At 54.4% G+C, this 53,524-nt stretch carries 53 protein-coding genes and 5 pseudogenes (1 of these 58 only partly in view); 28 read left to right on the top strand and 30 right to left on the bottom strand.

The genetic code is table 11. The annotated features are described in order from the left end of the window. Positions 1 to 121 precede the first annotated feature (121 nt). The 4 genes from ACK4IR_RS04905 to ACK4IR_RS04890 all read right to left on the bottom strand — a co-directional run bounded on the left by ACK4IR_RS04905 (position 122) and on the right by ACK4IR_RS04890 (position 3,750). Positions 122 to 1,861, bottom strand: coding sequence for an FAD-dependent oxidoreductase (locus ACK4IR_RS04905; protein WP_409872995.1), 1,740 nt, complete (start codon positions 1,859 to 1,861; stop codon positions 122 to 124). Next, the gene (gene lepB, locus ACK4IR_RS04900) at positions 1,858 to 2,505 is read right to left on the bottom strand and encodes a signal peptidase I (RefSeq protein ID WP_409872994.1); all 648 of its coding nucleotides are present in this window, start codon (positions 2,503 to 2,505) and stop codon (positions 1,858 to 1,860) included. The genes ACK4IR_RS04905 and lepB overlap by 4 nt, the downstream gene beginning before the upstream one ends. Positions 2,506 to 2,644: 139 nt before the next feature. Then, the gene (locus ACK4IR_RS04895) at positions 2,645 to 3,511 is read right to left on the bottom strand and encodes a fructosamine kinase family protein (protein ID WP_409872992.1); all 867 of its coding nucleotides are present in this window, start codon (positions 3,509 to 3,511) and stop codon (positions 2,645 to 2,647) included. Between the two features lie 11 nt (positions 3,512 to 3,522). After that, complete coding sequence (locus ACK4IR_RS04890; RefSeq protein WP_298611930.1) at positions 3,523 to 3,750, bottom strand: Calvin cycle protein CP12; 228 nt, start codon at positions 3,748 to 3,750, stop codon at positions 3,523 to 3,525. Between the two features lie 97 nt (positions 3,751 to 3,847). Here ACK4IR_RS04890 and ACK4IR_RS04885 point away from each other — a divergent pair, with 97 nt between their 5' ends. Further along, positions 3,848 to 3,976: a hypothetical protein gene (locus tag ACK4IR_RS04885; protein ID WP_409872989.1), complete on the top strand. Its 129-nt coding sequence runs from the start codon at positions 3,848 to 3,850 to the stop codon at positions 3,974 to 3,976. Between the two features lie 3 nt (positions 3,977 to 3,979). On the opposite strand, the gene ACK4IR_RS04880 is transcribed toward ACK4IR_RS04885, so the two are convergent. Then, on the bottom strand, positions 3,980 to 5,581 hold the full coding sequence (locus tag ACK4IR_RS04880) for an NAD(P)H-quinone oxidoreductase subunit 4 (RefSeq protein ID WP_409872987.1): 1,602 nt from the start codon (positions 5,579 to 5,581) through the stop codon (positions 3,980 to 3,982). Positions 5,582 to 5,905: 324 nt separating this feature from the next. Between ACK4IR_RS04880 and ACK4IR_RS04875 the strand changes: the two genes are divergently transcribed. The 7 genes and pseudogenes from ACK4IR_RS04875 (at position 5,906) to ACK4IR_RS04845 (ending at position 9,806) form a co-directional block, all read left to right on the top strand. Continuing rightward, on the top strand, positions 5,906 to 6,247 hold the full coding sequence (locus tag ACK4IR_RS04875) for a cation:proton antiporter subunit C (RefSeq protein ID WP_409873013.1): 342 nt from the start codon (positions 5,906 to 5,908) through the stop codon (positions 6,245 to 6,247). 9 nt (positions 6,248 to 6,256) lie between these two features. Continuing rightward, positions 6,257 to 7,687 (top strand): annotated as a pseudogene (locus ACK4IR_RS04870) (cation:proton antiporter). Next, positions 7,684 to 8,073: a Na+/H+ antiporter subunit E gene (locus ACK4IR_RS04865; RefSeq protein ID WP_409872986.1), complete on the top strand. Its 390-nt coding sequence runs from the start codon at positions 7,684 to 7,686 to the stop codon at positions 8,071 to 8,073. Before ACK4IR_RS04870 ends, ACK4IR_RS04865 begins: the two are co-directional and overlap by 4 nt. Continuing rightward, positions 8,070 to 8,330, top strand: coding sequence for a hypothetical protein (locus ACK4IR_RS04860; RefSeq protein WP_181495024.1), 261 nt, complete (start codon positions 8,070 to 8,072; stop codon positions 8,328 to 8,330). Before ACK4IR_RS04865 ends, ACK4IR_RS04860 begins: the two co-directional genes overlap by 4 nt. 14 nt (positions 8,331 to 8,344) lie before the next feature. Continuing rightward, on the top strand, positions 8,345 to 8,623 hold the full coding sequence (locus ACK4IR_RS04855) for a monovalent cation/H(+) antiporter subunit G (RefSeq protein ID WP_409873011.1): 279 nt from the start codon (positions 8,345 to 8,347) through the stop codon (positions 8,621 to 8,623). After that, the gene (locus ACK4IR_RS04850) at positions 8,616 to 8,972 is read left to right on the top strand and encodes a hydrogenase subunit MbhD domain-containing protein (RefSeq protein ID WP_409872984.1); all 357 of its coding nucleotides are present in this window, start codon (positions 8,616 to 8,618) and stop codon (positions 8,970 to 8,972) included. Before ACK4IR_RS04855 ends, ACK4IR_RS04850 begins: the two co-directional genes overlap by 8 nt. A 174-nt stretch (positions 8,973 to 9,146) precedes the next feature. Further along, the gene (locus ACK4IR_RS04845) at positions 9,147 to 9,806 is read left to right on the top strand and encodes a Na(+)/H(+) antiporter subunit B (RefSeq protein WP_409872982.1); all 660 of its coding nucleotides are present in this window, start codon (positions 9,147 to 9,149) and stop codon (positions 9,804 to 9,806) included. Positions 9,807 to 9,900: 94 nt separating this feature from the next. Here ACK4IR_RS04845 and ACK4IR_RS04840 read toward each other — a convergent pair. From ACK4IR_RS04840 to accC, 8 genes and pseudogenes are all read right to left on the bottom strand, one after another. Next, a pseudogene (locus ACK4IR_RS04840) lies at positions 9,901 to 10,131 on the bottom strand (nucleotidyltransferase family protein); the annotation flags it as partial. Positions 10,132 to 10,198: 67 nt separating this feature from the next. After that, positions 10,199 to 10,588 (bottom strand): annotated as a pseudogene (locus tag ACK4IR_RS04835) (nucleotidyltransferase substrate binding protein). 3 nt (positions 10,589 to 10,591) lie between these two features. Further along, a complete protein-coding gene (locus tag ACK4IR_RS04830) occupies positions 10,592 to 11,254 on the bottom strand; it encodes a Uma2 family endonuclease (protein ID WP_409872980.1) in 663 nt (220 codons plus the stop codon). 51 nt (positions 11,255 to 11,305) lie between these two features. Further along, a complete protein-coding gene (locus ACK4IR_RS04825; protein ID WP_409872979.1) occupies positions 11,306 to 11,938 on the bottom strand; it encodes a Uma2 family endonuclease in 633 nt (210 codons plus the stop codon). Between the two features lie 65 nt (positions 11,939 to 12,003). After that, positions 12,004 to 13,029, bottom strand: coding sequence for a phosphoribosylformylglycinamidine cyclo-ligase (gene purM / locus ACK4IR_RS04820; protein WP_409872977.1), 1,026 nt, complete (start codon positions 13,027 to 13,029; stop codon positions 12,004 to 12,006). Beyond that, on the bottom strand, positions 13,029 to 13,523 hold the full coding sequence (locus ACK4IR_RS04815) for a low molecular weight protein-tyrosine-phosphatase (RefSeq protein WP_409872975.1): 495 nt from the start codon (positions 13,521 to 13,523) through the stop codon (positions 13,029 to 13,031). The genes purM and ACK4IR_RS04815 overlap by 1 nt, the downstream gene beginning before the upstream one ends. A gap of 10 nt (positions 13,524 to 13,533) precedes the next feature. Beyond that, a complete protein-coding gene (gene murG, locus ACK4IR_RS04810) occupies positions 13,534 to 14,604 on the bottom strand; it encodes an undecaprenyldiphospho-muramoylpentapeptide beta-N-acetylglucosaminyltransferase (RefSeq protein WP_409872973.1) in 1,071 nt (356 codons plus the stop codon). After that, a complete protein-coding gene (gene accC / locus ACK4IR_RS04805; protein ID WP_409873010.1) occupies positions 14,604 to 15,965 on the bottom strand; it encodes an acetyl-CoA carboxylase biotin carboxylase subunit in 1,362 nt (453 codons plus the stop codon). Before accC ends, murG begins: the two co-directional genes overlap by 1 nt. Positions 15,966 to 16,121: 156 nt before the next feature. Between accC and speA the strand changes: the two genes are divergently transcribed. From speA to ACK4IR_RS04750, 11 genes are all read left to right on the top strand, one after another. Continuing rightward, the gene (speA, locus tag ACK4IR_RS04800; protein WP_409873008.1) at positions 16,122 to 18,035 is read left to right on the top strand and encodes a biosynthetic arginine decarboxylase; all 1,914 of its coding nucleotides are present in this window, start codon (positions 16,122 to 16,124) and stop codon (positions 18,033 to 18,035) included. Positions 18,036 to 18,043: 8 nt separating this feature from the next. Then, positions 18,044 to 18,430 carry an SRPBCC domain-containing protein gene (locus ACK4IR_RS04795; RefSeq protein ID WP_409872971.1) on the top strand — a complete coding sequence of 129 codons (387 nt, stop codon included), beginning with the start codon at positions 18,044 to 18,046 and terminating at the stop codon, positions 18,428 to 18,430. Positions 18,431 to 18,461: 31 nt separating this feature from the next. Beyond that, positions 18,462 to 19,604: an S-layer homology domain-containing protein gene (locus tag ACK4IR_RS04790; RefSeq protein WP_409872969.1), complete on the top strand. Its 1,143-nt coding sequence runs from the start codon at positions 18,462 to 18,464 to the stop codon at positions 19,602 to 19,604. 60 nt (positions 19,605 to 19,664) lie between these two features. Beyond that, complete coding sequence (sppA, locus tag ACK4IR_RS04785; protein ID WP_409872967.1) at positions 19,665 to 20,489, top strand: signal peptide peptidase SppA; 825 nt, start codon at positions 19,665 to 19,667, stop codon at positions 20,487 to 20,489. 30 nt (positions 20,490 to 20,519) lie between these two features. Continuing rightward, positions 20,520 to 20,951, top strand: a complete 432-nt coding sequence (aroH, locus tag ACK4IR_RS04780) for a chorismate mutase (protein ID WP_409872965.1) — start codon at positions 20,520 to 20,522, stop codon at positions 20,949 to 20,951. A 2-nt stretch (positions 20,952 to 20,953) separates the two neighbouring features. Next, a complete protein-coding gene (locus tag ACK4IR_RS04775; protein ID WP_409872963.1) occupies positions 20,954 to 21,424 on the top strand; it encodes a CBS domain-containing protein in 471 nt (156 codons plus the stop codon). A 95-nt stretch (positions 21,425 to 21,519) separates the two neighbouring features. Next, positions 21,520 to 23,016, top strand: a complete 1,497-nt coding sequence (locus ACK4IR_RS04770) for a CapA family protein (RefSeq protein WP_409872962.1) — start codon at positions 21,520 to 21,522, stop codon at positions 23,014 to 23,016. A 117-nt stretch (positions 23,017 to 23,133) separates the two neighbouring features. After that, positions 23,134 to 23,538 carry an NIL domain-containing protein gene (locus ACK4IR_RS04765; RefSeq protein ID WP_409872961.1) on the top strand — a complete coding sequence of 135 codons (405 nt, stop codon included), beginning with the start codon at positions 23,134 to 23,136 and terminating at the stop codon, positions 23,536 to 23,538. A gap of 285 nt (positions 23,539 to 23,823) precedes the next feature. After that, on the top strand, positions 23,824 to 24,477 hold the full coding sequence (locus ACK4IR_RS04760; protein ID WP_409872959.1) for a TIGR02281 family clan AA aspartic protease: 654 nt from the start codon (positions 23,824 to 23,826) through the stop codon (positions 24,475 to 24,477). 3 nt (positions 24,478 to 24,480) lie between these two features. Then, entirely contained in the window at positions 24,481 to 25,065 is a 585-nt protein-coding gene (gene rdgB, locus ACK4IR_RS04755) for an RdgB/HAM1 family non-canonical purine NTP pyrophosphatase (protein ID WP_409872958.1), read from the top strand. 214 nt (positions 25,066 to 25,279) lie between these two features. Continuing rightward, positions 25,280 to 26,464 (top strand): hypothetical protein, encoded by a 1,185-nt coding sequence (locus ACK4IR_RS04750; RefSeq protein ID WP_409872956.1) that lies wholly within the window; start codon positions 25,280 to 25,282, stop codon positions 26,462 to 26,464. Here ACK4IR_RS04750 and ACK4IR_RS04745 read toward each other — a convergent pair. The 9 genes from ACK4IR_RS04745 to ACK4IR_RS04705 form a co-directional block, all read right to left on the bottom strand. Continuing rightward, a complete protein-coding gene (locus ACK4IR_RS04745) occupies positions 26,461 to 28,680 on the bottom strand; it encodes a glycosyltransferase (RefSeq protein WP_409872955.1) in 2,220 nt (739 codons plus the stop codon). The genes ACK4IR_RS04750 and ACK4IR_RS04745 overlap by 4 nt on opposite strands. Before the next feature lie 48 nt (positions 28,681 to 28,728). Continuing rightward, positions 28,729 to 30,039, bottom strand: coding sequence for an HlyD family secretion protein (locus ACK4IR_RS04740; RefSeq protein ID WP_409872953.1), 1,311 nt, complete (start codon positions 30,037 to 30,039; stop codon positions 28,729 to 28,731). A 71-nt stretch (positions 30,040 to 30,110) separates the two neighbouring features. Further along, positions 30,111 to 30,584 (bottom strand): tRNA (cytidine(34)-2'-O)-methyltransferase, encoded by a 474-nt coding sequence (locus ACK4IR_RS04735; protein ID WP_409873006.1) that lies wholly within the window; start codon positions 30,582 to 30,584, stop codon positions 30,111 to 30,113. A gap of 26 nt (positions 30,585 to 30,610) precedes the next feature. Next, positions 30,611 to 31,417, bottom strand: coding sequence for an acyl-ACP--UDP-N-acetylglucosamine O-acyltransferase (gene lpxA / locus ACK4IR_RS04730; protein WP_315863029.1), 807 nt, complete (start codon positions 31,415 to 31,417; stop codon positions 30,611 to 30,613). A 12-nt stretch (positions 31,418 to 31,429) separates the two neighbouring features. Next, on the bottom strand, positions 31,430 to 31,891 hold the full coding sequence (gene fabZ, locus ACK4IR_RS04725; RefSeq protein WP_409872951.1) for a 3-hydroxyacyl-ACP dehydratase FabZ: 462 nt from the start codon (positions 31,889 to 31,891) through the stop codon (positions 31,430 to 31,432). 63 nt (positions 31,892 to 31,954) lie between these two features. After that, positions 31,955 to 32,812, bottom strand: coding sequence for a UDP-3-O-acyl-N-acetylglucosamine deacetylase (gene lpxC / locus ACK4IR_RS04720; RefSeq protein WP_409872950.1), 858 nt, complete (start codon positions 32,810 to 32,812; stop codon positions 31,955 to 31,957). Between the two features lie 11 nt (positions 32,813 to 32,823). Next, the gene (locus ACK4IR_RS04715; protein WP_409872949.1) at positions 32,824 to 34,866 is read right to left on the bottom strand and encodes a BamA/TamA family outer membrane protein; all 2,043 of its coding nucleotides are present in this window, start codon (positions 34,864 to 34,866) and stop codon (positions 32,824 to 32,826) included. 118 nt (positions 34,867 to 34,984) lie between these two features. Next, entirely contained in the window at positions 34,985 to 35,566 is a 582-nt protein-coding gene (locus ACK4IR_RS04710) for a thioredoxin family protein (protein WP_409872947.1), read from the bottom strand. Between the two features lie 176 nt (positions 35,567 to 35,742). Next, positions 35,743 to 35,979, bottom strand: a complete 237-nt coding sequence (locus ACK4IR_RS04705; protein WP_409872945.1) for a hypothetical protein — start codon at positions 35,977 to 35,979, stop codon at positions 35,743 to 35,745. 180 nt (positions 35,980 to 36,159) lie between these two features. On the opposite strand from ACK4IR_RS04705, the gene surE reads away from it, so the two are divergent. Then, a complete protein-coding gene (gene surE, locus ACK4IR_RS04700) occupies positions 36,160 to 36,963 on the top strand; it encodes a 5'/3'-nucleotidase SurE (protein WP_409872943.1) in 804 nt (267 codons plus the stop codon). Here surE and xth read toward each other — a convergent pair. Further along, entirely contained in the window at positions 36,949 to 37,734 is a 786-nt protein-coding gene (xth, locus tag ACK4IR_RS04695) for an exodeoxyribonuclease III (protein ID WP_409872941.1), read from the bottom strand. The genes surE and xth overlap by 15 nt on opposite strands. Before the next feature lie 102 nt (positions 37,735 to 37,836). On the opposite strand from xth, the gene ACK4IR_RS04690 reads away from it, so the two are divergent. Further along, positions 37,837 to 39,276, top strand: coding sequence for a DUF3084 domain-containing protein (locus ACK4IR_RS04690; protein ID WP_409872939.1), 1,440 nt, complete (start codon positions 37,837 to 37,839; stop codon positions 39,274 to 39,276). Positions 39,277 to 39,370: 94 nt separating this feature from the next. After that, positions 39,371 to 40,441: pseudogene (gene cax / locus ACK4IR_RS04685) on the top strand (calcium/proton exchanger); the annotation flags it as partial. Positions 40,442 to 40,488: 47 nt separating this feature from the next. On the opposite strand, the pseudogene ACK4IR_RS04680 reads toward cax, so the two are convergent. Next, positions 40,489 to 40,761, bottom strand: a pseudogene (locus ACK4IR_RS04680) (transglutaminase-like domain-containing protein); the annotation flags it as partial. 740 nt (positions 40,762 to 41,501) lie between these two features. Beyond that, complete coding sequence (locus ACK4IR_RS04675) at positions 41,502 to 41,804, bottom strand: DUF3155 domain-containing protein (RefSeq protein WP_409872937.1); 303 nt, start codon at positions 41,802 to 41,804, stop codon at positions 41,502 to 41,504. A gap of 388 nt (positions 41,805 to 42,192) precedes the next feature. Between ACK4IR_RS04675 and ACK4IR_RS04670 the strand changes: the two genes are divergently transcribed. Beyond that, positions 42,193 to 43,395: an anion transporter gene (locus ACK4IR_RS04670; protein ID WP_409872935.1), complete on the top strand. Its 1,203-nt coding sequence runs from the start codon at positions 42,193 to 42,195 to the stop codon at positions 43,393 to 43,395. Here the strand turns inward: ACK4IR_RS04670 and ACK4IR_RS04665 are convergent. Both ACK4IR_RS04665 and ACK4IR_RS04660 read right to left on the bottom strand, forming a co-directional pair. Continuing rightward, complete coding sequence (locus tag ACK4IR_RS04665) at positions 43,392 to 43,670, bottom strand: hypothetical protein (protein WP_409872933.1); 279 nt, start codon at positions 43,668 to 43,670, stop codon at positions 43,392 to 43,394. The genes ACK4IR_RS04670 and ACK4IR_RS04665 overlap by 4 nt on opposite strands. A gap of 68 nt (positions 43,671 to 43,738) precedes the next feature. Continuing rightward, the gene (locus ACK4IR_RS04660) at positions 43,739 to 43,963 is read right to left on the bottom strand and encodes a replication restart DNA helicase PriA (RefSeq protein WP_409872931.1); all 225 of its coding nucleotides are present in this window, start codon (positions 43,961 to 43,963) and stop codon (positions 43,739 to 43,741) included. A gap of 432 nt (positions 43,964 to 44,395) precedes the next feature. Between ACK4IR_RS04660 and ACK4IR_RS04655 the strand changes: the two genes are divergently transcribed. Continuing rightward, on the top strand, positions 44,396 to 46,093 hold the full coding sequence (locus ACK4IR_RS04655; RefSeq protein WP_409872930.1) for an N-acetylmuramoyl-L-alanine amidase: 1,698 nt from the start codon (positions 44,396 to 44,398) through the stop codon (positions 46,091 to 46,093). Here ACK4IR_RS04655 and rfaE1 read toward each other — a convergent pair. Continuing rightward, the gene (gene rfaE1 / locus ACK4IR_RS04650) at positions 46,090 to 47,112 is read right to left on the bottom strand and encodes a D-glycero-beta-D-manno-heptose-7-phosphate kinase (protein ID WP_409872928.1); all 1,023 of its coding nucleotides are present in this window, start codon (positions 47,110 to 47,112) and stop codon (positions 46,090 to 46,092) included. The genes ACK4IR_RS04655 and rfaE1 overlap by 4 nt on opposite strands. A 180-nt stretch (positions 47,113 to 47,292) precedes the next feature. Here rfaE1 and glmM point away from each other — a divergent pair, with 180 nt between their 5' ends. Beyond that, positions 47,293 to 48,663: a phosphoglucosamine mutase gene (gene glmM, locus ACK4IR_RS04645; protein WP_409872927.1), complete on the top strand. Its 1,371-nt coding sequence runs from the start codon at positions 47,293 to 47,295 to the stop codon at positions 48,661 to 48,663. A 55-nt stretch (positions 48,664 to 48,718) separates the two neighbouring features. Then, positions 48,719 to 49,651 (top strand): methylenetetrahydrofolate reductase, encoded by a 933-nt coding sequence (locus ACK4IR_RS04640; protein WP_409872925.1) that lies wholly within the window; start codon positions 48,719 to 48,721, stop codon positions 49,649 to 49,651. Here the strand turns inward: ACK4IR_RS04640 and ACK4IR_RS04635 are convergent. Both ACK4IR_RS04635 and ACK4IR_RS04630 read right to left on the bottom strand, forming a co-directional pair. Then, positions 49,605 to 49,889 (bottom strand): DUF427 domain-containing protein, encoded by a 285-nt coding sequence (locus tag ACK4IR_RS04635; protein WP_409872923.1) that lies wholly within the window; start codon positions 49,887 to 49,889, stop codon positions 49,605 to 49,607. The two genes, ACK4IR_RS04640 and ACK4IR_RS04635, sit on opposite strands and share 47 nt — an antisense overlap. Before the next feature lie 25 nt (positions 49,890 to 49,914). After that, a complete protein-coding gene (locus tag ACK4IR_RS04630; protein ID WP_409872922.1) occupies positions 49,915 to 50,637 on the bottom strand; it encodes an ABC transporter ATP-binding protein in 723 nt (240 codons plus the stop codon). Positions 50,638 to 50,828: 191 nt separating this feature from the next. On the opposite strand from ACK4IR_RS04630, the gene ACK4IR_RS04625 reads away from it, so the two are divergent. Both ACK4IR_RS04625 and ACK4IR_RS04620 read left to right on the top strand, forming a co-directional pair. Then, positions 50,829 to 51,959 carry an SLBB domain-containing protein gene (locus tag ACK4IR_RS04625; RefSeq protein WP_409872920.1) on the top strand — a complete coding sequence of 377 codons (1,131 nt, stop codon included), beginning with the start codon at positions 50,829 to 50,831 and terminating at the stop codon, positions 51,957 to 51,959. Positions 51,960 to 51,976: 17 nt separating this feature from the next. Beyond that, positions 51,977 to 53,524 carry the 5' portion of a GumC family protein gene (locus tag ACK4IR_RS04620; protein WP_409872919.1) on the top strand. It continues 696 nt past the right edge of the window, so the window shows 1,548 of its 2,244 coding nt (coding positions 1–1,548); the start codon lies at positions 51,977 to 51,979; its stop codon lies beyond the right edge, outside the window.

Here is a 53,524-nt window from a genome sequence, read left to right as displayed (position 1 = left end):
CTAATAAAGGCTGGGTAATGAATGACTAGCTCCGCAAGAATTAAGCGCTCCGCTTTTGCCCCCTTGAGACCCACCGCTTATCGGTCTCAGTTTCACAAAGAGTTGGTATAAGCTGCGAAACCTAGGCCACATGCTCTACTCGAATCCAAGGGGCATGGGGATTGAGAAATCCCGTTACGCTGAGTCGCTGACCATGTCTGCACATTTGCAGGAGATCGTTCACGGTGGGGTGGAGCGTCACTAACGGCCAAGACTGTTCAGCGGTGCGCAGTTGATAGCTCTGTTCGCCCAACTTCACAAATTCGCCCGTGACGGTCTGCATTTCTGAGGTTATGGACATCGGTGTCGGTTGGGCGATCGCCACCGTCCAAGGCAATGCAAGCGGGGCATCGAATGTCTCTAGAGTTTGGAGTTGCCAAGCTTCCCATTCCGAATGTTGCGGCGGCAGGTTAAAGAAGGGAAAAACGGCTTGGTAGCACTCCTGAATCAAGGACTTCAGGTCGAGGTTGCCCACCAGTTGCTGGAGAGATTTCCCGTGGCGAATGGCCGTAGCCGCCAACCACCCTGCCCCCTGCCCGATGCCCATCACCACAGGTTGCAAGCGGGTCGCACCATTGGCAATGTGGCTTACGGAGATGTTTTTTTCGGCAACTAAAAAGCCCTCCACCTCTTGGGGAATCAAGGCCGTATAGGGAATCACAAAGGGCGTCCCTGTCCACCGACCGCCCCAGCGGATGGACTTCGGCATTAAGGGGAGTGCCATGCCCGGATAGTGGTGATCGTTCGGATAGTTGCCGATGGCAATCCCCGTGTAGTGACCTTGGGAATCCCGCGGTGGCGGAGCAGCGGGGAGAATATCCTGCTCTCGAATCGTGGTGAGGCCGATCAGGCGGCGACTTTCGCGGTAGTAGGGATGGAGGGCATAAGCGCCACCCCCTATCCGGTTGGGAAAACGGGGAAAGGTATCCGCCGCCAGACCATAGCGGCGGCCAAAGTGGCGTTGGATGTAGCAGGCAAAATCCTGCGCATGCCAGCGGGCTTCTTGGCAAAAGGCCTGACGTTCTTGAGGCGAGCCGACTAGCCGCTCCAGACCCACCCCATAGTCATTCCCCTGCTGCGGCCAATTGAGCATGAAGCGATTCCCCGGCAGCCGCCCATAGTTGAGAAAGTGCAGCGGATCGTAGCCGGCCCAAGCACCGTTAAACTTGTCCTCATCCCAAAGGGGGGAAGGGGAAATCTCCGGGGCTGTTGCGCCTTCCCCATAGTCCTGTAACACGACAATCCAGGTGGGAGCTTGCACAGGGTAGGTGCGAGTGAGGGGGGTGGGGGCAGAAGGGGCGGAGGGTTCTTGGGTGTCTGACTGCCACTCCCATCCCCAGCGATGGGGAATGTCTCCAAGGGCAAGGAGATCCCCTAGCTCCGTGGCGTCAACGGTGATTTGGGCATGGACGGTGAGGGCGCCAAATTCCACCCCAAAGACGCGATCGCCCCGGCGCAATACCGCTTGGGGAACTTCACCCACTATCCACGTCAGGTTAGGGGTTGCCTTGACCCACTCGGCAAAGAGATCGGCGGCCACCTTTGGCTCAAAGGTAAAGAAACTCACCCAGGCATGATCTAACCCTCCCGGCTGTCTGCGGGCGATCGCCCGCAGAAACTTGCCCCACAGGCCGGTTTGCCATGCCATCAGTTCATTACCATCGGGGGCAGCCACTCCCGCACTTGTCAGCATGCCGCCGAGCCAAGGGGTTTCACTGACCAGTACCGTTTGGGCACCCAGCCGTGCCGCCGTTAAGGCCGCCGCTACTCCCCCTGTACCCCCACCAACGACCAGTACCTCGGTCTGGAGTGTCTGCCTCACTGCTGCGGTTCCTTTGGATCTGTAATCAGCCCCCAGCGATCGGGGGGCCAAAAGCGAATCGCCGCACGACCAATAATGTAATTGCGCGGTACCACCCCCCAGCAGCGACCATCAAAGCTGTTATTGCGGTTATCCCCCAAAACCAAGTAACTGTTGGCGGGAATGACTTGGGGTTGAGCCAAATAGGGTTGCATGCCGGCACAGGTATCCACGGAGGTAAACGTTGTACGGGCAAGATAGGGTTCGGGCAGGGGCTGATTGTTGACATAAACCCGCCCTTGACGCAGCTCGACGCGATCGCCCGGCAAGCCCACCACCCGTTTGATAAAGGCATCGCGGAAGCCCGCCTGCTGAAGGGTTGGAGTTGGATTAAACACAATAATGTCGCCGCGCTGGGGCGGATGAAAGTAATAGCTAATCTTCTCAATAATCAGGCGATCGTTAATCAGCAGGGTCTCTTCCATCGAGCCAGTGGGAATGTAACGCGCCTCTGCCACAAATGTACGGATGCCAAAGGCAAGGACGGCCGCCAATCCCAAGGTTTTGGTCATTTCCAGCCACCAGGGTTCTGTGGCCTTTGTGGTCTTGGCTGCAATAGATTCAGGAGTAGAAGCATTCGTGGGTGGCACTTTGCCATCGGACATAGGAAGGAATCTCGCAAACACGCAAAAATTGTAGCCATGCACTCCACGATCCTACAGTGATGTGAGGCTAGCGGTTATTGTTTGATCTTAGAGTGCTTTGGAAGGCATTCTGTCCCACGGGGATGAGCTAGGGCATTACTCAGAGGGATCGCAGGATCTGCTCAATCATGTACTGAGCTTGGGCAGCATAACTACCGCCAAAAAGATTGAAGTGATTGAGTATGTGGTACAAGTTGTAGATCATTTTCCTTTGCCCATAGCCAGCAGGGAGGGGATAGGTGGCATTGTAGCCCTCATAAAAGGCCGCAGGAAAGCCGCCAAAAAGTTGGCTCATGGCTAAGTCCACCTCGCGATCGCCATAGTAACTGGCGGGGTCAAAGATGACCGGTTCCCCCCTGCGGCAAAAGGCGACATTTCCCGACCAGAGATCGCCGTGAACTAGGGTAGGGGCGGGCGCATGGTTCAGGAGTTCTGGAATCGCTGCCAGTAGCTTTTCGGCCTTGGGAAAGTCTCCCCCCCGACGGCGAGCGAGATTAAACTGATAGCGCAGGCGAGCATCGCGGAAAAACTCCCCCCAGTTGTCTGACCAAGGGTTGAGTTGGGGGGTGGCACCAATGGTGTTGTTTTCTAGCCAGCCGTAGCGATCGCCGGTGCCCTTGAGGTGCAGCTGCGCCAGCCTGACCCCCATCTGCCACCAATCCCCCGAACCGGTGAGGGGCAAGTATTCCAAGATTAAAAAACTCGCGTCCTCCACCACCCCCCACAGTAGGGGAAGGGGAACGCGAATGGCTTGGACTTGGGCGATCGCCCGCAAAGCATTGGCTTCAGCAGCAAACATCGCTTGCCGTTCCGGGCGATTAAATTTGATAAAAAGCGTTTGCTGCGGGTGTTGCCACACATAGGTGGTGTTAATACTGCCGCCCCCTACTGAAAGGGCTTGACCATCATGGAGCCGCTGACCTGTCGCTGCGGCAAATTGATCCCACAACTGTTGCCAGCGACCCACACCCTCAATCCTTAGTCATCGTAAATGCGGCACTCAGCAGCATCAGGGTTGTCATCACAGTACTGCTGAAAGGAGGTTTTGTGATCCTGCTGCTCAGCGCGTTGGTGGGCAGCTTCTGCTTGCAGTTCCTCGAGGGCGTCCCAAGCGGCGGCGCATTGTCCAGAGGTTGCCCCTTCGGTATCACAGATTTGGTGGGCTTCCTCGCGAGCTTGTTCAATTTGTTTCTCAAGATTACTCATAGAACCTTTATTGAATCACCGTATTCAGTTTACAGCCCTTTTCTGGAGTATGAAGACGAGAGAAGAGATTGAGTGCTCTTCTACCTTAGCTTTCAGAGTGCTGAGCACGTACTATCTATGGGAAAAGGGCTATATGCAATCTGCCCAAGGGCAGGAATGCCGTTACTCCACTCTAGCAATGAATGCCCTGAACTGCCAGTTGGCGAAGGTGCATCCCCGCCCCTAACCCCTAGAGGGTACTGTCGGCAACTGTTGCTTCACTAACTAGACTGGGGGCGGATTGGGTTAGTTGGGCATAGAGGGGCAGATGGTGCTGAGCCACAACAGGAAGGGCGGCATGGACATGGCTGGCGATCGCCGTCGTGGTCACATCATAGGTTTGGGTCGCCAGTTTGGGATACACCCCCACGGCAATAATCGGCACCAGGAGGGACAGGGCAATGAAGGTTTCGCGGGGCTTGATGTCCAAGAGTAATTTGTCAAACATCTCGCCTGCTTGTTTGCCCGTAAAGACACGGCGCACCATCGAAAGCAGATAGACGGGCGTGATAATCACCCCTACCGCTGCAAGGAAAATCACCCCCATTTTGAACGTTGTGGAGTAGGCATCACTGTTGGTCAAGCCCAAAAAGACGGTGAGTTCACCGACAAAGCCACTCATACCGGGGAGAGCCAGTGAGGCCATGGAGCCAGCAGTAAAGAGGGCAAAGGTTTTCGGCATGGATTGGGCAATGCCGCTCATTTTCTCCATGGCCAAGGTGTGGGTGCGATCGTAGGTCACCCCGGCCAAGAAGAAGAGCACAGCCGCAATCAAACCGTGGGAGAGCATTTGCAGCATCGCCCCATTGAGACCAATGCCATTGAGGGCACCAATGCCCAACAGGACAAAGCCCATGTGAGAAATTGAGGAATAGGCCAGCCGCCGCTTCAGGTTTTCTTGACCAAAGGCGGTCAGGGCACCATAGACGATATTCACAACCCCCAGGGCAATGAGAACAGGGGCAAAGTAGATGTGGGCATCGGGGAGCATTTGCAGGTTGAAGCGAATCAGGCCATAGCCCCCCATTTTCAACAGCACGCCCGCCAACACCATGGAGACGGGGGCAGAGGCTTCACCATGGGCATCGGGCAACCACGTGTGCAGTGGGAACATGGGCAGCTTTACCCCAAAGGCAATCAGGAACCCACCATAGGCGAGGAGTTCGAGCGCCAAGGGATAGTCCTTGAGACCCAAGGCCGCCATGTTGAGGGTAATCTCACCGCCATAGAAGGCCATGGCTAGGCCGGCAATGAGGATAAAGAGGGAACCAACGGCAGTGTAGAGAATGAATTTGGTTGCAGCGTATTGCCGTTTGGCACCACCCCAGATGGAGATCAGCAGATAGACGGGTACCAGTTCCAATTCCCAAATGAGGAAGAAAAGGATGAGGTCTTGAGCCGCAAAGACGCCAATTTGGGCACTATAGAGCGCCAACATCAGGAAATAAAACAAACGCGGCTTCTGCTTCACTTGCCAAGCCGCAAAGATTGCCACTGTATTGACCAGACCCGTCAGCAAAATTAGGGGGACGGCAAGGCCATCAACCGCCAGTGACCAGTTCAGGCCGATTTGCGGCAGCCAAGGCACGGTTTCCACCATCTGGATCTGGGCGGATTGAGCATCGTAGTGCTGCCAGAAAACCATTGCCGAAAGACCAAATTCGAGGAGTGCGATCGCTAGAGCATACCAGCGGACTGTCTTCCCCTCGCGGTCGGGCAACACGGGAATGAAAAAGGCTGCCACTAAAGGCAGCAGTGTCAGTACAGTCAGCCAAGGAAATTGGACATTCATCAGACAACCCCCCAAGGGACGAGTCCAGTAATCTGTTCAAGTATCTGAATAAGAATATATACCTATTTGCTAAATGTTGCAAATTGTTAAGCATTTTTCTAAATTATAAGTTTTATCACATTGATATTGGCAAAAATCTATTCAACAGAAAGCTAACATTGATCTAGATAAAGTTAAGATGGGGCTTAACGTGCTTAAGAATCCCATCGGGTTCCTCGCCGTTGGCTACGGCGGTACAGTTCTATTGCAAAAAACTGAGGCCTAAAGGCAAGACAGAATGTTAAAGTCTGTTCTAAATACCAAGGTGTCTGCGGGTTGGGCGTCATGATTTTCTTGGAAGCAAGCGTTTTTGTTACTATCCTCGTCGGGTTTCTAGCAACGATCGTCAAGAAAAATCTGCTGATGAAGATTGTGACGATGGATGTGATGAGTACTGGGGTGGTAGCTCTGTTTGTAGTGATTGCTACCCACAGTGGCCTTGTCACGCCCATCGCCCGTAGGAGCACCTTTGGGGTGGCCTATGCGGATCCAGTGCCTCAAGCTGTGATTTTGACGGCCATTGTGATTGGTCTTTCGATTCAAACACTGATGCTGCTGGCGGCAATGAAGCTGGCACGGGATAACCCGACGTTGGAAACACCCGAAATTGACCAAAAGTATCTGTAGGAAGTGGCAATGACGGGGCTGGCGATCGCTTGGATTTTGTTGCCCTTTGTGGCCGGCTTAACGCTTTATTTGCTGCCCCCTTTGGCGCGGGGTCTGACGCTGGCGATCGCCCTTGTTTCCCTCGGTGTCGGCCTCGGCATCACCCTCTACCAAGTCCACACTGCCTTTATCCTCCTCGATAGCTTTGGCATTGCCCTGGGCATTGACCCCCTCAGCGGCTACTTTATCGTCACCAATGCCCTTGTGACGGTGGCGGCATTACTCCATACGTGGCAGGCAGGCTACAAGGCGTTCTTCTATGTTCTGCTGTGTTTGCTCCACGGCTGTGCCAACACCGTCTTTATTGCAGCGGATTTCCTCAGTCTCTACATCAATATTGAGGTGCTGGGGATTGTAGTGTTTCTTCTCATTGCCTACCCGCGGAGCGATCGCCCCCTCTGGATTGGCCTGCGCTACCTGATGGTGAGCAACGTGGCCATGCTCTTTTATTTAACGGGGGTGGCTCTCCTCTATCAGACCAACCATACCTTTGCCTTTAGTACCCTGATGCAAGCGCCGCCGGAGGCTGTCGCTCTGATTTTGATGGCATTGTTGGCCAAGGGCGCCATTTTCGTCAGTGGGCTTTGGCTGCCCCAAACCAATGTCGTTGCTGCTCCTATTGTGGCCGCTCTCTTAGCCGGCATTGTGGAAAACGCTGGGGTTTTTAGTCTGGCTCGCCTCAGTCTCCTGTATAGCGACATTGCCGATATGGTGCAGCTTTTTGCCCTCGCCTCGATTTTCTTGGGAGCGGTGTTTGCCTTGGTAGCCGAGGATGTCCGACGCCTGCTCAGCTTCAGTACCTTGGGTCAAATGGGATGAATGATTATTGCTCCTCCGGCGGCGGGTCTGTATGCCCTTGTGCACGGCTTGGCAAAGGCCAGTCTTTTTTTGAGTGTGGGGGAACTGCGCCACCCTCGTTTTAGTGAATTACGCCAAGAGGGTCTGCCGCGTCCGCTGGCGATCGCCCTTGTTATTGCCGGTTATGGCATTGTCGGTGTCCCCTTTCTGGGGGGATTTGCCGCGAAGGCGTTGACCCTGAGTTACCTTGATCCGTGGCAGCAGGGACTGCTCTACGCCGCCAGCTTTTTGAGCGCCACGATTTACAGCAAATTTCTCTTTTTGCCCCGCTATCCTAGCCAGACTCTGCCGTCCGTGGGCTATAGGGCTGCCACGATGGTGCTCTTGGGGGGGCTATTTCTGGCCAATGCGGGCTACCTAGAAGCCTACAGGAGTGGCATGGCTTTGTTGCGCGCCCTCTTGCCACCCTTGGTAGGATGTAGTCTGGTAGCCTTGGGGGTCTCTCGTTGGGAATCCCCTTGGCGAGGCGCCTGGGAACGCTTAGAGCATCTTCTAGGGGTGATGTTATTCCTCTTACTTGGCTTGGTGGGGTTGACCCTATGAACTATTTGAACTTTGCCCTGCGCCTGACAATTTGGCTGCTCCTGACGGCAGACTTCGGTCTGGTCAATGTCGCGATTGGAATTCTTGTTTCGCTCCTATTACCCCAAGGGCGGGGGGATGGGGCAACCCTAGGGCAATGGCTGAGTACCTTGGGGAAAGTGGCGATGGCGGTTCTCCGTGCCTATATTGAAGCCGTTGAAATGATGGTGCGTCCTCATCGCCATGAAGCAATTGTCCGTCAACCCGTTGATCCCACCCGTGCCCCCGGTCTGATTTTTCTGGATATTTTTACGATCACCTTTACGCCCAAGACGATCGTGCTGCACTACGACGAGGAGGGCTGGTTTGAAGTGCATCAACTGGTGGAACGGAGACCCGAAAAATGACAGCCTTTTTAGTCATCATGCTGCTGATTCTGGGCATTCCCCTCTATGCGGCTTGGAAGGGGGAGCACATCTGGTCGAAGATGTTGGCCTTTGCCAGTATTGCAACGAAGGCAGCGATTATGATTTTGCTGGTGTCGGTGCAGCGGGATGATTGGATGATTGGCATTGTAGGCGTCATCATTCTCAGTGTCGGCAATGGTGCCCTGATGCTCCTTGCGCAGATTTTGCGGCGACTACGGGATGTGGCCAATCTTTAGGGAGGGGGCACGTGATTGTGCTGTGGCTGAGTTATGCCTGTATTAGTTTTGGCCTCTTTCTTTGGCTGTGGGGAACATGGCCGCTGGTGGGTCGGCGATCGCCCCTCTATAAACTGCATTTTTTGTCAGTCTCTGATACCTTGGGTTCGATGGCGATCATGATCGGGGTGTTACTGCGCATTCCTCGCGAATGGCCTCTTCTGGTCTTGGCATTGATCTCCCTCGCCCTCTGGAACACCATTCTGGGTTATGTTTTGGCCTACTGCTCCCAAGGGGAGGACGCTGATGGATAGCTGGATCATTGCTGTAACCGCACTCCTACCCCTAACCGCTCTCATGCTGGTGTTTCAGGACAATCCCTACCATGCCCTTGTGATTCGGGGCATTATTGGTGCCGTGGCGGCGCTCCTCTATGCCATTTTGGGCGCTGCTGATGTGGCCTTGACCGAAGCCCTAGTGGGAACGATGCTCTCAATTATGCTCTATGCTGTTGCAGTGCGCTCTTCCCTAGTGCTGCGATTGGGCATCTTAGCTTCGGCACTGTCCACCGATAGCTTGGATCATTTACTAGAAACCATTCGTGCAGCCGTTGCTCCCTATCATTTGCGTGTTGAATTAATTAATTATTTATCCCACCTTTGACCAACTCAAAATTGCGCTGCGCGATCGCGAGATCCATGCCCTATGCGCTGAAGAAACCACTCAATTATTAACGATGACCCGTGTACCGCGCCTCTACACCATCCTCAAAGCCCACCTTACCAGCCTCACAGAACTGGTGTATTACCCTTTGCCCGGCGAAGAGGAGTCAGCGGCATGATTTGGCTCTATGGCATTGCGGCAGGGCTGCTGCTGGTGAAAATGCTGCTGATCCCTACCCTACCGGCGGTACCGACGATTCCTATTGTCGAAACCCTTGTTCACCAGGGTGGCATCCCCAATGCCGTGACTGCCGTGATTTTGCGCAATCGCTTGTACGACACGATTTTTGAAGTGGTAGTCTTCACCCTTGCCATCATGGGCGCACAGTATCTGCTCAGCAATGAAAAACCCCTTGGCCATGTTAGCCGCTTCAAGGATCAGCCTTCGATTGTTTTGGCCAGATTTGGCGCTACCATTTGCTCCTTGGTGTGCATTGAGTTAGCCTTGCGGGGGCACCTGAGTCCGGGGGGCGGATTTGCTGCCGGGGTTGCCGGTGGGACGGCGATCGGTCTTGTGGCCATTACCTCAGCTCCAGAGTGGCTAGAGAGCATTTATCGGCGCTTCCATGCCGCCACATGGGAAAAAATCTCCGTGATTGTTTTCATTCTCTGCGGCGCAAGTCTGTTGATGGGAGTGGCACTGCCTGCGGGTCGGTTTGGCACGCTCCTCAGTGGTGGCTGGATCCCTTGGCTGAATATCCTTATTGCCCTGAAAGTGGCCTTGGGGTCGTGGGCAGCAGTGCTGACGTTTATTCGCTATCGCGGCCTGCTCTAATCCAATAGTACAAGTTCACTACACTGAGTCGTGAGGAAGTGCTGCGGATGCTGGCGACCGAAGAGCTGAAGCGGATGTAGTTTTATCAGGAGGTTTATGCCGAGCCGAGACACGAGAAAAAAGATGACCTGTAGCGCCTGATCAGATGATCAGAAAGGTACTCTAACTTCAGTAAATCCACCATATAGGGAATGTTTAGCTCCGCCAGTTCACACCGCAGGCCTAGATATTCATCAAAGTTCATGTCAGGAGCGGCGATCGCCAGATCAATATCAAACCCCCGCTGCACATCGCCCCTTGCGCGCGAACCAAAGAGTACTACCTTTCCTTTCTTACCGTTGGATGGCGGTGAATCACCGCCAGAATTATTTCAAGGGTTTTCTTCCGCATCCTCAGCTTCTAACCCGCAGCAGTTCAGCAAAATGCGGATAAAACTCCATTGTAATCCTCATTAAAACAAGTTCCGCCAAGTCCTCATCATAGGTGTGGCTAGTCAAGCTTCTCGTTGCCAGCATCTCTAGCCATCGCTCTCCCTGATCAATCAACCCGTATTTAACTGCCGCACGAATGGCATCCCGTGAACCACAAATCTCAAGAATTCCTTGATACAGCAAATAGTTCCTGAGCAGGTTCTACCCCAGTTCAAACGTGTACTCAAATCCTTGAATCACTCCTTGCTTTTCTGTATTGCTCAAGGGGCGAGTACGGCACAGTTCCACCCCTTCCCGAAGCCTCTGAAACGCTTTTTTGTAACTCTTGAGTCGCCACTGCCAGCGTTCCATGATCTATCCTTCCCTGAATGGTTGATGACTTCTTGTCGCCAACCCCTGCTGCAATGTCAGGATCACTTTCTTCATCTCCCCTTGCAAAAGGGCAGGCACGTTTAACCAGAGGCCGGTGAATTCTTGGCTGCGCAGAATGCCCTCGCGATCGGGCTGTTGCTGAACGTAGCTCCCCTGCTCTAGGTGATACCAATAGAAGGCCTGTTCTGAGACTGCCCACACCAGGTATTCCTTAACGCCAAAACGGCAATAGAGGTCTTTTTTATCGTGCAGGTCGTAGGCAGCACTACTGGAGGCAATTTCAATCACGAGTTCTGGGGCCCCTTCAATGTAGTCATCGGCACTAATGCGTGACTGACCCCCCGCCGATTCCGCAAGGCGCAAGAGAATATCGGGCTGTACTTCATTTCTGTCATCGAGTCTAACTGTGGCATTATCAGCCATTAACAGGTGGGGAATAGCGATGCAATAATTCCCTGCCCAAACCATCATTTGACTATGGGGAAGACCATGCAGGCGATAGCGAACCGGCGAGGCCACAAATACGACTCCGTTGATCAGTTCAGCTTTTTTGAGATGAGGAGACTGATGGTAACGGTGTTCAAATTCCTCGCGACTGAGGCGATCGCCACTTTCAAGGGGAATAGCATTGACTAATTGAATCATTTTGTCACCTCCAAGGGCACTGTGGATGGTAATTACCGCCTCCAAGATTTGCTAAACCGTTGCTAACCCCTCTTGTAATGTCAGGATCACTTTCTTCATCTCCCCTTGCAAAAGGGCAGGCACGTTTAACCAGAGGCCGGTGAATTCTTGGCTGCGCAGAATGCCCTCACAATCGGGCTGTTGCTGAACGTAGCTTCCCTGCTCTAGGTGATACCAATAGAAGGCCTGTTCTGAGACCACCCACACCAGATATTCCTTGACACCAAAACGACAATAGAGGTCTTTCTTGTCGTGGAGATCGTAGGCGGCACTGCTAGAGGCGATTTCAATCACTAACTCTGGTGCCCCTTCGATGTAGTCATCAGTACTAATGTGTGATTGCCCCCCCGCCGATTCCTCAAGGCGTAATAGCACATCGGGTTGGACTTCATTTTGGTTATCAAGCCGTACTGTGGCGTTATCGCAGACCATGAAGCCCTCAAACTCAATGCTGTAGTGAAAGAGCCAGCCGAGAATGTGGCTGTGGGGCTGGGCATGGTGTCTCACCCGAATCGGTGAAGCCACAAACACGACTCCATTAATCAGTTCAGCTTTCTTAATGTGGGGAGAGCGCACATAGCGGTATTCAAATTCCTCGCGGGTTAAATGGTCGCCACTTTCAAGGGTGAGAGGATGAGCCATCATGTTTACAACCGTCTGCCAGAGCACCCAGCACCTTTATTCTAGGCATTGGCGAAACGGTAAATGGATTAAGCAGCAGGCAATCCCAACACTTCACCTGTACCTGCAACGACAGTGCCAATCGGCCAGCTATCAATTCCCCACGCAGCAAAGCAGTCCTGAGCCGCTGCAACCGCCGATGCCGGTAGAACCACGGTGTAACCGATGCCCATGTTGAAGGTGTTAAAGAGTTCGCCTAAGCTGACGTTTCCCATTTCGCCAAGCCAGTGGAACAGAGGGGGGATAGGCCAAGCCTGAGGGTCAAGTTCTACCGATCGCCCTTCCCCCAAGCAGCGGGGCAAATTTTCGGGCAACCCCCCGCCGGTAATGTGGGCCATGGCGTGGATGGGAATCCCCTGAGCTAAAGCAGCACGAATGGGTTGGACATAGAGGCGCGTCGGTTCTAGGCACAGCTCCCCTAGGGAAGTGGTGCCCAAGGGAGTATCCTGCCAACTGAGCTGGCGATCGCTGACAATTTTGCGCACCAAACTAAAGCCGTTACTGTGCAGGCCTGAACTGGCCAATCCCAAGACCACATCCCCCACCTGCACCTGCGTGCCATCCAGCACCTGATCCTGCTCAACCACGCCCACACAGAACCCCGCGAGGTCATAGACGCCTTCAGGGTAAAACCCCGGCATTTCTGCCGTTTCTCCCCCCAAGAGGGCACAACCTGCTGCTTCACACCCTTGGGCAATACCGGCAACCACGGCGGTCATAATCTCCGCCGCCAGACGCCCACAGGCAATATAGTCCAAGAAAAAGAGTGGCTCCGCCCCACAGGTGAGGACATCGTTGACACACATGGCCACCAGATCAATGCCAACCGTATCGTGGCGGTTGAGGGCCTGGGCGATTTTCAGTTTTGTGCCCACGCCATCGGTTCCCGACACCAAAAGCGGCTGCCGATAGCCCTTGGGAATTTGACAGAGTCCAGCAAAGCCCCCCAGTCGTCCCACCACTTCCGGTCGTTGCGTGCGCTGCACCAAGGGGCGAATCTGCTCGACAAAGGCGCGGCCCGCGGCCACATCCACACCGGCACTGCGATAGTCCATCAGCGCTGCTCCTGGAGTTGGGGATAATTCGCCTTGAGATACTCCAGCAGGCCTGCACAGGCATCGGTGAGCAGATCCAACACCTTCTCAAACCCCTGACGACCGCCGTAGTAGGGGTCGGGCACTTCCTTTGCGTCGTGTTGACGGCAAAAGTCGCACATCAGCCGCACCTTGTCGCGGTATTTCCCTTCGGGGTCAAGGCGCAAAATATCGTAGTAGTTTTCCCGATCCATCGCCAAGATGAGATCAAATTCTTCAAAGTCGGCGGCATGGAATTGGCGTGCCCGATGGGTCAGGTGCAGTCCCCGTTGCCGTGCCGTCATCACCATACGAGCATCCGGTGGATCGCCAACGTGGAAGTTACTGGTGCCGGCAGAATCACACTGAATCGCCTGCTCTAGGCCGGCCTTTTTGATCAGGTCTTGCATGATTCCTTCAGCGGCAGGGGAGCGACAGATATTCCCAAGACAAACAAACAGAAGACGGATGGGCATAGGGCGTTTCCTAGGGGGCGGGCATCAGCGTACGAATGAGATCAGCGACCTGCTGACTGCTGTTGGGGATGGCCAATTGGCGAGCCTTGGCTGCCATGGCTTGTAATTTTTGCGGCTGTCCTAGCCATTCTAAAATGATCCGTCCGAGGCGATCGCCCGTCAATGCCGATTGCGGAATCATTTCGGCGGCACCCGCCCTCACCAGCACTTCGGCATTCATCGTTTGGTGATCCTCGGCAGCATAGGGATAGGGAATCAACAGTGCCGGCGTTCCTGTGAGGGTCAGTTCTGCCAAGGCACCGGCACCGGCTCGACTGATGGCAATATCTGCGCGCTGTAGTAGCGGCCCCATGGGTTCAAAAAAGGGAAAGACAAGGTAGTGGGGATGCTGAACACTTTGGGCGTCTGGATCATTGTGACCCGTCAGATGCACCACCCAGGCTCCGGCCGCAAGCCAGCGGTGAACCGTTTGCCGCACCAAACGATTGATGGCCACTGCCCCTTGACTCCCCCCCATCACCAGAATCAGGGGCACCTCCTTGGGAATCGGTAACGCCAAGTCGCCGGGGTGGAGAATATCGGGACGCACCGGTGTGCCTGTGACCCGTAGGTTTAGCCGTTTAGATTTGAGGTAGGCCAAACTGGCGGGGGTTCCCAAGGCAACCAGCGTACACCAAGGCGCCAGCCAGCGGGTGACTTTGCCCGGTAGGGCATTGGCTTCATGGAGCAGGGCAACCCGTCCCAAACTGCGGGCTGCGAGAATGGCCGGCGCCGCAATATAGCCCCCGGTGGTAAAGATTCCTTGGAATTGTCCCTGTTTTAACAACCGGCGCGTTTGCCAAAAGGCTCCCCAAAATTGCCAGAAGGGACGCAGCCTTGCCCAAGGGGTTTTGCCCTGAACGCCGCTAAAGTTGAGGGTATGAAGGGGATAGCGGGGCGGAATTAGTTTCTGTTCGAGGCGATCGCGCACCCCCAGCCAATGGATGTCATAGTCGGGCAACGCCTCTGCCACCGCCAGCGCCGGAAAAAGATGCCCCCCGGTGCCACTGGCTGCAATCAGTAGTTTTCCCTGCTTGCCCATTAAACGTTCCAGCCTAAGGTGGTCATGAGCTTATCCACAAAGTCGGTATAGACAATGCCGCTGCGGAATTCCGGTGTGTCCATTACCTGCTGATGGAAGGGAATGGTGGTCGGCACCCCCATAATCGCACATTCTCTGAGGGCACGCTTCATGCGGGCAATGGCGGCGGGGCGATCGCTCCCCCACACCACCAACTTCCCGATCAGGGAATCATAGTAGGGCGGGATTTCATAGTCGGTGTAAACATGGGAGTCCATGCGCACCCCAGGGCCGCCGGGGGGCAAGTAACCGCTAATGCGACCGGGATGGGGACGAAAATTGCGCTCGGGGTCTTCGGCATTGATGCGGCATTCAATGGCATGTCCGCGCAACTGCACCTGCTCTTGGGTCAAGCGGAGGGGTTCCCCTTGGGCAATGCGAATTTGCTCGGCAATTAGATCGAGTCCCGTAATCATTTCGGTGACGGTGTGCTCCACCTGAATACGGGTATTCATCTCCATAAAGTAAAAGTTGCCATGACTGTCGAGGAGAAACTCAACCGTACCGGCACCGACGTAGTTAATGGCCTTGGCGGCAGTGACGGCAGCTTCCCCCATGCGGGCGCGCAGTTCTGGAGTCAAAGCAGGGCTGGGGGCTTCCTCAAGGAGCTTTTGGTGACGCCGCTGCACCGAACAATCCCGCTCGCCGAGGTGAATAACATTGCCATAGCTATCGGCCAGAATCTGAACCTCAATGTGGCGGGGATTTTCGATAAACCGCTCCAGATAAACCCCGGGATTGCCAAAGGCGGCTTCTGCTTCCCCTTGTGCGGCAGTGAGGGCGCGTCCTAGTTCTTCTTCGGAGCGCACCAAGCGCATACCCCGCCCCCCGCCGCCGGCGGTGGCTTTAATCATGAGGGGATAGCCAATTTTGCGGGCGATCGCCCGCGCGGTTTCCTCATCGGGCACCAGACCCTCACTGCCGGGAATCGTCGGCACTCCCACCCGTTGCATCGTCACTTTGGCGGTGGATTTATCCCCCATGGCGCGCATGGCCGCAGGACTGGGTCCGATAAAGGTAATCTTGTGGTCGGCGCAGATTTCGGCAAAGCGGGCATTTTCTGCCAAAAAGCCGTAGCCGGGGTGGATTGCCGAAGCATGGCGGGTCAGGGCAGCGGCAATAATGTTAGGGATATTGAGATAGCTGCGGCTACTGGGAGCTTCACCAATACATACCGCCTCATCGGCCAATTGCACGTGCAGGGCATGGCGATCTACGGTGGAATAGACAGCCACGGTAGCAATGCCCAACTCTTCACAGGTGCGCAGAATCCGCAGCGCAATTTCGCCACGATTGGCAATCAAAATTTTCGTAAAGGCCATGGCCGTCAACGGTAGGGAAGAGATCCCTAATGCTACCATGCCAGCCGAACGCTTCCGAAAAGCAGAACTGCAACTGCATTGGTGCCACTGCCAAAAACAAGTTAGGATCAGCAGGGTTTTGTTTGGGAGAGGGCTATGGCTGCTGTGTCACCCACGATGGCATTAACCGTTACCAAAACCAGCAATTGGACGATTGAGGACAGCGAGCAGCTCTACCGCATTCAGGGCTGGGGGGAACCCTACTTTGGTATTAATGCTGCGGGTCATGTGACCGTCTCTCCCAAGGGCGATCGCGGCGGATCCCTCGATCTTTATGAACTGGTGCAGGCGCTCCAACAGCGCAACATCGGCCTCCCCCTGCTGCTTAGGTTTTCCGATATTCTTGAGGATTGCATCGAACGGCTCAATGCCTGCTTTGCCCGCGCCATTGCCCGCTATGGCTATCAAGGAGCCTACAAGGGGGTCTTTCCCATTAAGTGCAATCAACAACGCCACATCATTGACGCCCTAGTGCGCTTTGGCCAGTCCCATCAGTTTGGCCTTGAGGCAGGGTCAAAACCCGAATTGCTGATTGCCTTGGCAATGCTGAATACACCGGGGGCACTGCTGATTTGTAATGGCTACAAAGACCGCAGCTACATTGAAACGGCAATTCTGGCGCGCCGCCTTGGCCATACACCCATTATTGTCCTTGAGCAGCCTGAAGAAGTTGAGCAGGTGATTGCCGTCAGTAAGACCCTAGGCATTGAGCCGATTGTGGGTGTGCGGGCAAAACTCAGTACCCAAGGGATAGGGCGCTGGGGCACCTCCGCCGGCGATCGCGCCAAGTTTGGTCTCACGGTGCCGGAAATTTTAAGGGCGGTTGAACAACTCCGCGAAGCAGGAATGCTCAATTCCCTGCAACTGTTGCACTTTCACATCGGCTCGCAAATCTCGGCCATTAGCGTCATTAAGGATGCCATTCGCGAGGCGGGGCAAATTTATGGCGAACTGGTGCGCCTTGGCGCCAATATGCAGTACCTCGATGTGGGGGGCGGCCTAGGGGTAGATTACGACGGCTCGAAAACTAACTTCCATGCCTCGAAAAACTACAGCATGCAAAACTACGCCAGTGATGTCGTCGCCGGCATTAAGGATGCCTGTCAACAGCGGGGCATTCCCGATCCCATCTTGATTAGTGAGAGTGGCCGCGCCATTGCCTCCCATCAATCGGTATTGATTTTCAATGTCTTGGGGGTCAGTGAAGTGCCTAAAATTACCCCCGAACCTGCCACCGAGGAAGAGCACCTTATTATCCGCAATCTTTACGAGACCTACCAAAACATTGACGAGAACAACTACCAAGAGGCCTACAACGATGCCCTGCAATTTAAGGGAGAGGCCATTAGTCTGTTTAACTTTGGCTATTTGAGTTTACCAGAGCGGGCGCGGGCGGAAAGTCTCTTTTGGGCCTGCTGTGCCAAGATCCTCCGCATTGCCCGTCAGCAGGAATATGTCCCCGACGATCTCGAAGACCTTGAGAAAATCATGGCCTCGATCTACTACATCAATTTGTCGGTCTTTCAGTCGGTGCCCGACAGCTGGGCCATTGATCAACTGTTTCCGATCATGCCCATTCACCGCCTCGATGAAGAACCTACCGAGCGGGGCATCCTGGCGGATCTCACCTGTGACAGCGACGGCAAAATTGACCGGTTCATTGACCTGCGGGATGTGAAATCGGTCTTGGAACTGCATCCCTTTCGCCCCGGTGAACCCTACTACCTTGGCCTTTTTCTCAACGGTGCCTACCAAGAGATCATGGGCAATCTCCACAATCTCTTTGGGGATACCAATGCCGTCCATATCCGTCTTACCCCTAAAGGCTATGAAATCGAACATGTGGTGCGGGGCGATACAATGCAAGAAGTCCTCGGCTATGTGCAGTACCAAGGCGATGCCCTCCTAGAGAAAATCCGCCGCCGTGCTGAGGCTGCCCTTGCGGAGCAGAAAATTACCCTAGCGGAAGCGCAGCACCTACTGGAAAACTACGAGCGGAGTTTGCGCAGCTACACATATCTATCCTCTTAGGGAAAGCAATGCTGGGAAGATTTCAGTCAAGCCATGTGCGTATTGAGGTGCCCGCCACCGCCGAGCAGGTGCGGGATTATTTGACGCAGCCGGCACAGTTACGGCAGTGGTTGTGGCCTCTTCGGCTTCAGACAACGGGCGATCGCCTGCAAGTGGGGGAGACCTTCACCGGGGAATTCCTAGGGTTAAAACTGGAGCATCGCGTGGAACTGCTCACCGAAGGGCGACTGGTACTGGTGTTGCGGCAGGCCGTTGAGGGCTGGCAGGAATGGTCATGGGGAGACGGCTGGGTGCAGTCCTGTATTGAGGGGGTAACGCCCCTGCCCTTGGAGTTGGGGCAGACGTTTCTCCTATGGCGGCTGAAATCAGCGCTGAATGAAACGGTATCAAACTGAGGGTCGAAGAACGTTGAAGAGATCGCGCCAATTGGGATGGATTTTACTCTTCAGCACCTTGCTTCTCAGCAGTTGTGAGGGTAGCAGGCTACAGAATTTATTCGCCGCCGATCCCAATGCTGATCAATGGGCAGGTAGTTCTCCTACGGCTCCAGCCCCTATAGAATCCTCGGCGACGCTGCCGGAGAATTTGCAGTTTCCCAATGCAACGCTTGTAGCCACTCAGCCGCAAGGGGGGTCACCCCAAACCACAGAAACCCGCTGGCAAGCCCAAGCGCCGGCGATCGCCATTCAGCAGTTCTACAGCCAACAATTTCAACAATCTGGCTGGCAACTGGTGGAGCAGCAGGTGGCAAGGAATGCCATCACCCTGAAGGGGCGCAGTGCTGAACTGGAAGTCAGCGTCACCATCAACACCGTGCCAGAAAATAACCTGACAACCTTCACCGTGGTCTACACCCCCGTCAACCGCACCATTGCCACACCGACGCCCCCCCCTGCCACCCCCCAAACCTTTACGGATCTCGACCAAGCCCCCCCGCCGCTTCAGCCTGCGATTCGCGATTTAGCCGAACTGGGGGTTCTCAGCACCAGCGGCGATCGCCTGCAACCCAATACCCCCATTCGTCGGGGTCAGTTTGTGCGCTGGCTGGTGACCACCTACAACCGCTTTTATGCTGATCGCCCCGCCCGCCAAATCCGCTTGGGTAACCGCAACGACACACCCATTTTCCAAGATGTCTCCCGCGACAATCCCGACTTTCCCTATATTCAAGGCTTGGCGATGGCCGGATTTTTGCCCAGTCCTCTCACCGGGGATGCCAGCACCCTCTTTCGCCCTGATGCGCCCCTCACTCGCGAAACGCTGTTGCAGTGGAAAGTGCCCCTCGATCAACAGGGGCGGCTGAGTCCTAGCACTATTGATCGCATTCAGCAAACATGGGGCTTCAAAGACAGTCAACGGATTGCTCCCTCGGCCATCAATGCCGTAGCTGCTGACTATCTGGCGGGGGATCTCTCGAACATCCGTCGCATTTGGGGAGAAACCCGCTTGCTCCAGCCCCAAAAAACCGTCACCCACGCCGAAGCCGCAGCAGCCCTGTGGTATATCGGCAACGGTACAGAGGGACTTTCAGCAGCAATGGTGAAGCAGGCACCGTCCTCCGCCTCCTAGAACCTTGCTAGATTAGAAATCCGAGTCAATTGTTACGATTTGCTGAACTGATTGCTGCCTATGCCTTGGCCTTTTTCCCGTGGTTATCGTCGTCAAATTGCCCGTCTTGAAATTACGGGGGCGATCGCTGGGGGCACTCGACGTCGTGTCCTCAAAGCCCTGAAAACGATTGAAGAACGGGGCTACCCGGCACTACTGGTGCGCATTGACAGTCCCGGCGGTACCGTGGGGGACTCCCAAGAAATCTACGCCGCCCTCAAGCGCCTGCAGTCGAAAATGAAAATAGTGGCCAGTTTTGGCAATATCTCTGCCTCTGGTGGGGTCTATATCGGCATGGGGGCACATCACATTATGGCCAACCCCGGCACCATTACGGGCAGTATTGGCGTCATTTTGCGGGGAAACAACTTGCAACGGCTCCTCGACAAGGTGGGGGTCTCCTTTAAGGTAATCAAATCTGGCCCCTACAAGGACATTCTGGCCTTCGATCGCGACCTCACCGAGGAAGAGATCCGCATTCTTCAAGACCTGATTGACACCAGCTATCACCAATTTGTGCAAACCGTGGCCGAAGGCCGTCACCTCGATGTGGAAACCGTGCGCAGTTTCGCCGATGGCCGTGTCTTTACGGGGGAGCAGGCTCTTGCCCTAGGACTGGTAGATCGGCTGGGCACCGAAGAGGATGCCCGTCGCTGGCTGGCGGAACTGGCAGGCCTTGACCCCGATAAAACCAAGGTGCAAACCATTGAAGAACCCAAGTCCCCCTTGGCGCGGCTGTTTCCGCGTCAGCAGGAACGCCTCCCTTTCCCGTGGCAAGCGGGTCTCGACTGGTTGGAATTTGAAATGGCCACCAATGGACTTCCCCTCTGGCTCTATCGCCCCTAAGCTGGATACAGTACCCTTGCGGCTGTCTTGATGGAGGAGCAGACTGTGGGCTGGCGCGTCCGAGCAATTCGTGGAGCAACTACCGCCACCGAAAATTCGGTTCCGGCGATCCGTGAGGCGGTTTTGGAACTCCTCGGCGAGATCGAGCGGCGCAATGCCCTTGATTTCTCGGAAGTGATTAGTGTCACTTTCTCCGTCACCCGTGACCTCGATCAGATCTTTCCGGCAGCGATCGCCCGTGAATGTCCCCATTGGCGCAACGTGCCCCTGCTCGATGTCCAGCAAATGCACGTAGAGGGAGGGCTACCCCGCTGTATCCGTTGCTTGATTTACTTCAACACCCCCAACCCCGATCAACCGATTTACCATGCCTACCTGCGCCATGCCCAGAGCCTCCGCCCCGATCTGGCAATGCATAGCGACTACCATCCCCTTGAACTGTCCTCTCATTCCTTAGGTTAACTATGGCCGCTCTTGTCCGTAACTACATGACCCCCAATCCCTTTACCATTCGTGCCGATGCACCGATTTCTGAAGCAGTTCGCCTCATGGAAGAAAAACAGGTGCGCGGCCTTCCGGTGGTGGATGACCAAGGTAAATTGGTGGGATTGGTCTCTGAAGCTGATCTGATCGTGCGAGAAGCGCCCCTAGAGCCGCCGTTGTACATCACTTTTCTGGGGAGCATTATCTACTTTGAGTCACCGGAGTCTTTTCATCAGCACCTCAAGAAAACCCTCGGCCAGCAGGTGCAGGATGTGATGACCGCCAACCCCCACACAATTCACGTAGATGCCCCGATCTCCGAAGCCGCTCGCCTCATGGTCAATCACCACATCAGTCGCCTGCCGGTGTTGGATGCCCAAGGGGAATTGGTGGGGATTATTAGCCGCCATGATCTGTTGCGGGCGTTGCATACGGAAGCAGCTTCAGCGTGACGTTTGTCAAATTGGCCTGACACTAGCTTTTAAGATGGGTGACTCCCCATAGAATAACCACAGGTTTGCTCGCGACGCCTGAAGGTTTGTTGATCATGACCGCTTCCCTTGATCTTATCTGGCAGCAGGCACGGCAGGGTCAACCGGAGGCCATTGCCTATCTCATGAACCGTGCGCTTCAGGTCAAGGGGGTGCGTGCACTGGTACGGCGGCGGGGCAACTGCTTACAAGTGATGTTTGAAGCGGCGCGATCGCTCCCACCCCAGGTCTGCGTTCAGTTTGTTTGCCGCGGCCTGAAGCAGCTGGCGCCCCAAGGGGTTCTACGTGTACGGCTCCATGCCCGACTCCTTGGCGAAGAATGGCCGGAGTGGACCCAGACCGTTGACCTACAGGAGATCTTACCGGCGACGCCTGTTCAAGCCGGCTCTAATCCAGTCACACCTGCCCCCACGCCGTCCCACCCGCTAGTGAGTGCCTTTGCCCTCAGTTTACTGGCGATCGCAGGCAGCGGTGCTGTTGCCCTCACCCTGCAAAGTCAACTCCATGGGGATACCCCGCCCGCAACGGAACCTTCGCCGGCCATTGTCACACCTGAACCGGACGTGCCCCTTGCCCCTGGCGATCGCCGTTTGCGGATTAAGGCCGTTGGCGATATTGTCCTTGGCACCAATTTTCCCAATAACCGCTTGCCTGCGAACCCGCACCAGCTGTTTGCCCACGTGAAGCCCTATCTTCAGGGAGCCGATCTCCTCTTTGGCAATTACGAAGGTACCCTCACCGATTATCCCCATCCTTTCAAAAACACCAAGAGCGGTCGCAGTTTTGCCTTTCGCTCGCCGCCCAGTTATGCGCAGGTCTTGCGCCAAGCCGGTTTCAACGTCCTCAACATTGCCAATAACCACAGCTACGACTTTAATGAGCAGGGGTTTCGCGATACCATTCGCCACATCAACGCCGCCGGCATGACCGCCATTGGGGATCACAACCAAATTAGCTACCTCGAAGCCAATGGCTTAAAGACGGCATTCATCGGCTTTGCCACCTACGACGGCCAAAATCGCATTCAAGACCTCAAGGCCGCTGCCGCCCTTGTCCGGAAAGCCAAGCAAAACGCGGATATTGTCATTGTTAGTTTTCATGGGGGCGCCGAAGGCAGCGACCAACTTTACACCCGCGATCGGATCGAGTATTTTTACGGCGAAGACCGCGGCAATGTGGTTCGGTTTGCCCGCACCATGATTGATCACGGTGCCGATTTAATCCTAGGGCATGGTCCCCATGTCCCGCGGGCCTTGGAATTGTACAAAGGCCGTCTCATTGCCTACTCCCTAGGGAACTTTGTTGGCCATCAAACCCTGAGCAGCCACGGCACCCTTGGCAAGTCCTTGATCCTCGATGTGGAACTAGACGGTTCTGGCCGCTTCCTGCAGGGAAAAATTATTCCCGTGCGCCTCGATGCCCAAGGGATTCCCACCATTGACCAACACTTTGCCAGTGTGTCCTTGATCCGCCGTCTCACCCAGACGGATTTTCCCTATACGCCGCTTAAAATTGAACGCCTTGGCGAGATTCTCAACCTGAATTCAATCTAGGCATCTCTGATGAAATCAGCCTAACGAATTCAGAGTACAACAGCGGTTCCCGCTCTCGCGATTGCCGTTATGCCAAGCTAAAATATACAGCCATACAGTGGTTCAAAACCTCAAAGGGTGAAAAAGCGGGTTACCTTGACATTTCCTCGACGGACAGTTCAGATGCCCGTCACCTATCGCTTGGCCAAGGACTTTAATATTGCTGCCAATATCATCCGTGCCCAAGTGGCACCCAACCAAGTGGGCAAGTTGGTTCTCGAGTTGGCCGGCGACATTGACCAAATGGAGGCCGCCCTAGAATGGTTGCGGCAGCAGAATATAGAAGTGTCCCTTGCCAGCCGCGAAATTGTGATTGATGAGCAGGCCTGTGTTCACTGTGGCCTTTGTACGGGGGTGTGCCCGACGCAGGCGCTGACGCTGCACCCGGAAACCTTTCAACTGCAATTTACCCGCTCCCGCTGCATTGTCTGTGAGCAATGTGTTACTGCCTGCCCCATGGACGCAATTCACACGAACTTTTGATTGAATTTTGATTGAAATTAAGGCTCTATAACCTCTGCATAAATGTCGGATAAGCGCCCTTATCAGTGAACGCTCTTAAGTTCAAAACAAGGGTGAGGTAGGCATCACTCGCTCCTGCCATTGCCTATCCTTGGCTGTTGATATATTCGTGCTTAACCCCACTTTGGGCTTCCCATCGCAGATAGTCTTCAGGACTCAGCTGCGGCGAAGGGTGTGTGCTCATGGGCAGTCTGGAATAGCCGGCGGTGATCTCGCTACTATTGATCCTAAGGTACGCAGAAACTCATGACCCAAGAACACGGACATTGGGCACTGTCAACGCTGGCGGCGATGCTGTTCCTGATTGCCCCGGCAAAGGGAGCGCCTTCAGTTACCCTACCAGAACGTTTTTATCGGGCGATCGCCAACCAAGACTGGGCAACAGCGGTGCAAATTCTCGATCAGCTCATGCGTACCCATCCCCAACAGGCACAAGCCCTTGCCGGCTATCGGCAAGAATTACTGCGGCTGCAACACCTACCCCGCAACCCCGCGCCACCCATGGCAAACGCGATCACCCAGTCCGGCGGCATCGTACCCATCCTGCGGCGGCAAGGGGGGATTCCCGTTATCCCGGTAACATTCAACCAACGACTGCGCTTTGAGATGCTGGTGGATTCAGGTGCCAGTATGACCGTGATCACACAGCCCATGGCACACGCATTGGGCATTACCCCTGCTCAAGTGGTAGATAATCGCGTGTTTCATACCGCCAATGGTGAAGTGGTGCTGCCGATTGTATATGTCCAATCCATCAGCGTCGGCGGCTTCCAGCGTCAGCAAGTGCCCGTTGCGGTGGCCGGCTCTGAAATGACTATTGGACTTTTGGGGCAGGATTTTCTTCAGCACTTTGATGTCAGTTTGCGGCAAGATCATATTCAGTTGCAGCGTCGTCCCTAGACCATGCCCATCCTTGCCCAAGCTGTCTTGGCCACTCACAACGCCGGTAAGGTCAAAGAGTTTCAAAGCTGGCTACAACCCTGGATTGGGGAGTTGCTGCCCCTGCCAGCCACGATTGAGATTGCAGAAACGGCAGATTCGTTTGTGGGCAACGCCTGCTTGAAGGCTGCTACTGCTGCCCGGCAACTGAGGGAGTGGGCGATCGCCGACGATTCGGGGCTGGTGGTTCATGCCCTTGAAGGAGCACCGGGTATCTATTCGGCGCGCTATGGGGCCACGGATGCTGAGCGCATTGACCGTCTCTTACGGGAAATGGCCGGGGTGAGCGATCGCGCGGCTGAGTTTATCTGTAGCATTGCCCTGGCGCGTCCCGATGGCACCATTGCTTTTACCGCAGAAGGACGTTGCCTAGGTGAGATTTTAACGGCGCCCCGCGGTCAGGGGGGGTTTGGCTACGACCCCATCTTTTGGGTGCCCAGTCAGCAGCGCACCTTTGCCGAGATGAACCCTGCCGAAAAACAACAGGTGAGTCATCGGGGTCAGGCGTTGCGGCGGCTGCGCGAGTATTTTCAGGACTTTAATCCGTAGATTTACTGTTGTTTGCAGCAGGCCTTTGGTTCTAAGCTAACCGTAATAGTGTTTCTCAACTAGCAAGTGGCCACGCTGCAAAGAAAGGTCTCATCTTGCCAACGGCATTCATCAATGCTCTTTATAAACAAGCATTAATAAGGAATATACTATTAAGAGAGCCTCGCAGGCACGGTCGTGGGCAATTTTCTTGCCGTGATTCAAGGCAACAACTATGGGCGATCGCGAATTAATAGACCAATTTATTAAAGATTTGATTCAAAAAAATTCGCGAATGCTCTCGAATCGGCACTTGCGCGTGGAAACAACATTTGATGAAGTTCAGTTAATTTCCTACCGAGATGGCATCGTTGCTCGGGTGAAAACAGATGCCCCTACCCTTGCCATTGAAGTACGGGATGCGTCCTCCTATCGGCCTCTAATTCAAGAAGTGATGGTGGATTATGAAATTTTTCAGGTAGGTGTTGCCCAAACCCCCGGCTTTCTGCGTTATGAACATCGCACTATTCCTGAAGGCTATGTTATCCAATATACCGAAGCGGGAGTACTCTGGAAAGATCGCTGGGCACGGGGCAAGCGACGCAATGCTCTTACGGGGGGTAGCTCCCTCGGCATGGACGCCATGATTCTCTATCGCGGCACTTGGTATCCTATCCAAAGCGTCAGTGCCGCCAACGGCTTTGTTGCCATTCGTACCTTAGGGGGAGAAGTCACCCACAGTGCCTCTGACTTTCTTGTGTGGCTGAAAAAAGAGGAGAAAGAGACTGCAGAGAGTCCGAGTCAGATCAGTGCCTACAAACGGGGAGAACGCATGGGAGAAATTGACAGCGCTCCCACGCAAATCCTCGAGTCCACAGAAATGATTGCCGCTAAACCCAGTGGTGCTGAACCAACACCTATGCCATCCTCTACGGACGAACCGGCGGACAAGGAACAGACTGTTATTTTAGCCCCAGCGCCATCGGTACCTGCGGTTGCAGCCACAACCTCTCCTGAGGCTACACCACCTGTTGAAGCAACTCAAGGGTATCCAGCGGCAAACTACGAACACTCCGTTGGCTATTCCTATCCCTACCCCAACTATGACTATTCCCAAGGGTACCCAGTGGCGAACTATGAGCACTCTATCGGCTATCCCCACCCCAACTACGACTACTCCCAAGGGTATCCAGGAGCGCACTACGAGCATTCCGTTGGCTATCCCCATCCCAGTTATGGGCAGCCATATCCATCTCAAATCTACCAGCCCATTGATCCCAACCTGCAGATGGCTCTAACGTATCTCCAATCTGCTTTAGCCTATCTGCTGCAAGTTGAGCCGAAAAGTGCTAGCATTCGTGCAGCAATTCAGAGTACCAGTATGGCGATTCAAAACCTCCTCACGCTCCTCAACGGCTAGCGGCTCTCGGCAAGGGGATGGAGGCGAAACAGACTCTGAAGCATCGCCCAAGCGGTTTTTAGCTCAGGAGCGCGCACCTCTTGCCACTGACTCGGCTGACAGTAGAGATAGGGAATCAAGCGGCGCTGCTGCGCCAAGGACAATTCCGAAAACAGAACGCCCACCGCTACCCGTCCCCCCTTCTCTTGGGAAGAGTTCGCACGCAAGGGGATACACCAGCGAACCGTGATCTCTAGTGTCAAGTCTGCCAGCTCCCCCGGCGGCAGAAAGGACAAATACCCTTTGGCGCCCCGCAGACAGGAGGCCAGTTCTGTAGCGGAGAACTCCTCAGACCATAAACGGAGACGGGCACCCCCTTCACTGATGTCAAGGGTATGACCGGTGAGGGACTTGCCGTTTAACTTTAGCTGACAGTTTTCTGAGTGTGCCAGTAAGTAACAGGATTCACGGCGATCAAAACGGGTAAAGCGTCGCTGCGGCACATCAATGGCCACCATGATTGACACGAGCAACAACCCTAGGTTATAAACGCTCCAAAAGATATTGACTGTCAGGCTATCGGGGTTGACAACCGTATCTTGGAGAGGGCGACTACGCCAGAGAATACCCAACAGGGTAACGGCAGCTACAACTAACAGGGGGCGGATGAGCGGCCAGTTGGGATTGATGCGGTGCGGGTCAATGATCCCTTTTGGGGTCACCTTAAAGGTTTTGCCACGAGGTTGAATGAGGGTGCGCAGAATCGTAATGGCCATGGGAAAAGCAAGAATTGTCTCATAGACATCGGACCAAAACGCCGAGCGGCGCCCTTCGGTAAACCAAGCGAAACTCAAGGCATTCCCCAGATAGTAGGGCAAGTAAAAGTAGAGAATCTCGTTAATCGTTGCCCGTAGGGGAGCCGTGCCAAACAGAAGAAACGTGAGGGGAACAAGTAAACAAATGACCCGCGACAGCGCCAAAAACCAATAGACTATGCTCAGGGCATGGGAAAAACGCTGACTCAGGCGCAAGTTGGGCACGGTAAAACAGTTGCCGCCCACAAACAACATTTGCAGGGTGCCCTGTCCCCAGCGCAGGCGCTGGTTTACGTAAGCACTAATGGTTTCGGGAGACATGCCCGCAGAGAGCGCTTCATTGAGGTATTTCACCCGATAGCCCAAACTCTGCAGCTTCATGCTGGTCATGTAGTCTTCGGTAATCGTATCGGTGGGGATGCCGCCAATTTCGTCGAGGGCACTGCGACGGATCACAAAACAGGTGCCGCAGCAGACGACAGAATCCCACCAATCGCGACTGGGTTGGATAAAGCGGAAAAAGAGGCTCTGCTCATTGTTGACAATTCCTTCTAGCCCCAGATTGACGGTAATCGGGTCTTCGTTAAAAAAGTGCTGTGGGGTTTGTACCATGGCAGTTTTAGGATCTTGGAAAAAGCCAATTGTACGGCTGAGAAAATTGCGGCAGGGGGTAAAGTCGGCATCAAAAACGGCAATAAATTCTCCGGTCAGGGTAGGAAGGGCATGGTTGATGTTCCCTGCTTTGGCGTGGCGGTTGTCGGGGCGATCGCGATACTCACAGCCGAGTTCGGCAGCAAGGGCACGCACATGGGGGCGGCGGGTATCATCGAGGAGGTAGATGCGCTTATTGGGGTAGTCCATCGCTTGGCAGGCAATGACCGAGCGTCGCAGAATATCCACGCCCTCGTTGTATGTGGGCAGGATCACATCTACCCAAGGTTGGTACTTGCCGCTGATCACATCTTGCTCGTAGCGATCGGCCTCTGGGCTGCGGTTGATCGTAAAACTACAGTGAAAAAAGAACGCCAACGTGTTGAAGACCATCAACAGTTCGGCCAAAAAGAGGCCAACAGAGAGGACACCGTTGACGGGATCATCCAAGTTAAGACTGTAGAAGACGCGCCAGAACTCATAGCGCACTCCAAAGAAGATGGTTCCGCCGGCAACCAGCAGCCGAGCCAAGAAGGTGGGCTGCGGCCAGAGTTCTTTAATCAGCAAAACAATGGCGCCCCATATCAAAGCCGGCAACAGCAAAGCCTCTAAGCTGGTTCCCTCGGTGCGAAAAATCGCCTTACCGGCATTCCAGGTACCCACCAGATTGGGAACGAGGTTTTGCCAGTCAAACGTCCAGAGCTGAACGGCGGCAAAGGCTAGGATGGCCAACGGCAGCAGAGTTCTGGCATATTGCTTTCGCAGTAGCATGGGGCTTCGGGAACTACACAATGATCGGGATGAGCGAGAACCGCCCACTCAGGATCGGGTATCAAAAATGACTTCTACACTTTGACCAACGCCGCAAAACCGCTGTGCTCCTAGTTCGGCGGGCAACTCTTCTAGGGCAATGTCCACGGCCAACTCATTGCGCACCAAATCGGGAGGGGGGACGGCGACAGTTTCCCCTACAACCACCTTGCCCGAACCGCCGCGAATGGCGCGCACCCATCCGCGTAGCCGGCGATCGCTCCCGTCCAGTAAGCGCACGGTGGCCGGCTGACCCACCCGCAGGCGAGCATTCTCCCGCTCGGCAACTAGAGCCGTTGCCCAAACATCGTCGCAGTCTAGAACCTTGGCAATGGGATCACCGGCGCTGATGGGAATTCCCAGGGCACCGCTTTTATGAATCACCGACCAGACCACACCGGCAATGGGGGATCGAATGCGGACAAGCCTTTGCAGGGCCAGCTGTTGCTTAATGTTAGCAATTTCGCGCTTTAACTGTTCAATGGTGACCTCTACCTCGGCAATTTGCCCCTCAATGTTTACAACTTCGATTTGCAGGTCAATCACCCGAATTTGGGGAAAGCTAAACGTGCGCGCAGAATCTAGTTGCAAGCCCTTGCGAAAGGCCTCTAGGTTGGTTTGATAGCGGCGCAATTCCGCCTGTTTGTTTTTGACCACCTGTTCTGCTTGGCGCGCTTTGTAAATGGCTTCATCTGCTCGCTGCCGCGAAACGGCGCCTTGGTGCACCAGCCGATTGTAGCGGTCTGCCTCAAGGCGAGCTAGGGTAAGAGCCTCTTGGGCTTCTCTGAGTTCTGCCAGCACCCGTTGGAGGGCTTCTTGGGCAAACTGAACCTCTAGGCGGTACTGTTCCCGCTGATAGTAACTGAGTTCTGCAATCAGTTGTTGGCGACTGCGGCGTTTTTGTAGGAGCACCTGTCGCTGGCGTTGGGCAACGGCTAAGCGCGTCTCCAAGTTTTGGCGATCGGTCTCCAGCTGAGGATTACGCTCATTTGCAATGCGGCCAATCTCTTGGCCTTGGTGGAGAAATTGTCCCGGTTGCAGCGGCTCCAGAACGAGGGTGCCGGAGATTCTGGCGTAAATGTTCAAGAGGGTGCCGTTGAGATACCCGACGCGGCTAAAGACCCGCATTTGTCGCTGCCAAAGAAACCAAACTCCCACCGCCACCAAGGAGAAGATGAACAACAGGCGCAACGCCCGAAAGAGTTGCTGCCGCTTAATTTCAATGGAGACCTCCTTAAATAGGAACACAGAAAAGAAATGCCGAGGAAGCTTCACGGGAGTGGTTATGGCAAAGACCAGCCCTAGCCTAGTAGAAAACATCTAGCCATGGCAACTGCGCGCAATTTCTTTGAGGGAGTACCCAGGGCATTAATGGGGAGTAGTTCGCCTCTTTAAGCTAGGGAAGGACGCCGCGAGGAACACAACTGGCGATAGGCTTCCATGAGGGCGATCGCCACCGACGCCGAGAGATTCAAACTGCGCACAGCGGGTTGCGACATGGGAATTTTCAAAAAGGCATCACAGGTGGCCAAGACCCCTGCAGGAATGCCATCGGGTTCACTGCCAAAGACCAGCCAATCACTCTCTGCAAAGCTAAAGTCCCAATAGATCTGCCGGGCGGAAGGTTCAAAGGCAATGAGCCGTCCCTGCGTACGGGCAGTGTTGAGAAACGTCGGCCAGTCGGGATGGCAGTAGAGGGTGACATAGGGCCAATAGTCCAGACCGGCTCGCTTGAGGTAGCGATCGCTCAGTTCAAACCCCAAGGGTTCGATCAGGTGCAGCGGTGTTTGGGTCGCCGCACAGGTGCGGGCAATGTTGCCTGTATTAGGGGGAATTTGGGGATGGACAAGCACCACCGCAGGCATGGCGTTGAGCGGAAGCAACTAGAGACTCAATCTGTTGTCGCCCGACCACTGGGGGTTAAGCCGCGCCGTCCCTCTTCGCGGGCATAGGTCAAAAAGCGCTGGAGATGCTCCAAATGCTCAGAAGGGGGTAGGGTCGCCAATTGGGCGATCGCTTGGGCAAGGGGCAACTCACGGCGATAGAGAATCCGAAACGCTTCCTTGAGGTCGCGCATTTCTGCGTCTGTCACGCCCGCCCGCCGCAATCCCACCTGATTGAGGGCACGAACCCGTGCCGGGTGACCTTCCACCAGCATATAGGGGGGCACATCCCGATCCACCCGTGCCATTGCCCCCACCATCGCCAAGCGGCCAATATGCACAAACTGGTGAATGCCGACCATACCGCCAATGCGTGCCTTCGACTCAATACAAACATGGCCGGCGATCGAGGCCGCATTCGTAATCACCACCTGATCCTCAATCACGCAATCATGAGCCACATGGACATAGGCCAGCAACAGATTGTGGTTACCAATGATCGTGGCATCCCCTTCGCCATTGGCGCGGTTAATCGTCACAAATTCGCGAATAGTGTTGTAATCACCAATACGCAACGCACTATTAGCGCCCGTATATTTTTGATCCTGAGAGGCCGTGCCGATGATCGCTCCTGGAAAGATGCGATTGCCAACTCCCACCTCCGTTGGCCCTTCAATAATCACGTGGGCACCGATTTCCGTATGGGCACCGACGCGCACCTGTTCACCAATCACAGCATAGGGGCCGACCCGAACCGTGGGATGCAGTTCGGCACTGGGATGAATGACAGCAGTGGGGTGGATGAGCGTTTGCATCATTGATTGTGACTAGTCCACTAGCGAGAACATCATCTCGCCTTCACAGACCAATTGACCATTCACCTCAGCCCGCCCTTGCATTTTGCCGATGCGCTGCTGCTTGACAACGAGCAGTTCAGCCCGCAGGATTAGTTGATCCCCAGGCACCACGGGACGGCGAAAACGCACCTTATCAATGCCCGCAAATACCGATAGCTTATCCTTAGCCCAGTTCATCTGCATCAGGACAACCCCTCCCACTTGGGCAAGGGCTTCTACAATCAGCACCCCCGGCATAATCGGGCGGCCGGGAAAGTGCCCTTGAAAAAAGGGTTCGTTGATCGTGACGTTTTTCAGCCCCACGGCATATTTTTCCGGCACATAGTCAATAATCTGATCCACCAGCAAAAAGGGATAGCGGTGGGGAAGTAATTGCTGGAGATCGGTGACGGTCAGTACAGGGGTTGGTGGGGAGTCAGTCAACGTTGGCATAGGGGTAGGTGTTGGCTTCAAATCTAAAGATATAAACAAATCATAGGCGAGAATGGTTGCCCACTAAACCATCGGGCGAGCGATCGCCCGTGCCAATTGGGTATGCAGATGATGACTGGCGCGATAGGCCACATAATGCGCAATAGGGGGTGTCCCCAGCAGAGCCAGATCTCCCCAGAGATCCAGTAACTTGTGGCGAACCGGTTCATCGGCAAAGCGCAAGGGTGGGTTGACCCAGCCACCGGCACTGCACACAAGGGCATTCTCTAAACTGCCCCCCTGAATCAGGCCTTGGCGGCGCAGAGACTCCACTTGTTCTGCAAAACCAAAAGTGCGCGCAGGGGCAACGGCTGCGGCTAGCTCGGAAAAAGTAAAGCTACACCACTGGCGACCAATGGCCGCATAGGGAAACTCAATGCCGTAGCTGAGGCGCAATTCGGGGGCAGGAATGGCACTGACAAAGGCCTCTCCTTCGTAAACCGTGACAGGCTCCCTCAAGATAACTGCCGGCCGAGGAGCCTCCTGCGGGACAACACCGACCGTTTGAATGCCTTCTAACCACGGTTGCGCCGAGCCATCGAGAACGGGTACCTCAGCCGCAGTGATTTCGATCATGACATTATCAATGCCGGCGATCGCCAGCGCGGCCAAGAGATGTTCAACCGTGCGCACACCGGCACCATTGGCAACTAACTCTGTGGCCAACTGAGTGGATTTCACCACCTCAATCCGCGCCGGAATCACGGGCTGTCCCTCCAAATCAAGGCGCACAAACTGCCGTCCTGTATTGACGGGTGCTGGCTGAAGAGTAACCTCAACCCATTGACCGGAATGCAAACCCACCCCTGACCACCGGGCAGTCCCCCCAAGCGTCTGCTGAGTCGTTGCCCCCAATGTGGTCGGTACAGAGGCCGTGATCATCCCTCTTGCTCCTAGAAGCGTTCACCAATGCCAAAGCTGAAGGCGCTGCCCCCTTCATTGTTCCAACCAAAGTCAATGCGGATATTCCCCAAGGGGGTATTCACTCGCAGTCCACCTCCATAGCCTAGCCCCTCGCCGGGTTTACCGCGCACAATCCCCGGCTGACCGGAGACACTACGTTGGGTACCCAACAAACTTGCCCCATCCACAAAGAGCGCCCCGCCAACAATGTTAAAAATCGGGAAGCGATACTCAATGGTTCCCTGCACAAACGCGCGTCCGGAGCCGATCGCTCCCTCTTCCCAACCGCGTACTGAGTTGGCACCCCCAATCGTAAAGGATTCATAGGGCGGCAAATCACCAAAAATGTTGCCCGCTTGGATATTGAAGGCAAAGGTTTGCGGCCCCTCAATCCGCAGAAACTTCACCGGAATATAGAAGCTGTAACTTCCGCGCACTCGGTTGAATAGAATGCTCCCCGCTCCAATGGGAATGGATTGATCCACCCCCAAACGAATCACTTGGCCACTGGTGGGACGCAGGGGATCGTTGCGCAAGTCCCGTAGAATTGCCGCCTGCACCGTAAATAGGTCATTGTAGCCACGACAGACCCCGTTATCGGGGAAGGTTAAGCAATTGCCTAAAACATCGGTAGCTGTTCGGTTAAAAGAAGCATCCATAGAGGTGACCCGCTGATATTGCAATCCCAAGGAACCCGTCCAAGCGGTGCGAATCAACTCCCGATCTTTCGTAAAGGGGCGGGTAAAGAAGATGGAAGCGCCCAAGCGGTTGATGCGGGGCAAATCACCATTGGCCAAGGGGACGCTAATCGGGCCATTGCTGAAGGTAAAAGGCACATTTAAGCGGTTAAAGGCACTGACGGTATAGGAGGTACGGTAGGGATCGCCCTTGATCCACGGATCTGTGAAGTTCACATCGAAGAGCAATTCCCCTTCTGTGCCGCCTTGGGCTTCCACCCCAAATTTCCAGTTGCGCCCAAAGAGGTTATTTTGCTGGAAGGCCACGGTGCCAAATAGACCTGAGGCCGAGCTATAACCTGCCCCGGCGGAAATACTGCCGGTGTTGCGCTCTTTGATATTGAGAATCAAGTTCACCTTTCGCGGATCCTGACCCGGTTCAAGGGCAACTTGCACATCCTCAAAGAGTCCCAATTCAAAGAGGCGGCGCAGATCCGCTTGGACGGTTTTTTGGTTGAGAACTACACCCGGCTGGGTGTCCATTTCGCGGCTAATGACAAAGTCGCGGGTACGCTGTTTTGTGGGTTCCCCTTCTTTGTTGAGAAAGCGGTAGGTGACTTGTTCGACTACCCCTTCAGCCACCTGCAACGTCACGACCCCATTGGGATCGACTTGAGGGGTACCGACCACTTGCCCCAAGATGTAGCCATTATCTTTGTAGAAAGTGTTGATTTTCTCAATGCCGGACTGGAGTTCTCGGAGGTTGAGGATACGCCCAATCTGCGGTGCAAAAATCTCGTTGACTTTTTCTTGGGTGAGCACCTGATTGCCCGCTACTTGAACAGCTCGCAGCACCGGATAGGGACGCACGACAAAGGTAATCCGCACACCGAGGGGGGTATCACTGGGCACAGCATTGACATCGGCAAAAAAGCCCGTAGCAAAGATGGCGTTGGTATCCTGTTGCAGTTGGCTGCGGGTAGTGGTACTGCCGGGTCGGGTACGAATGACCTGATACACCAGTTGCTCCAGTTCAGGAGTGGCTCCTTCAACCACCACTTCGGCAATCAGCACTTGGGGTTCATCAGCGGGGGGCTGACCCACGGGGGCTGGGGGCGGCGGTTCTGGGGTTGTCGCTGGGGGAGTTTCAGGCGCAGACTCTGCTGATGCCTCTGGTGGTGCTGGGGAGGTCGGAGTTTCGGCAGGTTGGTTTTCAGGAGGGGTGGGGGCTTCTTGACTACGGCCTGGACTCAGAGAACCAAGGGCGATCGCCACGGTTGCCATTGCCACTGCGACCGTTTTCAGGGCAGCCCCCATTGGCTGCATTCGCACTGGCGAAAAAAGTTGATTATTCACTACTCACACCTACAACACAAATCGCGTCAACACAGCCAAGCCCATTGGCATTGATATAACAGTAGGTTAACGACTCAAAAGGGGTAATAAAAGTGCCCCTCTCTTTGCCTTTCTAACCTTAGCCATAATAGGCGGGTTCATTCCCCGGTTTCCACTTGATATTACAGCCGAGACTTGGTTTTTGATCCTCGCTGGGGGTTTGACCGGCTAACACAGCATCAATGGCTGCCCGCAAGTCTTTGCCGGTTACTGGTAAGCCATTTTGGGGGCGGCTGTCATCGAGTTGGCCACGATACACGAGCTTGCGATCGCCATCAAAGAGGAAAAAGTCCGGTGTACAGGCTGCCGTATAGGCCTTGGCCGTTTCTTGGCTCTCGTCATAGCAAAGGGGAAATGTAAACCCTAGTTCGGTGGCCATTGCCTTCAGGGACTCTGGGGCATCATCCGGATAGTTGGCAACGTCATTGGCACTAATGGCCACAATCCCCAAACCTGTGTCTTTGTAGTCGCGCCCTAGCTTCGCCAGTTCCTCTTGGACGTGTTTCACGTAGGGGCAGTGGCGACAAATAAACATCACTAGTAGTGCTTTCTTATCAGCAAAGGTGCTGAGGGAAATTGTTTGCCCACTCACCACATCGGGCAGTTGAAAATCAGGCGCAACCGTACCAAGGGCAAGCATCGTGGACTCTGTCCGCGCCATAAAACCTCCTGAGAACGCTGGGAAGAGTGTTACAAATTAGTAATATCGCCCTTAGTGTACTCTGTTGCAACGGTTTCTCAAAGGGGTGAGATGCTCTATCTATCCTCCCAATAAACGCAAAAAGCAGCATTCATAGTGCTGCTCTCAGAGGGCAAGTTTTTGCAAGATAGAAAAATCTAGCCGATATAGCTTTGGCGGGAAACGTGCTTTTCAAAGGTGGCTTGAGTTTGATGGAGAAGTTGCTCGCGGCTGTCGCCGGTGTGTTTTAGGGCGGGCACCAAATTGCGTGCTTGGAGTGCCATGTGCAGTTGCAAATGGGCAACGTATTCGCTGAGGTCTTCACGGAGTAACGGATGACTTTGATGCACAGACACAGTGTTCTCCTTCAACTGATGGTTCAGTGGGTGTTTCATAGATCCTGTCAATCCCCAAAAGCGGTCATGTCAGGAATGGTGCGTTCAAACTGTTCGGCAGGGTGGGTCATGCAGTGCACCACTTGACCCTTTTAGAGGGTAACATTTCTCAGGGAGGGTGCTGCGATTTGCAATCAACTGTAATGTTTTGCCAATACTTCACGATTCGGGGGGCGGGAAATGCGGTTACTCATTGCCAATGATGATGGGGTCTTTGCCCCCGGCATTCGTGCCTTGGCAGACACACTGGCGATCGCCGGCCATGAAGTAGTAGTCGTGTGTCCCGATCGCGAACGCTCCGCAACAGGGCATAGCCTCACCGTTTTTGATCCAATTCGCGCCGAAGTCGTTAGCGATCGCTTTCACCCCAGTATTAAGGCGTGGGCCTGTTCTGGCACCCCCTCCGACTGTGTGAAACTCGCCCTTGGTGCCCTCCTAGAGGAACCCCCCGATTTTGTCGTTTCCGGGATTAACCAAGGCTCTAACCTCGGCACCGATATTCTCTACTCTGGCACGGTGTCGGCCGCAATGGAAGGAGTGATTGAGGGCATTCCCAGTATTGCCATTAGCCTTACCAGTTTCACAGTCCATGACTTTCAGCCGGCTGCTGACTTTGCCAGTCGTCTCCTCAAGGCGGTAGAAACAGCCTCGCTTCCGCCAAAGATGCTGCTGAATGTGAATGTGCCTGCCCTGCCCGCCAGTGAAATTGCCGGCGTCGTCATTACACGGCAGGGGATTCGCCGCTACCATGACCTTTTTCAAAAGCGCATTGACCCACGCGGCAAAACCTACTACTGGCTTGCCGGTGAAGTGGTGGAAGAATATCCCCAAGACCCCAATCAGGCACCCACAGATGTGGAAGCCATTGCCCAAAACCTGATCAGTATTACGCCATTGACCTTTGACCTTACCTATGGCCAAGGGGTTCAGGAGTTAACGGAGTGGCTGCGCCAACCCACGGTACAACCCTTATTCAATCTCTAGAATCACCGGTGCATGGTCGCTGGGTTTCGGTAAGCGCCGAGGGGTAATATCAATGTGACAGTTGCAGGCATGGGCTTTGATACCGGGGGTAATGTAGAAGTGATCAATGCGCCAGCCCTGATTGCGGCGAAAGGCACCCCCCCGATAATCCCACCAAGAGTAGTGCTCCGGCTCCTCGGTAAAGTGGCGAAAGGCATCGTGGAAGCCAAGGTCACGAATTGCTGCAAGCAGGTTGCGTTCGGCATCGGTGGCCCCCACTTTTGTGGCGCGATCGCTGGCATCAAAGAGATCCTTATCTTCAGGGGCAATATTAAAATCGCCACAGAGAATCACCTCCCCCTGCGCCGTCAGTTTTTGTAAGTAGGCATGCAGTCCCTTGAGCCAGTGCAGCTTGTAGTGGTATTTCTCGCTGTTGTACTCGCCGCCGTTGGGAATATAGACATTCACCAAGATCACCGCCGGGGCTAATTGGGCGCGAATCAGTCGTTTTTGCGTATCCAAGGCACTGTGGCTGGGTAATTGGGGGGCAAAACCCGCTTCTACCCCCGCCAGGGGTCGACGACTAAGAATGGCCACCCCGTTATAGGCCTTTTGGCCACTACAATAAACGTGATACCCACGATCCAGAAAAGGCTGACGCGGGAACTCCGCATCCGTAACTTTGGTCTCCTGAAGACAGAGATAGTCCACCCCGGTGTTGTCCAACCATTGGCACACATGGTCAAGGCGGGTGCGAATCGAGTTGACGTTCCAAGTGGCAATTTTTGGCATCGGTTGATTTCAGCCCAAGTGATTTGCCCAAACCCTTATAGGGGGCAACATCAGCACATACTGTAGAAAGTATAGTTGGGGAGTGGCAGCAGTACCCGAAATATGGCTGGGTATGTTTTGGTCTTGGCCGTGATTATTCTGGGGGGCGCGATCGCGACAGTGGGCGATCGCCTCGGCTCAAAAGTGGGCAAAGCCCGCTTGAGTTGGTTTAATTTGCGGCCTCGACAGACGGCTGTCTTGATTACCATTCTCACAGGAAGCTTAATTTCTGCCTCCACCCTTGCCATCCTCTTTGCCCTTAGCCGTGAATTGCGCGATGGCGTGCTGCGCATTGATACCATTCGCCGTCAACAAGCGGCTGCTGAACAAGAACTAGCGGAAACCCGCGCCCAAAAAGATGAAATTGAAGCCGAACTGGCACAATCGCAAATTGAACTGGCCAACATCCGCCAACGTCTCAGTCAAACCAATCAAGTTCTAGAGCAGGCCGTCAATCGCCAAACCCTCACGGAAGCAGAACTCAAGCAACTCCAAGATCGCTACACCCAAGCCCAAAAAGACCTCCAAAACTTTGAAGCCCAAGGGGCACGCCTGCGGCAAGAGATCCAGCGCCTGCAACGGGAGCGACAGGCCATCCAAGACCGCCTTGAAGATGTGGCTGGCCAAAAAGCAGCTCTAGAAACCGCCATTCGCACGGCTCAACAGCGGCTTGCCGAAGTCGAAGGACAAAAGGATCGTCTCCAAGCAGAGATTGATCGCATTCAGGATCAACTGGCCGTTGCCAATCAACAGCAGCAGGTGTTACGCAATCAGCAACGCAGTCTTCAGCAGGAAATTGCTGTCCTTGAGGCGAGTCGTAAACGCCTTGAGGAAAACGTGAACATCCTGTTGTTGGGGCTACGGCGGGGAACAATCGCCATTCGCACGGGGCAAGTCTTGGCCTCTGCCATCATTCAAAATGTCAAGGATCCCGCTCAAGCGACTCAAGTGATTGAAGAACTGCTGCGGGAGGCCCGTCGCAATGCCATTGTTCTCAACAATCCCCGAAATGTGAAACCCACGGATCAGGTGATTCAAATTACCACCGAAGACGTGAACCGCCTGCGCCGCCAAATTAGTGATGGCCAGCCCTATGTGGTGCGTATTTTAGCAGCGGCCAACTATCTACAGGGGGAAAGTAATATTCTTGTGGTGCCCCAAGTGGCGCGCAATCAGGAGGTTTTCCGTGAAGGTGAGAATCTGGCTACGATTTCCTTAGATCCGAGCCAGATGACCGATGAGCAAATTTTGCAGCGCTTGGATCAGTTGTTTACGGTGAGTAACCGGCGGGCGATCGCCTCCGGGGTTCTCCCCGATCCGGTGACCGGCACAGTTGGCTCCTTTCGCCAAATTGAACTGGTGAAATTTGTTCTTGATCTCAAAGATCACCAAGGGACGATTGATATTAGCGCGGTCACTCCCACCACCGTTTATACCGCCGGCCCGCTGACGCTCTCCCTTGTGGCACGCCAAAATCAGCGAGTCATCCTGCGCAGTGGCTAGGTACCAACTGGATTTCTCGCCGCTTGAGATGGAAAACTCCAACCGCAGGCTAGGATAAAGGAGATTTTTCTCCTTTCACCGTGTAAGGGATACCCCCATGAAGCGACTGGTTTCGATTGGTTTTTTGGTGTTTATTCCCCTCTCGATTGCCGCTGAGAAACTCGAATGGGGTGCCCTGACAGTCTTTATTTTGGCAGCATTGGCGATCGTGCCCTTGGCAATTTGGTTGAGCACAGCAACAGAGGAGGTAGCCCTTGCTACCGGGCCGACAATCGGCGGCCTATTGAATGCCCTCTTTGGGAATGCCACGGAGCTGATTATTGCCATTGTGGCGCTGCGAGCAGGTTTAGTGGATATTGTCAAAGCCAGTATCACCGGCACCCTGATGGCGAACCTGTTGCTGGTCATGGGGTTATCTATGCTGCTGGGGGGCATTCGCTACAAGGAGCAGTCCTTTGCCCCCGTGGTGGCACGGGTCAATGCTTCCTCGATGACGGTGGCGATCGCTGCCATGCTTTTGCCGGCAATGGTCATTTATACCTCCAGCAGTGTGCCGCAAACAGCCATTTCCAAAATGTCAGTCGTGGCCGCGATCATTCTAATTCTGGTTTATGGGCTAACCTTACTCTTCTCCCTGAAAACCCATAGCTATCTGTACGATGTCAGTCAGGTGGAACTGGGGGATGAAGAGGGGCACCATGAAAAGCCAAACCTTCCCCTGTGGATTACTGTTCTGATTATTGCCACGATTGGGGTAGCCTTTGAGTCGGAAATTTTTGTCGGCACTGTTGAGGCAGCAACGGAGGGCTTGGGTCTGACGCCATTATTTACCGGGGTGATCCTCTTGCCGTTGGTGGGTGGTGCAGCCGAATATGTGACTGCGGTGGGGGTTGCCCTCAAAAACAACATGGATCTGTCCGTCTCGATTGCCTTGGGGTCGTCGCTCTTGGTGGCGCTCTTGGTGGCACCTGTATTAGTGCTCATCGGCCAGTTCATTGGTCAACCCATGGATTTGAACTTTAGTCTTTTTGAGGTGGTGACGGTGATTATTGCCGTTGTGATTGCCAATGTGATTAGCCTCGATGGCCGCTCCAACTGGCTAGAGGGGGCGCTGCTCTTGGCCACCTATGGGATTCTCGGCACTGCCTTTTTCTTCCATACGTAGGAGAGGCGTTGAATCTGGAGTTGGTAGCCCATGGTTGAAGTGATGCCTTATCCCCAAAGAGCACCTTGAATTGGGGTAGCATCGGCTGGATCAGCGGCAGCCACAAGGGCAATGTGGCGATCGCTCACCGCAAGACCATGGCTGGGATCATAGCCTCGCCAGCCTGCCCCCGGCAAATACGCTTCTACCCAAGCATGGCGGTGTTGTTCAGGATGATCTAAATCCCCTTCCTGATAACCACTGAGAAACCATGCTGCTAAGCCCGCAGCCCGACAGGCATGGATAAACAAGACTGCCGTATCCCGACAGGAACCCATTTGTTTTGCCCAAGTGACACAGGGAGGCCAAGGGCACTAGTCTGGCGAATTTGGTGCTGACAGGTGCGGTAGATATTGAGAGCATTGAGAAATGCGAGGACACTGCCATCGCCACTGGCTAACATTTGCCAAGCTAATTCATAGGCAACCGGATCCACTGGCGGCGATAAATAGGGATGCAGGCTAGTTACCAGCCGTTGCGGATAGTTAAAAGGGAGTGTAATTGCCCCACGAGTCGAGAAAATAGTTAAAGTGGTTGTCACAATAGGTTTCTACTTCGGAGGTTATCTGAATCACCAAGGAAGTGGTGGGTTGCGGTGACCACTAGTAGCGCTGAATGTGATTGCCATGGACACCGAGGACAGTACTTTGGCCTTAGGGAGTGAGTAGAAAGGGAGAGCGATCGCAGGCGTTGGTAGCCATCACTGCGGGGGATCAAGCGCAGATCGTGGGGGGCAAGGGTAACGGGGCACTGTAAGTGTAGGTGGTTTGATGGCAGATCCGGTATTCCATTTCATATCTAAAAGGAAGCCGCCCGAACCAATAACTGTCCAGGCGGGGTGTGGTGTGAGGAGTGAACGGAAACGTGCGTCTCCGCTATTTCTATTGTAGGGGACGGTTTCCAAATTGCCATAAGTAAATGACGCAAAAAGATCAAATCTTTAGCCTCTCACCGCCAAAGTAAAAAGAGCCAAGAGTAAGTCCTGACTCTTCATAAAATGGGTGTTTGTAAAAAAAACAGCCTAGCGGGTGGCTGCCATTTTCTCTTCGGCAAGTTCCCTTAGGCTAGGGAATAAAAAGTGGTTTTCTTCAACGTACTGCGCACCAAATAAGCCCTTTTCTGCCCAGAAGTAGCGATCGGTGGTGTGCTCATTCCGCTTCACAAGAAGTAAAGCGGGCGGGGTGATCCCCTTGGCTTGAATAAATTTTCGTGCCGCCGTCACGGGTTTATCTTCGCCACTTTCGATGCTATATTGAGGTACGCACTCAAGGATTTTGCGTCCTTCTAGACGCCGCCGGCTCTTCCGCTTCCGTCTTCTGGCCAAGTTGCCTTACCTCCTTTACCTTTAAATAACTGTTATTGGGTTTACAAAAGTCGCCCTTTAGTATACCTAGTGTATTCTAGAATTTCAACTTTCCTTAATTTATCGAAACACGATTTATTGATTTGGCAATGATCCCTGCTCTAGGATCAAGGCCGGGCTGATCCCCATGTCCTCCTTGAGAAAGTCACGCCGGCAACCCTAGAGACCGTACCCCTGTGATGATCCACCGCGGGGGGCAACGGCGGCGCAAAAGCCAAGGATTAACCTTGGCCGCTAAAACCAAATTTCCCAACCGCTGTGGAAGCGCGACTCCGCCGGCAATAGGATAGCTGCCTTTGGAGAACGGCGGGAAGCGCTAGAGGCGAAGAACGTTTAGGCTCAACAGTAGGTGCTGCGATCTCTTCTGCAACTTCTGATCCTTGTCCTCGGCTACGGTACCTTAGCTCTAGGGGGAGTGCCGGGGCTACGCATGAACCGAGCGACGATCGCCCTTGTGAGCGCAGCGCTTTTGATTGCCCTAGGAGCCATTGATCTGCCCACTGCCTGGCAAGCCATTGATCCCCAAACCATCGTGTTTTTGCTCAGCATGATGATTGTCAATGCCTATCTGAGCCTTGGCGGCTTTTTTCAAATCGCGATGGTGACGGTGGTGCGCTTTAGTGGCAGTCCCTTGGGCTTGCTGGTGTTTCTCAGCGTGGCGACAGGAATGCTCTCGGCAGTCTTTCTCAACGATACCCTTGCCCTTGTAACCACCCCTTTAACGCTGCGCATTACCCATGTCTTGGGCTTGAATCCCGTGCCCTATCTACTGGCGATCGCCGGCGCAACGAATATCGGCTCTGTGGCGACCCTGAGCGGCAATCCCCAAAATATTCTCGTGGGATCGTTTTCCGCGTTGGGGTATCTCCAGTTTGCTCAGGTGATGATCCCTGTCGCTGTGCTGGGGTTAGGTCTGCAAGTCATTTGGTTGGGGTGGCTCTATCCAGAGGTGCGATCGCGCCAACCCTGCCCATTGGCTACACTCCAGCCGGCGCAGGTGCAAAAAGGATTACTCCATAAGACACTAATTGTCTCTGGGCTGATGTTTTTGGCCTTTTTGGTGGGCTTACCCTTGGCGGAATCTTCTCTATTGGCGGCAGGGGCTTTACTGGTGACCCGCCGTCTCAAGCCGGAGCGCGTTCTTGCTCAGGTGGATTGGTCTTTATTGGTTCTGTTTGCGGGTCTGTTTATTCTCACCCGCTGTATTCAAAACTTTGATTTATTAGGGGTTTTGCGCCCTTGGGTAAATCAGCCCTTGCCCCTAGTGGTGACGACCGCCCTGCTGTCGAATTTGATTTCTAATGTCCCCACAGTGCTGCTGTTGGCGCAGTTTATCCCCCACGACGCCGATCAACTCTGGTACCTACTGGCAGCCACAAGTACCCTTGCGGGTAATCTCACCCTTTTTGGTGCTGTGGCCAATTTAATTACCGTTGAGGCTGCCGCTAGCTCCGGACAACGCTTTTCCTTTTGGCAGCACTTGCGCTTTGGTGCTCCCTTGACGGTGTTGACGCTGGCGATCGCCTACGCTTGGATCACAAGTCAAACCTAGGGGCTGAATGTGGTCGCTGGTGCTCCAGAGGCACTCTCGAAGTAGGCTACATCCGACATGATCATTGGAGCGTCAGACTCAGGAATGGGTTGCCCTTGACTGAGGTAGCCCATACAACCATTCATCAGGCTATAGACAAAAATCACGCCGCCCGCTGAAATGGCCACGAGGCCACTGGCCAGCAGTAAGGAAAAATCCCGTAGGCGATAGGCACCGTGGAGGAGTCGCACCGACCACAGCACCAACGCCAGTACCAGTAGAAGTAAGATAGCCATATGTAAACTATCTTAACAACTATCAGGATTTTCCTCATCAATCTTTAGATTCTTCTAATGAATTCTTGCTAGCAGAGTGCCCGCGTCCGCTCTATGGTGCAGGTGAGGTTGGCGCCATACTGACCCACATGGGTAATTTCGGGCGTGTAGGCCTCCAGCACCCGTCCCGTGCGATCGCACATCGTTAGGACGTAATCACAGTGGGGACACTGGGTGTGACTTACGGAGCCATAGCGTTGACGCAGGGCTAATTTACCACAGTGAGGACAGTGAATCGTTTGCATGATCACCATAGTTAAATAATCCTTAAATTCTTTTTGATGGACACGAACTTGTGATAAGAAGTGCTGCACAAACTTGCGTTTCAAACTAACAAGACCAAAGAAATAGTATTGCGCAACATTAAGGAAATTTATGAGAGAGGACACTTTTTATTATGGATGGATTCCTCAGAGATGGCAATGATCCCAATGTTAAAAAATATACTAATTTAGCGGGGATCAATGAATTCCATAAGTGGCCTAAGAGAAAACTTCCTCTTTTTTCTGAGAAGTGATTGACTTTTATAACAGTCTTTTTCCCAAGGATTAAACAAGATCACAACAGGCAAGACGGCATCATAGGCGCCCCCTATTCTAGAAAAGGAAGGTAATCTGAAGAAAGGCTTAAGAAATGCATGAGGGTCAGGGGTGAATTGGTTTAGTTTGAGTCTTTTTAGTGCCCTAATGGTCAGTTCACTCCGGCCAGCAGGGGCACAGGGTTCACTACAAGTGGTTTATCCGCCGCAAGAGCACACCACCCTTGCCCCCCAGATTTTCTTTATTGGCACAGCAGCGCCACAGGTCGTGGTGACGCTCAATGGTCAAGTGATTGGCGATCGCTCCCCAGCGGGACACTTTGCCCCCAGTATTCCGCTGCAACCCGGCTTAAATCGCATCATCCTCCAAGCTGGGGATCAGCGCCTTGAGTTTGCCATTACCCGCAGCGTGCCCCAAGCGCCAACCACCCTACAGCCCTTAGAGCCGACAGCCGATTTAGTGCGTTTGCCCAATGAAACTATTTGCTTTACTGCGGCTGCCCCTCGCGATCGCGCTGTTCGAGTGCAAGTGGGTCAGCGCATTTTGCCCCTCGAACCCCTACCGCCCCAAGGGCAACTGCCCCCTAACCTTGCTGCCCTGATTGGTCAAGGGGATGTGGTGACCCCTCGCCCCCCTCTTTACCGCAATTGCCTCCAGCTCACCCAAATGGGGGACTATGGCCCAATTCAGTGGCAATTGGCACCCCAGCGCCAACTGGGTGCCCGCATTCGTGTGGTGGAGCCGACGCAATTACCTGTTGTGGAAGTCACCCGCTCTCTTGGTGGGGTCGCACGCACTGGCCCTAGTACGGATTATTCACGGCTGACGCCCCTGCCAGTGGGAACACGAGCACGAGTGCGAGGACAAATGGGGGAGTGGCTGCATTTGGACTATGGGGGGTGGATTCACGCGAATGAAGTGCGCTTTCTCTCCAGTGCGCTGCCAACAATAGCCACCATCCGCAGTATTACCAGCCGCCAGCTTACCGGTTGGACAGAAATCAGTTTTCTTTTGGATGTGCCGGTGCCGATGTCCATTCAGCAGGGCGATCGCCAGTTCACACTAACACTCCACAACACGATTCCCCAAACCGACATTATTCACCTCGATGCCGATCCCATGATCCGACGCCTTGATTGGTACCCCCTTGATCCACAGCAGGTGCAGTACCGCTTCACACTCCATCATCGCCAACAGTGGGGCTATCGCATCGCCTATGAAGGGACTCGGCTCGTGCTGCAACTGCGTCATCCACCCCAACTTCAACGGGGGGCACAACCCCTGCGGGGAATTAAAATTCTCCTTGATCCCGGCCATGGCGGGCCTGAGGACTTGGGGGCACGCGGCCCAGATGGTACACCAGAGAAGGTGGTCACATTGGCCCTAGCGAAAAAACTGGCACCAGAGCTAGAGCGCCTTGGGGCAGCGGTCATCTTGACACGCACAGAGGATATTGATCTGGACTTGCCCGATCGCATTCTCGCCATTGAAGCAGCCCAACCCACCCTTGCCCTGAGCCTGCACTACAATGCTCTTCCTGATGCGGGTGATGCCCGCCATACCCAAGGAATTGGCGCCTTTTGGTATCACCCCCAAAGCCATGATCTGGCCCTTTTCCTGGAGGGGTATTTAAGTCAGCGACTGCGGCGACAGCAATACGGTGTGTTTTGGAATAATCTTGCCCTAACTCGTCCCACAATCGCTCCTGCGGTGTTGCTAGAACTGGGCTTCATGATTCACCCCGAGGAGTTTGAGTGGATTGTGAACCCCCAAGCCCAAGCTAAGCTGGCTCGCACCCTTGCCCAAGGCATTCTTCAATGGTTACAGCAATCCACACGAGATTAATCCTCTAGTAAATGGTGGAGGGCTGCTGCCATCTCGGCAGTGGAGGTGGTTGCCGTACCAAATCGGCGTACGACAATACTGGCGGCCAAATTCCCCAAAACTGCCGCTTCCCATAGGTTGGCTCCTGCCACAAGGGCAAGGGTTAAGGCAGCCACAACGGTATCGCCTGCCCCCGTCACATCAAAGACATCGGTGCGGTTAAAGGCAGGTAAATGGTAGGGGGCTGCTTCGCGGCTAAAGAGACTCATACCGGCATCACCCCGCGTAATCAGGATATACTTAGCCCCCGTCAAGTCCAGCAGATCCTCTCCCGCTTGCAGCACCTCTGCCTCAGTGCGAATGGGGTAGCCCACGGCTGCTTCAGCTTCGGGTAGGTTGGGGGTAAACAAAAAAGCACCCCGATAGCGCGCTAAATCTCGTTGGCTATCCACAATTGTGCGCTCATGTTCTAGGGCTGCTGCAATCACCGGGGGTGTAAAGACGCCATCGCCATAGTCGGAGCACACCACCGCGTCCACTGTGCCCACTTGCTGACGAATAAACGTAGCCAGTGCCTCTTGAAGAGCTGGGACAGGTAGATCATCGGACTTGCGATCCACGCGCACAATTTGCTGAGTTACCGATTGGCGAGCATGACCCGAAATGCGCGTTTTCGTCACGGTGGGGCGATCGCCATCCCTCAAGATGCCCTGCGTGTCAATGCCGGCTTCCCGAAAGATCCGGCAGAGCACCTCCCCTTGGGGATCTGTGCCTACCAACCCCACCGCCTGCACCTGGGCACCCAACTTGGCCAAATTGTAGATGGCATTGGCGCCCCCGCCGGGGACTTGGCGCGTAAACTCATGGCGCAAAATCAGAACCGGCGCTTCCCGTGAGAGGCGCTCCACCTGACCCGTGAGGAACTCATCCAGCGTTAAATCTCCTACCACCAGTACCCGTGCTGTGGCAAAAGACTCCAAAAGGTGGAGCAGTCGTTCTTGAGACGATCGCAATTGCTGGCGCAGGTCAGGTAGTAACATTTGGCTTTGCCTCACTTCCCGCTAATCCAGCATACTCCTGTGGGGAAACATTGATGCGGCAGCAAAGGGTCATAGAGGTGCTATAGTCCAGAGGGAATGAATAAATGTTAAGAATCGCCTCCTGCATAACCAAGGAGCTCGACTAGAAAATTAGGTGAGGTGTGGCGTGAAGAATTAACCATGACTGAGCAGCAGCCGATTCGCTTTGGAACCGATGGCATTCGCGGGCGCGCCGGGGATTTCTTAACCCCCAACTTGGCCTTGAGCTTGGGATACTGGGTGGGGGAAGTGCTGCGGCAAACCACAGATACTCCCAACCGTCCCTTTATTATTGGTCAAGACTCTCGCAATTCCAGTGATATGTTGGCCACCGCCTTGGCCGCAGGGTTAACCGCTGCCGGCTTTGAAGTGTGGCAGGTGGGTCTGTGTCCAACTCCCTGTATTGCCTACCTCACAGCCACCACAGAAGCCATTGGTGGTGCCATGATTTCCGCCAGTCACAATCCTCCCGCCGACAACGGCATTAAAATTTTTGGCAGTGACGGTACGAAACTCCACCCCGATCTGCAAAAACAAATTGAAGCGCACCTCAGTGCCGGACTATCTCTGCCCTGTACCCAACACTGGGGGCATGTGTATCATCGCCCAGAGCTGCTCCAGCGCTATCGCTATGCGGTGCAAGCCCCCCTTGAAGAGCGTCAACCGCTGCGGGGACTGCGGGTGGTGTTGGATTTGGCGTGGGGTTCTGCGGTTGCTGTGGCGCCGACGGTGTTCCATGCCCTAGGGGCTGAAGTGATTGCCCTTCACGATCGCGCCGATGGCGATTGCATCAATGTCAACTGCGGCTCCACCCATTTAGAGCCGTTGCAGCAGGCTGTGGCTGAAACTGGTGCCGCCATGGGATTTGCCTTTGATGGCGACGCCGATCGCGTGCTGGCAGTAGATAGTCAAGGGCGAGTGGTTGATGGGGATCACATTCTTTACTTCTGGGGACAACGCCTGCGATCGCAAGCGCAACTGCCCAAGGATTTGATTGTGGCCACCGTCATGTCTAATCTCGGCTTTGAGCGGGCTTGGCAGGCCTGCGGTGGACAATTGGTGCGGGCGGCTGTGGGCGATCAATACGTTCAGGCGGAAATGCTGCGCCATGGTGCCATGCTGGGGGGAGAACAGTCGGGACACATTCTCTGCCGTCACTATGGGATAGGGGGTGATGGCCTGCTAACGGCAGTGCACTTAGCAACCTTGGTTCAGGAGTCCCGTCTATCCCTCGCCCAACTGCGAGACCAAAGTTTTGCCGCCTATCCCCAAATTCTGCGCAATGTGCGTATTGAAGACCGGCAGCGGCGGCTGCATTGGCAAGAGTGTGAACCTCTGCAACGGATGATTGCCAAAGCCCAACAGGACATGGGCGATCGCGGGCGAGTCTTGGTACGTGCCTCCGGTACAGAACCCGTTATCCGTGTCATGGTGGAAGCAGAGCAGCAAAGTGTTGCTGATTATTGGACAGAGACCTTGGTGCAGACGGTAACTACCCATTTGGCCGCCTAGGAACAGGCGTCACTAGTGTGTATGATAGTTGCCTAGTCGCGCTCTAGTTCTTTACTTGTCTGTTTCTCGTTTCCAAGCTGCTTGTCAGCAGGGTGAGTTCCTGATTACCGCAGAGGTGTGTCCGCCCAAAGGGAGGGATGCCAGTACAATGTTGCGCCAAGCGGCTCATTTAAGGGGGCGAGTACATGCGGTCAATGTTACCGACGGCAGTCGCGCGGTTTTGCGGATGAGTTCTTGGGCAGCGGCCTACTTACTGCAACAGCAAGGATTTGAGCCTATTTGTCAAATGGCCTGTCGCGATCGCAACCGTATTGCTCTGCAAGCAGATCTCATGGGCATTGCCGCCCTTGGTTTACGCAATATTCTGGCACTGACAGGTGACCCCGTCAAAGTGGGCGATCATCCCCAAGCCAAAGCCGTTTTTGATTTCGAGTCTGTACGGCTCCTGCGGGTCATTGGCCAACTCAATCAAGGGGTGGATAGCGAAGATCGCCCTTTACCCGATGGCGCCACCCAATTTTTTGCCGGGGCAGCGGTTGATCCCCAGTCCGCCAGTTGGTCAGGATTGCAACAACGGTTTGAACGCAAGTTGGCTGCCGGTGCCCAGTTTTTTCAAACGCAGCTGATTACCGATTTCGAGCGGCTCGCCAAGTTTATGAATCAGATTGCCGCAGGCTGTGGTCGGCCAATTCTGGCCGGAATTTTTCTCCTCAAGTCGGCCAAGAATGCTATGTTTATCAATCGCGCGGTGCCGGGGGCTGCGATTCCCCAGCACATTATTGATCGCCTCGCCGCCGCTGCTGATCCCTTGGATGAAGGAATTACAATTGCCGCAGAGCAAGTCCAACAAGCACGGGAACTTTGTCAGGGGGTGCACTTAATGGCGGTGCGCCGCGAGGATTTGATTCCCGAAATTCTCAACCGAGCTGGGATTCTGCCCCTTAGCGCGTCACCTGCACTCCGCGCCAAAACGCCACATAGCCCTTGATATTGGCCGCCGCCGGCTGAGGATCGGGATAGTACCACGCCGCATCGCGATTCATCTCACCATTGACAACAATGTGGTAGTAGCTAGCTGTGCCTTTCCAACCGCAAACTGTATGGGTGTCACTCGGCTGAAAATACGCTTGATTGAGTGCTTCGGGCGGAAAATAAACATTGCCTTCAACCACTTCATAGCGATCGCTCTCGGCCAAGGTCGCGCCTTTCCAAACTGCTTTTGCCATTGCCTTTTCTCAATTGTTCCTCTTCCTAAGATAAAACAGGTGCCGTCAGCGGGCTAGGCACATTGGGGCGATCGCAAAGAATTTGACCATCACGAAACTGAATAATGCGGTGGGTGACAGCCGCCACATCGGGTTCATGGGTGACCATAATGACGGTCATGCCCGCCCTATTGAGTTGACCAAAGATGGCGAGAATTTCTGCCGTGGTGTGGCTATCAAGGGCACCCGTGGGTTCATCGGCAAGGAGGAGGAGGGGCTGGTTGACAATGGCCCGGGCGATCGCCACCCGTTGTTGCTGTCCGCCGGAGAGTTGGTTAGGACGATTCTCAAGGCGGTGACCCAAGCCCACCTGCTCCAAGGCGGCGATGGCGCGATCGCGCCGTTCCTTAGGGGGAACCTGTGCATAAACCATGGGGAGCATGACGTTTTCGAGAGCCGTCAATTGTCCCAGCAAGTAAAACTGCTGAAAGACAAAGCCAATTTTGGCATTGCGAATATGGGCCAGTTCATCATCACTGAGGTGTGCCACATCCTGACCATCGAGAAGGTAACGGCCGGCGGTCGGGCGATCCAAGCAGCCGATAATATTCATCATTGTGGACTTGCCTGACCCCGACGCGCCCATGATCGCACAATACTCCCCGCGATGAACCTGTAGATTGATATCCCTGAGGGCGTGCACTTGCGTTTCCCCTTGCCCGTAAACCTTAGAGATATTTTCAAGGCAAATCAGTGGCCGATCCAGCATTAAAATTAGTTAAGACAATCCTGCCCCTTATTCTAAAGCCTTTTTTAGGAGGCTTCTGTTACGTCATGGCCGTCTGAAGAAGTGAGCAATCCTAAGGATCTCTTTTAGCCTGCATCAGGTAGGGTAAAGAAAGTGGAAAATTGGGAGTAGGTCATTTGGCGGCCTTGTGCAATTTGTGGGGAGCGTCAACGATGGGGTACAGAAGATTACCACACCTGCAAAAAGGTGCCCTAGGGCTGGCGATCGCGAGCGGCTTAACCCTTGGAGCAGCCCTTTTCATGCCAACTCCTACCGCAGCTCAGGCGCCACCGGTCGGCTTAACTGCCTATAACTTCACAGCAGTTGATCCCCTCAAAGACTACCTTTTGGGTGCAGGCGATGTTCTCTTCATCGAAGTGGTAAATTTACCGTCAACCGTCACCAGCCAAAAGGAATTTACCGTCAATCTCGATGGCTCGATCGCCCTGCCTTTAGCAGGACGTGTAATTGTGGGCGGCCTCACCCTACCCCAAGCGGAGCAGGTGATTCTCAATGCCTATAGTAAAGTCATGCGCTTTCCAGCAGTGACGGTTACGTTGCAGACTCCGCGCCCCATGAAGATTCTATTGGCGGGTGAGGTTAGCCGTCCGGGAACCTACGTTGTTCCTTTTACGTCTGTATCGGCCTCTGCTCCTGGTATTGGCCTTTCCGGTGGCTTAACATGGCCTCGCCTTAGCCAAGTGCTCGCTCAAAGTGGTGGCATTACCCAGGAGGCAGACATTCGTAACATCGAGGTGCGTCGTCAACTGGCCAACGGTCAGACGGTGGTCACCAAAATTAACCTTTGGGAAATGATTCAATCGGGGGATGCCAACCAAGATATTACGCTGCGCAGCGAGGATGTCATCGTGGTGCCCAAGGCGAAGGAAGTGAATGCTGCTGAAGCCATACGAGTAGCTTCTACTACGTTTTCGCCAGAAAAAATTCGGATTCAGGTGCTCGGTGAGGTGCTTCGACCGGGGATTGTAGAAGTGCCACCCAATGCCACGCTCACCCAAGGAATTGGCGCCGCCGGCGGCTTCAATATTCAGCGTGCTAATAGGTCTCGGGTGACCCTTGTGCGGCTGAATCGGGATGGTACCGTCAGTCGGCGACGCATCCCCTTTAGCTTGGCGGCTCAACCCAATGCCAACGACAACCCTGTGTTGCAAGAGGGGGATGTGATTGTGGTGGAACGGTCTGGGGTAACCCAAGTGGGGGATGCGATTGGCAATGCGTTGCGTCCTCTCGGAGCCTTGGGAACGCTAGGACTTATTTTTAACCTTATCAACCAATTCGATTGAGAGACGGTGGACTGCTGATGTCGCTGCCACAAAACCTACCCAATTTACGAGTGGTTGAGCGCGAGGCGCGCCTTGGTGGCGATCGCCAGCGAAATTCGTCCCGGTTCAGCACTATAAAGAGTTCTAAAAAAGGTGGGCTGCAAGCCTTTGGCGATCGCTGTCGGCGGCGGTGGCGCCTTCTTTCAGGGACAGTCCTACTCTCATTCTTGGCCATGGGCGGGTATGTTCTTTGGCAGCCCGAAATGTACGAGGCCTATTTTCGCCTCTTGATGGAACCGGTCAGAGAGCCACCGCCTGCACCAACACTACCCCCCCGCGATGGCATTGCGGGAACCCTCCCCACCGACCTCCTCCCGTCACCCCCACCAACCCCAACCCCTCAAATAGATGTGGGGTCACAGATTCTGGTGCTGGAAAGTGACAAAGTCTTGGCACCCATTGCCCAGAAACTGCAACAGCAGTATCCCCATTTGACCACGCGGGTCTTGGCCGAGCATCTGGAAATTCGACCCGTCATCAGTTCAGCCCCAGCGCAACAGCCGACACAAACAAAAGTCCTAGAAGTGGCCTACCGCGATCGCCACCCGGAAATCGTGACCGCCGTCTTAAAAGCCGTGGCAGAGGCATTTGTTGACTATAGTCAGCGGGATCGCCAAGAACAACTCCATCGCACCCTACAGCAACTGGATAAAGATATCAATCAGCACCTTACGGAATTAGAGCAACTACAGCAGCAACTCCAAGCCCGTCAACCGCAAGGCACAAGCCTGCAACCCTCAGAGCAACTGCGCTTTTTGACCGAACAGTACCGCCAAATCCATAACCTGCGCCAAATGGCTCGCCTTAAGGCCGTAGAAGCCTACGGTCGTTTCCAAGGGTTTCAAGAACAACTGAAGATGACGCCTGCCGAAGCCTTAGCAGCAGCGAATTTGAGTACTTCCCCTGCTTATCAGCAGCAACTGGCACGCCTTCAAGAATTGGATCAAGAAATTGCCAAGAATCTGGCCATTTTCCGTGAAGGGACACCCATTATCCAAGCCCTAGAGGAACAGCGGCAAGTGTTGGTGGAGCAGTTGCAGGCGATCGCCCGCCAAGTGATTGGTGAGCAATATCAAGTGGACAACCCCACTGCCCTCGGCTTTCAGGGAACCGTCTCGCAAACACTGATTACCAACTACATTACGGCATGGATTGAGTACGAAAACCAGCGGCGCTATGATGCTCAGCTAGCTGCTCCGCAAGCGGCGGTTGCCCAACAACTCCAACAACTGAGTAGCCAACTGCCCGCGATTGATCGCCTTGAAAATCGGATTCGGGCGGCAAATCTCTCCCTCGAGATGCTCAACCAAGCCCGACAGGCGGTGCAACTGCAACTGGCGCAGAATAACTTTGCTTGGCAGGTGTTAACGGATTTAGAGCATCCTGCCGTCCAACCCACCTTCCCCCGCTTATTGCTGTTGGTACTAGGGGCGATCGCCAGCCTTCTATTAGGTGTGCTGGCCATTTATCTAGCCGATGCCGCGGCCAATACGTTTGTCAGTCCATTACAGGTGGAAGAGACCCTA

The organism is Thermosynechococcus sp. (assembly GCF_046299635.1).
GTDB lineage: Bacteria > Cyanobacteriota > Cyanobacteriia > Thermosynechococcales > Thermosynechococcaceae > Thermosynechococcus.
Note: the sequence above shows the minus strand (reverse complement) of the source record. Positions and strands in the feature narration are given on the sequence as shown.

Bases quoted from the DNA above. Each gene is read 5' to 3' on its own strand.
- ACK4IR_RS04850 (WP_409872984.1), top strand. From the start codon at position 8,616: ATGGATAGCTGGATCATTGCTGTAACCGCACTCCTACCCCTAACCGCT.
- ACK4IR_RS04770 (WP_409872962.1), top strand. From the start codon at position 21,520: ATGACCGCTTCCCTTGATCTTATCTGGCAGCAGGCACGGCAGGGTCAA.
- ACK4IR_RS04625 (WP_409872920.1), top strand. From the start codon at position 50,829: ATGGGGTACAGAAGATTACCACACCTGCAAAAAGGTGCCCTAGGGCTG.
- ACK4IR_RS04690 (WP_409872939.1), top strand. From the start codon at position 37,837: ATGGCTGGGTATGTTTTGGTCTTGGCCGTGATTATTCTGGGGGGCGCG.
- ACK4IR_RS04830 (WP_409872980.1), bottom strand. From the start codon at position 11,254: ATGATTCAATTAGTCAATGCTATTCCCCTTGAAAGTGGCGATCGCCTC.
- ACK4IR_RS04760 (WP_409872959.1), top strand. From the start codon at position 23,824: ATGACCCAAGAACACGGACATTGGGCACTGTCAACGCTGGCGGCGATG.
- murG (WP_409872973.1), bottom strand. From the start codon at position 14,604: ATGGGCAAGCAGGGAAAACTACTGATTGCAGCCAGTGGCACCGGGGGG.
- ACK4IR_RS04815 (WP_409872975.1), bottom strand. From the start codon at position 13,523: ATGCCCATCCGTCTTCTGTTTGTTTGTCTTGGGAATATCTGTCGCTCC.
- ACK4IR_RS04795 (WP_409872971.1), top strand. From the start codon at position 18,044: ATGCTGGGAAGATTTCAGTCAAGCCATGTGCGTATTGAGGTGCCCGCC.
- xth (WP_409872941.1), bottom strand. From the start codon at position 37,734: ATGCCAAAAATTGCCACTTGGAACGTCAACTCGATTCGCACCCGCCTT.
- ACK4IR_RS04825 (WP_409872979.1), bottom strand. From the start codon at position 11,938: ATGATGGCTCATCCTCTCACCCTTGAAAGTGGCGACCATTTAACCCGC.
- ACK4IR_RS04660 (WP_409872931.1), bottom strand. From the start codon at position 43,963: ATGGTGATCATGCAAACGATTCACTGTCCTCACTGTGGTAAATTAGCC.
- surE (WP_409872943.1), top strand. From the start codon at position 36,160: ATGCGGTTACTCATTGCCAATGATGATGGGGTCTTTGCCCCCGGCATT.
- ACK4IR_RS04705 (WP_409872945.1), bottom strand. From the start codon at position 35,979: ATGAAACACCCACTGAACCATCAGTTGAAGGAGAACACTGTGTCTGTG.
- speA (WP_409873008.1), top strand. From the start codon at position 16,122: ATGGCATTAACCGTTACCAAAACCAGCAATTGGACGATTGAGGACAGC.
- ACK4IR_RS04655 (WP_409872930.1), top strand. From the start codon at position 44,396: ATGGTCAGTTCACTCCGGCCAGCAGGGGCACAGGGTTCACTACAAGTG.
- ACK4IR_RS04860 (WP_181495024.1), top strand. From the start codon at position 8,070: ATGACAGCCTTTTTAGTCATCATGCTGCTGATTCTGGGCATTCCCCTC.
- ACK4IR_RS04775 (WP_409872963.1), top strand. From the start codon at position 20,954: ATGGCCGCTCTTGTCCGTAACTACATGACCCCCAATCCCTTTACCATT.
- lpxC (WP_409872950.1), bottom strand. From the start codon at position 32,812: ATGATCACGGCCTCTGTACCGACCACATTGGGGGCAACGACTCAGCAG.
- ACK4IR_RS04665 (WP_409872933.1), bottom strand. From the start codon at position 43,670: ATGGCTATCTTACTTCTACTGGTACTGGCGTTGGTGCTGTGGTCGGTG.
- accC (WP_409873010.1), bottom strand. From the start codon at position 15,965: ATGGCCTTTACGAAAATTTTGATTGCCAATCGTGGCGAAATTGCGCTG.
- ACK4IR_RS04635 (WP_409872923.1), bottom strand. From the start codon at position 49,889: ATGGCAAAAGCAGTTTGGAAAGGCGCGACCTTGGCCGAGAGCGATCGC.
- fabZ (WP_409872951.1), bottom strand. From the start codon at position 31,891: ATGCCAACGTTGACTGACTCCCCACCAACCCCTGTACTGACCGTCACC.
- glmM (WP_409872927.1), top strand. From the start codon at position 47,293: ATGACTGAGCAGCAGCCGATTCGCTTTGGAACCGATGGCATTCGCGGG.
- ACK4IR_RS04865 (WP_409872986.1), top strand. From the start codon at position 7,684: ATGAACTATTTGAACTTTGCCCTGCGCCTGACAATTTGGCTGCTCCTG.
- ACK4IR_RS04875 (WP_409873013.1), top strand. From the start codon at position 5,906: ATGATTTTCTTGGAAGCAAGCGTTTTTGTTACTATCCTCGTCGGGTTT.
- lepB (WP_409872994.1), bottom strand. From the start codon at position 2,505: ATGTCCGATGGCAAAGTGCCACCCACGAATGCTTCTACTCCTGAATCT.
- ACK4IR_RS04630 (WP_409872922.1), bottom strand. From the start codon at position 50,637: ATGCTGGATCGGCCACTGATTTGCCTTGAAAATATCTCTAAGGTTTAC.
- ACK4IR_RS04710 (WP_409872947.1), bottom strand. From the start codon at position 35,566: ATGGCGCGGACAGAGTCCACGATGCTTGCCCTTGGTACGGTTGCGCCT.
- ACK4IR_RS04735 (WP_409873006.1), bottom strand. From the start codon at position 30,584: ATGCCTGCGGTGGTGCTTGTCCATCCCCAAATTCCCCCTAATACAGGC.
- ACK4IR_RS04880 (WP_409872987.1), bottom strand. From the start codon at position 5,581: ATGAATGTCCAATTTCCTTGGCTGACTGTACTGACACTGCTGCCTTTA.
- ACK4IR_RS04890 (WP_298611930.1), bottom strand. From the start codon at position 3,750: ATGAGTAATCTTGAGAAACAAATTGAACAAGCTCGCGAGGAAGCCCAC.
- ACK4IR_RS04845 (WP_409872982.1), top strand. From the start codon at position 9,147: ATGATTTGGCTCTATGGCATTGCGGCAGGGCTGCTGCTGGTGAAAATG.
- rdgB (WP_409872958.1), top strand. From the start codon at position 24,481: ATGCCCATCCTTGCCCAAGCTGTCTTGGCCACTCACAACGCCGGTAAG.
- ACK4IR_RS04750 (WP_409872956.1), top strand. From the start codon at position 25,280: ATGGGCGATCGCGAATTAATAGACCAATTTATTAAAGATTTGATTCAA.
- ACK4IR_RS04745 (WP_409872955.1), bottom strand. From the start codon at position 28,680: ATGCTACTGCGAAAGCAATATGCCAGAACTCTGCTGCCGTTGGCCATC.
- ACK4IR_RS04740 (WP_409872953.1), bottom strand. From the start codon at position 30,039: ATGTTTTCTACTAGGCTAGGGCTGGTCTTTGCCATAACCACTCCCGTG.
- rfaE1 (WP_409872928.1), bottom strand. From the start codon at position 47,112: ATGTTACTACCTGACCTGCGCCAGCAATTGCGATCGTCTCAAGAACGA.
- lpxA (WP_315863029.1), bottom strand. From the start codon at position 31,417: ATGCAAACGCTCATCCACCCCACTGCTGTCATTCATCCCAGTGCCGAA.
- sppA (WP_409872967.1), top strand. From the start codon at position 19,665: ATGCCTTGGCCTTTTTCCCGTGGTTATCGTCGTCAAATTGCCCGTCTT.
- purM (WP_409872977.1), bottom strand. From the start codon at position 13,029: ATGGACTATCGCAGTGCCGGTGTGGATGTGGCCGCGGGCCGCGCCTTT.
- aroH (WP_409872965.1), top strand. From the start codon at position 20,520: ATGGAGGAGCAGACTGTGGGCTGGCGCGTCCGAGCAATTCGTGGAGCA.